Source organism: Kitasatospora sp. NPDC002965 (assembly GCF_040611255.1).
In the GTDB taxonomy this organism is placed as follows: domain Bacteria; phylum Actinomycetota; class Actinomycetes; order Streptomycetales; family Streptomycetaceae; genus Kitasatospora.
In genome coordinates, this window is record NZ_JBEXNT010000013.1 from 1 (window position 1) to 57671 (window position 57671).

At 73.6% G+C, this 57671-nt stretch carries 45 protein-coding genes, 2 tRNA genes and 1 pseudogene (1 of these 48 running past the window's edge); 10 read left to right on the forward strand and 38 right to left on the reverse strand.

Annotation, left to right across the window (positions count from 1 at the left end; translation table 11 throughout):
• The 6 genes and pseudogenes from ABZY91_RS08140 to ABZY91_RS08165 form a co-directional block, all read right to left on the reverse strand.
• A pseudogene (locus ABZY91_RS08140) lies at positions 1-1046 on the reverse strand (hypothetical protein); the annotation flags it as partial.
• 93 nt (positions 1047-1139) lie between these two features.
• Complete coding sequence (locus ABZY91_RS08145; RefSeq protein ID WP_329880013.1) at positions 1140-2141, reverse strand: SMI1/KNR4 family protein; 1002 nt, start codon at positions 2139-2141, stop codon at positions 1140-1142.
• Positions 2142-2275: 134 nt separating this feature from the next.
• Positions 2276-3388, reverse strand: coding sequence for a DegT/DnrJ/EryC1/StrS family aminotransferase (locus ABZY91_RS08150; protein ID WP_355400722.1), 1113 nt, complete (start codon positions 3386-3388; stop codon positions 2276-2278).
• 198 nt (positions 3389-3586) lie between these two features.
• Positions 3587-4717, reverse strand: coding sequence for a DegT/DnrJ/EryC1/StrS family aminotransferase (locus ABZY91_RS08155; RefSeq protein ID WP_355400724.1), 1131 nt, complete (start codon positions 4715-4717; stop codon positions 3587-3589).
• A gap of 134 nt (positions 4718-4851) precedes the next feature.
• Positions 4852-5832 carry an NAD-dependent epimerase/dehydratase family protein gene (locus ABZY91_RS08160; protein ID WP_329880016.1) on the reverse strand — a complete coding sequence of 327 codons (981 nt, stop codon included), beginning with the start codon at positions 5830-5832 and terminating at the stop codon, positions 4852-4854.
• Positions 5829-7025 (reverse strand): Gfo/Idh/MocA family oxidoreductase, encoded by a 1197-nt coding sequence (locus ABZY91_RS08165; protein ID WP_355400726.1) that lies wholly within the window; start codon positions 7023-7025, stop codon positions 5829-5831. Before ABZY91_RS08165 ends, ABZY91_RS08160 begins: the two co-directional genes overlap by 4 nt.
• A 394-nt stretch (positions 7026-7419) precedes the next feature.
• Here ABZY91_RS08165 and ABZY91_RS08170 point away from each other — a divergent pair, with 394 nt between their 5' ends.
• Both ABZY91_RS08170 and ABZY91_RS08175 read left to right on the forward strand, forming a co-directional pair.
• On the forward strand, positions 7420-7884 hold the full coding sequence (locus tag ABZY91_RS08170) for a YwqJ-related putative deaminase (RefSeq protein WP_355400728.1): 465 nt from the start codon (positions 7420-7422) through the stop codon (positions 7882-7884).
• A 68-nt stretch (positions 7885-7952) separates the two neighbouring features.
• Positions 7953-8498 carry an SUKH-3 domain-containing protein gene (locus ABZY91_RS08175; RefSeq protein WP_329947935.1) on the forward strand — a complete coding sequence of 182 codons (546 nt, stop codon included), beginning with the start codon at positions 7953-7955 and terminating at the stop codon, positions 8496-8498.
• A gap of 122 nt (positions 8499-8620) precedes the next feature.
• Here ABZY91_RS08175 and ABZY91_RS08180 read toward each other — a convergent pair whose 3' ends face one another.
• On the reverse strand, positions 8621-9883 hold the full coding sequence (locus ABZY91_RS08180) for a histidine kinase (RefSeq protein WP_355400730.1): 1263 nt from the start codon (positions 9881-9883) through the stop codon (positions 8621-8623).
• 341 nt (positions 9884-10224) lie between these two features.
• On the opposite strand from ABZY91_RS08180, the gene ppc reads away from it, so the two are divergent.
• Positions 10225-12960 (forward strand): phosphoenolpyruvate carboxylase, encoded by a 2736-nt coding sequence (gene ppc, locus ABZY91_RS08185; RefSeq protein WP_355400835.1) that lies wholly within the window; start codon positions 10225-10227, stop codon positions 12958-12960.
• A gap of 124 nt (positions 12961-13084) precedes the next feature.
• Here the strand turns inward: ppc and ABZY91_RS08190 are convergent, their stop codons facing one another.
• From ABZY91_RS08190 to ABZY91_RS08225, 8 genes are all read right to left on the reverse strand, one after another.
• A complete protein-coding gene (locus ABZY91_RS08190) occupies positions 13085-14044 on the reverse strand; it encodes a hypothetical protein (protein WP_355400732.1) in 960 nt (319 codons plus the stop codon).
• Complete coding sequence (locus ABZY91_RS08195; RefSeq protein WP_329879133.1) at positions 14034-14555, reverse strand: SigE family RNA polymerase sigma factor; 522 nt, start codon at positions 14553-14555, stop codon at positions 14034-14036. Before ABZY91_RS08195 ends, ABZY91_RS08190 begins: the two co-directional genes overlap by 11 nt.
• Positions 14556-14654: 99 nt before the next feature.
• Positions 14655-14927 (reverse strand): hypothetical protein, encoded by a 273-nt coding sequence (locus ABZY91_RS08200; protein WP_355400734.1) that lies wholly within the window; start codon positions 14925-14927, stop codon positions 14655-14657.
• Positions 14928-15309: 382 nt separating this feature from the next.
• Entirely contained in the window at positions 15310-15891 is a 582-nt protein-coding gene (gene pth / locus ABZY91_RS08205; protein WP_329947831.1) for an aminoacyl-tRNA hydrolase, read from the reverse strand.
• A 148-nt stretch (positions 15892-16039) separates the two neighbouring features.
• Positions 16040-16630 carry a 50S ribosomal protein L25/general stress protein Ctc gene (locus ABZY91_RS08210; RefSeq protein ID WP_355400736.1) on the reverse strand — a complete coding sequence of 197 codons (591 nt, stop codon included), beginning with the start codon at positions 16628-16630 and terminating at the stop codon, positions 16040-16042.
• A 307-nt stretch (positions 16631-16937) separates the two neighbouring features.
• The gene (locus tag ABZY91_RS08215) at positions 16938-17915 is read right to left on the reverse strand and encodes a ribose-phosphate diphosphokinase (RefSeq protein WP_329879137.1); all 978 of its coding nucleotides are present in this window, start codon (positions 17913-17915) and stop codon (positions 16938-16940) included.
• 205 nt (positions 17916-18120) lie between these two features.
• Entirely contained in the window at positions 18121-19599 is a 1479-nt protein-coding gene (gene glmU / locus ABZY91_RS08220) for a bifunctional UDP-N-acetylglucosamine diphosphorylase/glucosamine-1-phosphate N-acetyltransferase GlmU (RefSeq protein ID WP_355400738.1), read from the reverse strand.
• Positions 19600-19737: 138 nt separating this feature from the next.
• Positions 19738-19811, reverse strand: a tRNA-Gln gene (locus tag ABZY91_RS08225).
• Between the two features lie 307 nt (positions 19812-20118).
• Here ABZY91_RS08225 and ABZY91_RS08230 point away from each other — a divergent pair.
• Entirely contained in the window at positions 20119-21144 is a 1026-nt protein-coding gene (locus ABZY91_RS08230; RefSeq protein ID WP_355400740.1) for a fatty acid desaturase, read from the forward strand.
• Positions 21145-21317: 173 nt separating this feature from the next.
• Positions 21318-21920, forward strand: a complete 603-nt coding sequence (locus tag ABZY91_RS08235; RefSeq protein ID WP_327680125.1) for a TetR/AcrR family transcriptional regulator — start codon at positions 21318-21320, stop codon at positions 21918-21920.
• Between the two features lie 6 nt (positions 21921-21926).
• On the opposite strand, the gene ABZY91_RS08240 is transcribed toward ABZY91_RS08235, so the two are convergent.
• Complete coding sequence (locus tag ABZY91_RS08240) at positions 21927-22793, reverse strand: methyltransferase domain-containing protein (protein WP_355400743.1); 867 nt, start codon at positions 22791-22793, stop codon at positions 21927-21929.
• Positions 22794-22904: 111 nt separating this feature from the next.
• Here ABZY91_RS08240 and ABZY91_RS08245 point away from each other — a divergent pair, with 111 nt between their 5' ends.
• The gene (locus ABZY91_RS08245) at positions 22905-23399 is read left to right on the forward strand and encodes a MarR family transcriptional regulator (protein WP_329879141.1); all 495 of its coding nucleotides are present in this window, start codon (positions 22905-22907) and stop codon (positions 23397-23399) included.
• Positions 23400-23497: 98 nt separating this feature from the next.
• On the opposite strand, the gene ABZY91_RS08250 is transcribed toward ABZY91_RS08245, so the two are convergent.
• The 10 genes from ABZY91_RS08250 to ABZY91_RS08295 form a co-directional block, all read right to left on the reverse strand.
• Complete coding sequence (locus ABZY91_RS08250; protein ID WP_355400745.1) at positions 23498-25102, reverse strand: nucleoside-diphosphate sugar epimerase/dehydratase; 1605 nt, start codon at positions 25100-25102, stop codon at positions 23498-23500.
• A gap of 61 nt (positions 25103-25163) precedes the next feature.
• The gene (locus ABZY91_RS08255) at positions 25164-26234 is read right to left on the reverse strand and encodes a LuxR C-terminal-related transcriptional regulator (RefSeq protein ID WP_355400747.1); all 1071 of its coding nucleotides are present in this window, start codon (positions 26232-26234) and stop codon (positions 25164-25166) included.
• Between the two features lie 339 nt (positions 26235-26573).
• Positions 26574-27536: a UDP-glucose 4-epimerase GalE gene (gene galE, locus ABZY91_RS08260; RefSeq protein WP_355400749.1), complete on the reverse strand. Its 963-nt coding sequence runs from the start codon at positions 27534-27536 to the stop codon at positions 26574-26576.
• Positions 27537-27868: 332 nt separating this feature from the next.
• The gene (locus tag ABZY91_RS08265) at positions 27869-28537 is read right to left on the reverse strand and encodes a response regulator transcription factor (protein WP_329883360.1); all 669 of its coding nucleotides are present in this window, start codon (positions 28535-28537) and stop codon (positions 27869-27871) included.
• A 169-nt stretch (positions 28538-28706) separates the two neighbouring features.
• A tRNA-Thr gene (locus ABZY91_RS08270) sits at positions 28707-28779 on the reverse strand.
• 109 nt (positions 28780-28888) lie between these two features.
• A complete protein-coding gene (locus ABZY91_RS08275; RefSeq protein WP_355400751.1) occupies positions 28889-29299 on the reverse strand; it encodes a helix-turn-helix domain-containing protein in 411 nt (136 codons plus the stop codon).
• A gap of 227 nt (positions 29300-29526) precedes the next feature.
• Positions 29527-30867: an MFS transporter gene (locus ABZY91_RS08280; protein WP_355400752.1), complete on the reverse strand. Its 1341-nt coding sequence runs from the start codon at positions 30865-30867 to the stop codon at positions 29527-29529.
• 159 nt (positions 30868-31026) lie between these two features.
• A complete protein-coding gene (gene mycP / locus ABZY91_RS08285) occupies positions 31027-32373 on the reverse strand; it encodes a type VII secretion-associated serine protease mycosin (RefSeq protein ID WP_355400754.1) in 1347 nt (448 codons plus the stop codon).
• A gap of 68 nt (positions 32374-32441) precedes the next feature.
• Positions 32442-34103: a WXG100 family type VII secretion target gene (locus ABZY91_RS08290; RefSeq protein WP_355400756.1), complete on the reverse strand. Its 1662-nt coding sequence runs from the start codon at positions 34101-34103 to the stop codon at positions 32442-32444.
• Positions 34104-34146: 43 nt separating this feature from the next.
• Positions 34147-34698: a hypothetical protein gene (locus tag ABZY91_RS08295; protein WP_355400758.1), complete on the reverse strand. Its 552-nt coding sequence runs from the start codon at positions 34696-34698 to the stop codon at positions 34147-34149.
• 399 nt (positions 34699-35097) lie between these two features.
• On the opposite strand from ABZY91_RS08295, the gene ABZY91_RS08300 reads away from it, so the two are divergent.
• On the forward strand, positions 35098-37104 hold the full coding sequence (locus ABZY91_RS08300) for an FUSC family protein (protein WP_355400760.1): 2007 nt from the start codon (positions 35098-35100) through the stop codon (positions 37102-37104).
• Positions 37105-37279: 175 nt separating this feature from the next.
• Here ABZY91_RS08300 and ABZY91_RS08305 read toward each other — a convergent pair whose 3' ends face one another.
• The 7 genes from ABZY91_RS08305 to rsmI form a co-directional block, all read right to left on the reverse strand.
• Positions 37280-39094 (reverse strand): ABC-F family ATP-binding cassette domain-containing protein, encoded by a 1815-nt coding sequence (locus ABZY91_RS08305; protein WP_329883353.1) that lies wholly within the window; start codon positions 39092-39094, stop codon positions 37280-37282.
• A gap of 165 nt (positions 39095-39259) precedes the next feature.
• Complete coding sequence (locus ABZY91_RS08310) at positions 39260-40192, reverse strand: 4-(cytidine 5'-diphospho)-2-C-methyl-D-erythritol kinase (protein WP_355400761.1); 933 nt, start codon at positions 40190-40192, stop codon at positions 39260-39262.
• A 9-nt stretch (positions 40193-40201) separates the two neighbouring features.
• Positions 40202-41071, reverse strand: a complete 870-nt coding sequence (gene rsmA / locus ABZY91_RS08315) for a 16S rRNA (adenine(1518)-N(6)/adenine(1519)-N(6))-dimethyltransferase RsmA (RefSeq protein ID WP_329883351.1) — start codon at positions 41069-41071, stop codon at positions 40202-40204.
• Between the two features lie 278 nt (positions 41072-41349).
• On the reverse strand, positions 41350-42228 hold the full coding sequence (locus ABZY91_RS08320) for a TatD family hydrolase (protein WP_355400764.1): 879 nt from the start codon (positions 42226-42228) through the stop codon (positions 41350-41352).
• Between the two features lie 37 nt (positions 42229-42265).
• Positions 42266-43891: a methionine--tRNA ligase gene (gene metG, locus ABZY91_RS08325; RefSeq protein ID WP_329883349.1), complete on the reverse strand. Its 1626-nt coding sequence runs from the start codon at positions 43889-43891 to the stop codon at positions 42266-42268.
• Between the two features lie 188 nt (positions 43892-44079).
• The gene (locus tag ABZY91_RS08330) at positions 44080-44547 is read right to left on the reverse strand and encodes a hypothetical protein (protein ID WP_355400766.1); all 468 of its coding nucleotides are present in this window, start codon (positions 44545-44547) and stop codon (positions 44080-44082) included.
• A 362-nt stretch (positions 44548-44909) separates the two neighbouring features.
• A complete protein-coding gene (rsmI, locus tag ABZY91_RS08335) occupies positions 44910-45776 on the reverse strand; it encodes a 16S rRNA (cytidine(1402)-2'-O)-methyltransferase (RefSeq protein WP_329883347.1) in 867 nt (288 codons plus the stop codon).
• Positions 45777-45939: 163 nt separating this feature from the next.
• Between rsmI and ABZY91_RS08340 the strand changes: the two genes are divergently transcribed.
• Both ABZY91_RS08340 and ABZY91_RS08345 read left to right on the forward strand, forming a co-directional pair.
• The gene (locus ABZY91_RS08340) at positions 45940-47820 is read left to right on the forward strand and encodes a phospholipid carrier-dependent glycosyltransferase (RefSeq protein WP_355400767.1); all 1881 of its coding nucleotides are present in this window, start codon (positions 45940-45942) and stop codon (positions 47818-47820) included.
• A 179-nt stretch (positions 47821-47999) separates the two neighbouring features.
• The gene (locus tag ABZY91_RS08345) at positions 48000-49772 is read left to right on the forward strand and encodes a penicillin-binding transpeptidase domain-containing protein (RefSeq protein WP_355400768.1); all 1773 of its coding nucleotides are present in this window, start codon (positions 48000-48002) and stop codon (positions 49770-49772) included.
• A 94-nt stretch (positions 49773-49866) separates the two neighbouring features.
• On the opposite strand, the gene ABZY91_RS08350 is transcribed toward ABZY91_RS08345, so the two are convergent.
• The 5 genes from ABZY91_RS08350 to ABZY91_RS08370 all read right to left on the reverse strand — a co-directional run bounded on the left by ABZY91_RS08350 (position 49867) and on the right by ABZY91_RS08370 (position 56776).
• Entirely contained in the window at positions 49867-51276 is a 1410-nt protein-coding gene (locus ABZY91_RS08350; RefSeq protein WP_355400769.1) for a glycosyltransferase family 87 protein, read from the reverse strand.
• A gap of 124 nt (positions 51277-51400) precedes the next feature.
• On the reverse strand, positions 51401-52900 hold the full coding sequence (locus ABZY91_RS08355; protein WP_355400770.1) for an amino acid permease: 1500 nt from the start codon (positions 52898-52900) through the stop codon (positions 51401-51403).
• Between the two features lie 285 nt (positions 52901-53185).
• Complete coding sequence (locus tag ABZY91_RS08360; RefSeq protein WP_355400772.1) at positions 53186-54736, reverse strand: penicillin-binding transpeptidase domain-containing protein; 1551 nt, start codon at positions 54734-54736, stop codon at positions 53186-53188.
• Positions 54736-56064, reverse strand: a complete 1329-nt coding sequence (locus ABZY91_RS08365; protein WP_329952997.1) for an FtsW/RodA/SpoVE family cell cycle protein — start codon at positions 56062-56064, stop codon at positions 54736-54738. Before ABZY91_RS08365 ends, ABZY91_RS08360 begins: the two co-directional genes overlap by 1 nt.
• A gap of 199 nt (positions 56065-56263) precedes the next feature.
• Entirely contained in the window at positions 56264-56776 is a 513-nt protein-coding gene (locus ABZY91_RS08370) for a DUF1269 domain-containing protein (RefSeq protein ID WP_329883340.1), read from the reverse strand.
• A 288-nt stretch (positions 56777-57064) separates the two neighbouring features.
• On the opposite strand from ABZY91_RS08370, the gene ABZY91_RS08375 reads away from it, so the two are divergent.
• A protein-coding gene (locus ABZY91_RS08375; protein WP_329883339.1) for a VWA domain-containing protein crosses the window boundary here: on the forward strand, positions 57065-57671 show its beginning. 710 nt of this gene lie beyond the right edge of the window; 607 of the gene's 1317 nt are visible here — the first part of the coding sequence; its start codon is at positions 57065-57067; its stop codon lies beyond the right edge, outside the window.

Below are 57671 nucleotides of genomic sequence, written 5' to 3' on the forward strand. Positions count from 1 at the left end.
GGCACCGGGGCACCGGGGGCGCCCGGCGCGGGCGCGCCGGGCAGGCCGCCCGGACCCGGGAGACCTCCGGGCGGGGCGAGCACCGTCGGCGCCGGCTCCACGGCCGGACCGGACGGCGGCACCGCGGCACCGGGCCCGGGCGCACCCGGCAGACCGGCCAGACCGGGGAGGCCCCCGGGCGGGGCGAGCACCGTCGGCGCCGGCTCCACGGCCGGACCGGACGGCGGCACCACCACCTGCAGGCCGCCCTCGGGCAGCAGCACGGTGGCCGCCTCCGAACCGGCGCTGGGCGCGCCGGGCAGGCCCGCGCCGTTGGTGCGCAGCCCCTCGGGCAGCAGCACGGTGGCCGCCTCGGCCCCCGCGGCGGACACCGGCGCGTCGGCCGGGTCGTCGAACACGGGCGGCGGGGCGAGCATGGTCGGGGCGTCCCCGGCGGGCCGCTCGGAGACCGGCGGCGTGGTCAGGACGGCGGGCGCCGGCCCGTGCTCGGCGCCCACCGGAGCCGACGGCGCGGGCAGCACCGGCGGCGCGACCGGCACGACGGGCGCGGCGGGCGCGGCGGGCGCGACCGGCACGACGGGCGCGACGGGCGCGGCGGGCGGCACCTGCTCGGCGGGCGTACCCAGCCGCTCCGCCTCGGCGACGAGCGCCGCCGCACCGGCCTCCTGCAGCCACTGCGGCGGGCTGAGCAGGAAGGACGTCGCCTCGACCGGCCCCGGCGTCGGCCGGGCCGCCCCGGCCGGGTTGGCCGCGACCGGCCGGCCGTAGGCCTCCTCGTACTGCCGGACCACCTCGTTGACCGGCAGCGCGGGCCAGAGCGTGCTGGCGCCGGAGTCCCGGGCGATCACCAGCCGTGCCTCGCCCTCGGACCCGGTCGCACCGGCCCCGGACCGGCCCGCGGAGTCCGCGCCCCCGCCGGGCTGGACCGCCCAGCAGACGAAGCCCAGGTCGAACTCCCGGACCCGCACCTCGCGCTGCCGCTCCTGCGGCACCCCGCCGTTGATCCACTCCTCGGCGAGCTCCTGCGCCTGCGCGTACGTCACCACGCCCGGTTCACCCCTGTCCCCTTCGTCCCCGCTTGTTCCGCACCTTCGACCACCGGTACCGGGGCCGGCCCCGGCCGCGCCACCGCCGCCACGTCAGCCCACCGGGACGGCGCGCGCGAACCCGCCGTCCACCATGAGCTCGGCGACCGTCTCCAGCTCCGGCGGGCTCCCGGCCAGCCGGAGCAGGAAGGCGTCGAAGTCTTCGCCACAGGGCAGCAGCAGCCGGCCGGCCCGGTCCTCCGGCGACTCGGCGGCGCCGTTGTCGCGGGCGTCGTCGTAGAGGCAGAACCAGACCGAGCCGGTCCGCTCGCCGCGCACCTTGAGCGCCACGATGCCACCCTGCGCGTAGGCGATGCCCAGGTAGTCCTTGGTGAGGTGGTCGCGCAGGCACTTGTTGGCGTAGACGACGTCCTCGGTGCCGTACTCCTCGCTGAGCGTCAGGAACGGCTGGTCGAGCAGCAGCCCCAGCTCCGGGTCGAGCGCCACCCCGACCGGGGCGTGGCCGCCGCCGAGCTTGAGGAAGGTCCGGTAGGCGCCGGGCAGCCGGTAGCCGAGGCGCTCCTCGGCGCGCTGCACCAGGTCCTCGGTGACGCCGATCGGGTCGCCGCCGTCCTTGGCGAGCGAGAAGTGCACCGGCCGCTTCTCCTGGAGCGGCCGGGTGCCGCGCCGGAAGTGGTCGGCGGAGGAGGTGGCCAGGCCACCGTGGTGCCGCAGCAGGGCCTTGACCTCGACCGGGACCAGTTCCATCCGGCGCCAGCCGGGGGCCGCCCGGCCGACCGCGTGGTGCCAGGTCCAGCCGGGCGGAGTGGCGACGGCGGTCTCCAGGTCGGCCCAGAGCGGGTGGCCCTGGGTGAACAGCGCGGCGTTGGCCGACACGTAGTCGGTCAGCCTCAGCTCGTCGACGCCGAAGCCGACGGGCGGGTCGGCGACCTCGGCCGCCGCGGCGGCGTACGGGCCGAAGTCCGGGTAGCCGTACTCGTCCACCTGGACCCCGGCGGGGTGCCGCTCCGCGCGGACCGGATCCGGGAACTGCACCACCTGACCTGCGTACGCCGCGTTCGGTGCGGCGGCGACGCCGGGCCGACCTGTCGTCATCTGGGAGCCCCCACTGGCTGCTGCAAATTCTCGGTGCGCTTGTTGGACACCAGGGTAGGGGGTGCGCCCCGGCCGCGGTCCCCCGCCCGGGGAGACCGGGACGGGACCAGGACAGGACGGGGGCCGGACCGGGTTCAGGCCGCCAGTGCCTCGGCCAGCGCCTCCACCACGCGTTCCTGCTGCGCCTCGCCGATCTGCGGGTAGAGCGGCAGCGTCAGCAGTTCACGCGCGGCCCGCTCGGCGACCGGGAACGCCCCCTCGCCGTGGCCGAGGTGCCGGAACGCGGGCTGGAGGTGGACCGGGACGGGGTAGTGGACGCCGGCGCCGATGCCGGCCGCGTTCAGGGCGCCGAGCAGCGCGTCACGGTCCCGGCCGGCGCCGACCCGCACCGCGTACAGGTGCCAGACGTGCTCGTTGCCGGGGGCGGTACGCGGCGGGGTGATCCCGTCCAGGCCGGCCAGCAGCCGGTCGTACCGCTCGGCTGCGGCCCGGCGGGCCTCGTTCCAGGCGGGCAGCCGGCGCAGTTTGGCCCGGAGCACGACGGCCTGCAGCGCGTCCATCCGGGAGTTGAAGCCGAAGCGCTCGTGCACGTACTTGCGCGCGGAGCCGTGGTCGCCGATCAGCCGGACCGCGGCGGCCAGCCCGTCGTCATCGGTGACGACGCCGCCCGCGTCGCCGTACGCGCCCAGGTTCTTGCCGGGGTAGAAGCTGGTCGCGGAGATCCTGCCGTGGAACGCCCGGCCGTGCTGCCGGGCGCCCTGGGACTGCGCGGCGTCCTCCACGACCGGCCGGCCTCCGGCCAGGTCGAGCAGCGGCGCCATCGGGGCGAGCTGGCCGTTGAGGTGGACGGGCAGCAGCGCGACCGCGTCCGGCAGGACGTCGGCGACCCGCGCCGGGTCGATCAGCAGGTGGTCGGGGTCGGCGTCGACCAGGACCGGGCGCAGTCCGGCCCGCTGGACGGCCTCGGCGGTGGCCACGAACGTGTTGGCGGGCAGCACCACACCGCCGCCGGGCGGGAGGTCGAGGGCGCGCAGGGCCAGTTCGAGGGCGTCGGTGCCGTTGGCGGCGCCGACGCAGTGCCGGGTGCCGGAGAAGGCGGCGTACTCCTCCTCGAAGCCGGTCACCTCGGGGCCCTTGACGTAGCCGCCGCCGGCGAGCACCCGGTCGAAGCCGGCCCGGACCTCGGCTTCGACCTCGGCGTGCGCGGCCCTGAGGTCGACGAGCGGTACGGGCTGGTCGGTGGTCATCGTGGTCTCCCCTGGGCCGGTCGGACATGGGAACGGTCGGAACGCGGGAACGGGCCTGGACGGAACGGGCCTGGACACGGGAACGGGCCTGGCCGGAGCGGGCGGCGTCGGGAGGGCGCCGTCGGGCGGGCGCCGTGGAACCGGCCCGGTGGAACGGCGGGCGGGCGTCCGGGCCCACGAGCCGCTCGCCCGGCCCGCTCAGCCGAGCGCGGTCCGCAGGGCCCCGACCACCCGGTCCTGCTGCTCCTCGGTCAGCGCGTGGTAGAGCGGCAGGATCAGCGAGCGCCGGGTGAGCAGTTCGGTGGCGGGCAGCGGCACCCGGGCGGTGCCCTTGTACGGGGCCTCCAGGTGGGCCGCCATGATGCCGCGCCGGGCGGAGACGCCGGCCTCGGCGAGCCGGGCGAGCAGCTCGGCACGGCCGGGGGCGCCGTCCGGCGGCAGCACCCAGCAGGACTGGTAGTTGGTGGTGCCGTGCGGCGGGTCGTCGACCAGCCGGAGTCCGGTCCCGGCCAGCAGCTCCCGGTAGCGCCCGGCGAGTTCGCGCCGCCGCGCGACCATGGCCGGCAGCTTGCGCAGCTGCACCAGGCCGACGGCGGCCTGGATGTCGGTCATCCGGTAGTTGAAGCCGATCTCGTCGTAGGTCTCCAGCAGGTTCGCCCCGCCGGCCGCCGCGTGCCGGTCGGCGGCGGAGACGCTCATCCCGTGCTCGCGCAGCCGCCGCAGCCGGGCGGCCAGTTCGCCGTCCCGGCAGGTGACCATGCCGCCCTCGCCGGTGGTGAGCAGCTTGCGCGGGTGGAACGAGTACGCGGCGATCGCGGCCGTGCTGCCGACGGGCCGGTCCCGGTACACCGAGCCGGCCCCGCAGGCGGCGTCCTCGACCACGGTGATGCCGCGCGGTCCGGCGACGGCCCGGACGGCGTCCAGGTCGACCGGGACGCCGCCCTGGTCGACCACGACCACCGCCCTGGTCCGCGGGGTGAGCAACGGTTCGACGGTGGCGGCGGTGAGGTTGCCGGTGGCCGGGTCGACGTCGGCGAAGACCGGCACCGCACCGACGTAGGTGACGGCGTTGGCGGTGGCGACGAAGGAGAGCGACGGAACGACCACCTCGTCCCCCGGCCCGACGCCGGCGCCGATCAGCGCCAGGTGGAGGGCGGTGGTGCAGGACGAGACCGCGACGGCGTGCTCGACCCCGAGGTGCTCCGCGAAGGCCCGCTCGAACTCGGCGACCCGGGGGCCCTGGGCCACCCAGCCGGAGCGGACGGCCTCGGCGGCGGCCTCGGCCTCCTCCTCGCCGAGCCAGGGGATCATGACGGGGATGGTGGACACAGGTGTACTCCGAACTGCCGTGCGGTCACGGCGGGGAGGAGCCCGCAGGAGCGGTGGAGCGGCCCCGGCGGCGGGCCCCGGCGGGCGGCGGGCGGGCCGCGGCGAAGCGGCCCGGTGACGCGGCGGCCCGGTGGCTACTGCTCGCGCCACCAGGCGACCAGCCGGCGCAGGCCCTCGTCGAGGCCCAGCTCGGGCTTCCACCCGAGGTCGCGTTCGGCGGCGGCGATGTCCGCGAGCCGCCGGACCACGCCGCCGGCGGTGTCCCGCGCCGGGCCGTGCTCGACGCCCAGGTCGGTCCGGTCCATCGCGGCGAGCAACGCGTCGGCGAGGCCGCGCAGCGAGACCTCACCGGCGCTGGCGATGTTGTAGACCCGGTCGGTGACGGGCGCGGCGGCGGCCAGCAGGTTGGCCCGGGCGATGTCCTCGGTGTAGACGAAGTCCATGGTCTGCGCGCCGTCACCGAAGATCAGCGGCTGCTGTCCGGCGACGATCCGCTCCATCCAGCGGATGAACACCTCGGTGTACCGGCCGTGCACGTCCATCCGGGGGCCGTACACGTTGAAGTAGCGCAGCGCCACGTAGTCCAGGCCGTACATGGCGTGGAAGGAACGGAGCAGGCCCTCGTTGAAGACCTTGGCGGCCCCGTACAGCGTGTCGTTGTTGTAGGGGTGCTGGGTCTCGGGCGTCGGGAAGACGTCGGCGAGGCCGTAGACGGAGGCGGTGGAGGAGGCGACCACCTTGCCGACGCCCACCTCGGCGGCGGCCTCGACCACGTCGAAGGTGCCGTCCACCATGACCTCCAGGGCCAGCCTGGGTTCGGTGGCGCACTGGGTGATCCGGATCGCGGCCAGGTGGAAGAGCAGGTCGGTGCCGGGGCGGAGCAGCTCGCGCAGCAGGGCACGGTCGCGGATGTCGCCGTCCACCACCCGCAGCCGGCCGGGCGCTGCCGCCTCCCGGGCGTACGCGAGGTTGGCCTTCCGGCCGCGGACGAAGTTGTCGAGCACCACGACCTCGCGGGCACCCGCCTCGATCAGCTGGTCGACCACGGTGGAGCCGATGGTGCCGGCTCCGCCGGTGACCAGGCAGCGGGAGCCCTCGATCTCTACAGCGTTCACCGCGTGGCGGCCCTTTCCTGAGCTTCGGACAGTACGTCGTCATCGGGCAGTGCGCCGTCATAGGGCAGTGCGCCGTCGAGGCCGGCGCCCACCGGGACGGTGGCACCGCCGAGTTCGAGACTGAGCGAGGCCGCCTCCAGCAGTTGGAGCACCCGCAGGCCGGACCGGCCGTCGGTGAGCGGGTCCCGGCCCTCGGTGATGGCGGCGGCGAACTCGGCCATCACGTTGCGCAGCGCCTCCTGCTCGACCAGCGCGGGAGCGACCATCGAGCCGACCCGGTAGGAGATCTGCGTCTGGTGCCGGATCGCGTCGGTCAGCTCGTCGGGCGGGGTGAGGTCGACGCCGCGGTCGTGCACCGCGAGTCGGGCCTGCGGGTTGAGGTCGTCCCAGACCAGGGTGCGCCGCGACCCGCCGATCAGCGTGGTGCGGACCTTGGTCGGCGAGAGCCAGTTGACGTGGCAGTGGGCGAGCGCGCCGTTGCTCAGCCGGACACTCAGGTACGCGACGCAGGCCCGTCCGGCACCGATCGGGTCGGCGCCCTGGGCGGAGACGCCGACCGGTTCGACGCCCGGCGGCAGGACGAAGTCGAGGATGGACAGGTCGTGCGGGGCGAGGTCCCAGAGCACGTCGACGTCCGGCTGGACGAGCCCGAGGTTGATCCGTACCGAGTCGAAGAACTGGACGTCGCCGATCTCCCCGCCGTGCACGAGTTCGCGGATCCGGCGCACCACGGGGGTGTAGCAGAAGGTGTGGTCGCACATCAGCACCAGCCCGCGTTCCTCGGCGAGCGCCACCAGTTCGGCGGCCTCCGCGGCGGAGGTGGTGATGGGCTTCTCCACCAGGACGTGCTTGCCCGCCTCCAGCGCGGCCCGGACCAGCCGGTAGTGGGCGGCGGCCGGAGTGGCCACCGCCACCGCGGCGACCCGTTCGTCGGCCAGCACCTCCTCGAACGAGGCGGTGGACCGGACGGTGCTGTACTCGCCCAGCACCCGGCGGGACTTCGCCTCGTCCAGGTCGCAGAGCCAGTGCAGTCTCAGTGCCGGCGTCTGCTGTGCGTTGCGGACGAGGTTCGGTCCCCAGTAGCCGGCCCCGACCACCGCGATCCCGATCCGGTTCGCCGGCACGGTCTCCGGCGGCGCGCCCGGTGTGGGCACGTGTTCGCCGGGCGCCTCGCTGGCGGATTCCGTCGTCATCGCAGGACCCCCCCTTGCTCGGCGCCGCGACTCCCCCGCCCCGGCGCCCTCAACGATCATGGCAGGCAAAGGAGTTGCCAGTACCCCACGGGGTTCCCCACCGGCCGAACGACCCCTCGGCTCGCTGCTGGAACGCTACCGGCCGCCACCACCGCCCGGGGGTGGATTCGGGAAACCCGGGGACGAGTCGTGACGATGCCGTGCGGATCCGGCCAACGTCGCGTGTCCGTCCGCCCGGGCGCGGGGCCCTGCCGGAGGGTCGACGGGCCGGCCCGGCCCGGCGCCGCACCCCGGTTGTGCGGTTGTCAGTGCCATTTGACAGGCTTGCTCCGGGCCGGCCCCGCCAGCCCCACTGGTACCGACAGCACCGGGGAGCGAGAGGGAGGACGACGCCATGACCACCGGGGAACCGGCCGGCACGCCGCCGCTGCGCCATCACCGCGACAGCCTGCTGCCCGCCGTCGCCGCCGCCCTGTCGCTGAAGGGCGGCGAGGTGCACACCCTGGCGGGCGACAAGTCCGCCCGCCGGCCCGTGCTGCACCCGCTGGTCGGCGACTTCCTGGACGCGCTGCCGCCGGAGCACCGGGAGCGGTTCACCGGACGCTGCCCGGAGGCGGTCCTGCTGTCCCAGTACCTGGTGGCGGTGGACGGCAAGCGCTCCAAACGCGCCTCCCGGAAGCCGATGAGCCTGCCCGAGGCGCGCAAGGCGCTCAAGGGCGCGCGGCTGACGACCGTACGGATCCGGGAGGAGCACGACCCGGCGCACGGTACCCACGCCCCGCCGTGCCGCTCCTGCTCGCCGCTGCTGGAGCACTTCACCGTGCAGAGCGTCGCCGTCGGCCCGGCCGCCGGCCGCTGACCGGCCACCGCCCGGTCCCCGACCGCGCACCCGCACCGTCCCCCGTCCCCGACCCGCCGGAGCCCGTCCTGAATCCGCCCAGTCCGCCCCCGCCCCCGCCGTCCACCCTCACCGGACCGCCCCCGCGGACGCGTCCGCGCTTCCCCGCCGACGTCGCCGCCGAGCTCAAGACGGCCGGCTGGCACCCCGGCCGCTGGCAGATCCGGCAGGCCGAGGAGTGGGCCGACGCCCTGGTCGGGTACGGCAGCCCGGCCGGCGTCCAGCACTCGGTGTTCCCGGCAGCGGTGGAGGCCTGGGCCGAGTTCGGCGGCCTCGCCTTCGACCTGGCCGGCCCCGGACGGCAGCTGGCCCGGACCCCGTTCCTGGTCGACCCCCTGTGCGGGCTGCACCAGCCGCGCACCCTGGCCGACCTCGGCCGCGCCCTGGACACCCGGCTCGCCCCGCTCGGCGAGGAGGCGTACGGACAGGCGCTGCTGGCGGTCGACGAGGAGGGCCGGGTCTACAGCCTGGACCACACCGGCGAGTGGTTCCTCGGTCACGGCGTCGACCAGGCGATCACCGCGCTGGTACTCGGCACCGCCCCCGAGCGGCTGCGCGCGCCCGACGAGCCGTAGACCGGGGCCGGTCCCGGCCGCCTCCCCGGACTCGCCCCGGACCGCAACCCACCGTGCCCGGTACCCGACCGCACCGGCGCCCGGCCGGGACCGGCAGCGGGAGGGCGGACGGGCGTCGGGGCTCAGACCAGCCGGTCGGTCCGGACCGCCAGCCGCGACGGCAGCACCGCCTCCACCCGGAACCCGCCGTCCCGCTCCGGTCCCGACGAGAAGGTGCCGCCCAGCGCGATCACCCGCTCCCGCATCCCGACCAGCCCGTTGCCGCCGCTGGGCAGCGCGGCCGCGGCCCGCTCGCCCCCCGGACAGGCGTTCACCACGCTGACCCGCACCCCGTTCGGCGCGTACGCGAGCAGCACCGAGACCTGCGCCCCGCCGGCGTGCTTGTGCGCGTTGGTCAGCCCCTCCTGGACCACCCGGTACGCGGTCTGCTCGGCCTCGGCGGTGAACTCCTGCCGGCCGCCGCTGACCGTGAGGGTGACGGCCATCCCGGCCGCGCGCGACTGGTCGACCAGCCGGGGCAGCGCGGCCAGCGAGTCGGGCTCGATCGCCGCCTCGTCGGACATCCGCAGCACCCCGAGGATCTCGCGCAGCTCGTTGAGCGCCTGCCGGCCGACCTCGCCCATCAGCTTGGCGCTCTGCGCCGCCCGGTCCGGGTCCTTGGCCACGATCCGCTCCAGGGCCCCGGCGTGCACCACCATCAGCGACACGCGGTGCGCCACCACGTCGTGCATCTCGCGGGCGATCCGGGTCCGTTCCTCCAGCCGGGCCCGGCGGGCCCGCTCCCGGGCCTGTTCGGCCAGCAGGTCCAGCTCGGTCTCCAGGCCGTGCGCGCGGTCCTTGAGCGACTCGATCAGCCGCCGGCGCGCCCCGACGTAGAGGCCGGTCACCACCGGGGCCACGGTCAGGCCGACGGACACCAGCAGCGCCAGCACCAGCTGGCCCCAGAACGGCGGCTGCTCGACGTCGCCGGGGGTCAGCATCGACAGCAGGATCACCCCGGCGACCTCGGCGTAGGCGAGCGCGGAGAGCGCCACCACCCGCCGTCGGCGCGAGGGCCACTCCCACGTCTCGGCCAGCGTGTACAGCGCCACCATCAGCAGCACCATGCCGGGGATCCCGGGCATCACCATCAGGGCGACCAGCACCGGTACGGCCGGCCAGCGGCGGCGCAGCACCAGGGTGGCACCGGCCAGCGCGCCGAACAGCGCGACCCCGAACATCGTCGCGGTTCCCAGGTGGAACCGGGCGCCCAGGAAGGCGACCGAACTGGCCGCACACTCCAGCGCCGCGAGGGCGGCCAGCCCGGCGTCCAGGAGGGCGCTGCGCCGACGCCGCCACCACAAGAACGACCGGTCCCGCGCGCGCTCCCCAGGCGACTTGCTCATGGCTCACAGACTACGGCGCATCACCGCCCCTTCCCCACCCGGTTCCGCCCCGACACCTCGACCGCGCTCCAAGTGGTCCAGACCACATACGGGCCCGGGGCATCCGTGTCCGCCATCCGGCCACCTCGCGGACAGCGACCCTCCCGACACCTATGCTGGTCGCGTCGGACAGCGCGGTCCGCACGCGTCACACCCGCCACACGCGGGCGGACCTGTGACGATGAGCCGTTGCCGAACACCCCACCACCCCGAGGGAGCCAGCCGTGACCGCTCCGGTCCCCACCCCGGCGGACAGCCAAACCGCAGTCGGCGCAGCCGGCCCGGTCGCCGACAACTCAGCCCTGCGCGCGGACATCCGCCGTCTCGGCGACCTGCTCGGCGAGACTCTGGTCCGCCAGGAGGGCCCCCAGCTGCTGGGCCTGGTCGAACAGGTCCGTCTGCTGAGCCGCACCAACGGCGAGGCCACCGCCGAACTGCTCTCCGACATCGACCTGGAGACCGCCGCCAAGCTGGTGCGCGCCTTCTCCACCTACTTCCACCTCGCCAACGTCACCGAGCAGGTGCACCGCGGCCGCGAGCTGGCCACCCGGCGCGCCCGCGAGGGCTCGCTGCTGGAGCAGACCGCCGACCAGCTCGCCGAGGCGGACCCCAAGCACCTCCAGAACACCCTGGCCCACCTCGCGGTCCGCCCGGTCTTCACCGCGCACCCCACCGAGGCGGCCCGCCGCAGCGTCCTCAACAAGCTCCGCCGGATCGGCGAACTGCTCGACCGGATCCACCGCGAGGAGATCGCCGCCGGCCTCTCGCACGCCGACCCGGCGCGCACCTCCTCGGCCCGGCGCCAGGCCGACCGCCGCCTCGCCGAGGTCATCGACCTGCTCTGGCAGACCGACGAGCTGCGGATCGCCCGCCCCGAGCCCACCGACGAGGCCCGCAACGCCGTCTACTACCTGGACGAGCTGTACCGCGAAGCCGTCCCCGCGGTCCTGGAGGAGCTGCACGAGGAGCTGGCCCGGGTCGGCCTCGCCCTCCCCGACGGCGTCCGTCCGCTGACCTTCGGCAGCTGGATCGGCGGCGACCGCGACGGCAACCCCAACGTCACCCCGCAGGTCACCTGGGACGTCCTCAACCTCCAGCACGAGTACGGCATCAAGGACGCCCTCGCCGCCGTCGACGACCTGCGCAACTCGCTCTCCACCTCCGAGCGGCTGGCCGGCGCCTCGGTCGAGCTGCTCGCCTCGCTCAACGCCGATCTGCAGCTCCTCCCCGAGCTGAGCCCGCGCTACAAGCGGATGAACGCCGAGGAGCCGTACCGCCTCAAGGCCACCTGTGTCCGGCTCAAGCTGGAGAACACCCGCGAGCGGCTCGCCAACGGCACCCCGCACGTCAAGGGCCGCGACTACCTCGGCACCCGCGAGCTGATCGCCGACCTCCGGCTGATCCAGGACTCGCTGCGCGCCCACCGCGGCGAGCTGATCGCCGACGGCCGGCTCGCCCGCGCCATCCGCACCGTCGAGGCCTTCGGCCTCCAGCTCGCCACCATGGACGTCCGCGAGCACGCCGAGGCCCACCACCACGCGCTCGGCCAGCTCTTCGACCGGCTCGGCGAGGAGGCCTGGCGCTACGCCGACATGCCGCGGGAGTACCGCCAGCGGCTGCTCGCCAAGGAGCTGCGCTCGCGGCGCCCGCTCGCCCCGACGCCGGCCCCGCTGGACCCCGCCGGCGCCAAGACCCTGGGCGTCTTCACCACCATCCGCGAGGGCTTCGAGCGCTTCGGCGACGAGATCGTCGAGTCCTACATCATCTCGATGTGCCAGGGCGCCGACGACGTCTTCGCCGCCACCGTGCTGGCCCGCGAGGCCGGCCTGATCGACCTGCACGCCGGGATCGCCAAGATCGGCATCGTGCCGCTGCTGGAGACCACCGACGAGCTCCAGCAGGCCGACCGGATCCTCGACGAGATGCTCTCCGACCCCTCCTACCGGCTGCTCGTCTCGCTGCGAGGCGACGTCCAGGAGGTCATGCTCGGCTACTCCGACTCCTCCAAGTTCGGCGGCATCACCACCTCCCAGTGGGAGATCCACCGCGCCCAGCGCCGGCTGCGCGACGTCGCGCACCGGTACGGCATCCGGCTGCGGCTCTTCCACGGCCGCGGCGGCACCGTCGGCCGCGGCGGCGGCCCCTCGCACGAGGCGATCCTCGCGCAGCCCTGGGGCACCCTGGAGGGCGAGATCAAGGTCACCGAGCAGGGCGAGGTGATCTCCGACAAGTACCTGCTGCCCTCGCTGGCCCGCGAGAACCTCGAACTGACCATCTCCGCCACCCTGGCGGCCTCCGCGCTGCACACCGCCCCGCGCCAGGCCCCCGAGGAACTGGCCCGCTGGGACGCCGCCATGGACCGCGTCTCCGAGGCCGCGCACACCTCCTACCGGGCCCTGGTCGAGCAGGAGGACCTGCCGAAGTACTTCTTCGCCGCGACCCCGGTCGACCAGCTCGCCTCGCTGCACCTGGGCTCCCGTCCGTCCCGCCGCCCCGACTCGGGCGCCGGTCTGGACGGCCTGCGCGCCATCCCGTGGGTGTTCGGCTGGACCCAGTCCCGCCAGATCGTCCCCGGCTGGTACGGCGTCGGCGCCGGCCTCGCCGCCGCCCGCGAGGCCGGTCTCGGCGACGTGCTCGACGAGATGTACGGCCAGTGGCACTTCTTCCGCAACTTCCTGTCCAACGTCGCCATGACGCTGGCCAAGACCGACCTGCGGATCGCCCGCCACTACGTCGAGCAGCTGGTCCCGGCCGAACTGCACCACGTCTTCGACCAGATCGTGGCCGAGCACGACGTGACCCTGCGCGAGGTCCTCCGGCTCACCGGGGAGAGCGAGCTGCTGGAGCGCAACCCGGTGCTCAAGCAGACCTTCACCGTCCGCGACGCCTACCTGGACCCGATCTCCTACCTCCAGGTCGCGCTGCTGCGCCGCCAGCGCGAGGAAGCCTCCACCGGCCGCAAGGAGGACCCGCTGCGGGCCCGGGCCCTGCTGCTGACCGTCAACGGCATCGCCGCCGGTCTGCGCAACACCGGCTGACCCCGGCCGGAACACCCGGAACACCCGGAGGGCCCCGCGGCGCGTGCCGCGGGGCCCTCCGCCGTCCCCGGCCGGACGAGCGGCGCCCGGCCGGTCCGGCGACGTCCGGCCCGCCCGTTGCCGGTCAGTCCAGCGGCCGCACCTCGATCACCAGCGGCCCGTACCGGGCCAGGACGTCCGCCCGGGCGGTCGGGGCCTGCGCGGTGACGACGAGCACGCCGGTGCCGTCCTCCGAGACGTACACGTCGGAGATCGTCACGTTCCGCGCCGCCCAGTAGTCCCGGTCGTCCACCTCGATCCGCTGCGCCAGCGCGTGGAAGAACTTCCGCGATCCGGGCACGTCCACGAAGTTGATCCCCACCCCGAGGTGCGGAACGGTGTTCAGCACCACCTGGTCCAGCTCGCTCCCCGGGACCCGCATCACGTACACCTCGCCGGTCCCCAGGTCACTGCAGACGCCGAAGTAGTGCTCCGGGTAGCTCCCCGAGCCGATTCGCCTGATGTCGGCGGACACGTCGATCGGGTGGCGGTTGACCTGGCCCCCGCTCGTGCTCGACCCGGGCTTCGGCGACGCGGGCAGGGTCGGCCCCGCGGTGGTGGTCGGCGGGGTCGAGGGCGGCGTCGAGGGCGGGGTCGACGGGGCGTGCGCCTCCTCCCAGGTGGGCAGCCGCAGCGCGGCCGGGCCCCCCGCGCAGACCCCGAGCATCCCTCCCGTGTCGATGGAGCTCGACGTCGACGGCTGCGGGTGCAGGGTCTGCGACGACGTCCCTCCGGGGGTCGGCGGGGGCGGTCCCCAGCCGGTGGCCCCGGCCGCGGCCGGACCCGCCGGCCCGGCGGCCCCGGCCCCGCCGACCCCCACCTGCGTCAGCGCCCCGATGCCGACCGCCAGCACCGCCGCCCCCGCCGCCACCCGCAGCGCCAGCCCCTGCCGCGACCGGCGCCGGCCGGCGGCCCTCAGCTCCGCCAGCGGCGGGCTGCCGCCCGCCGACCGGGCCCGTGCCCCGAGCCGGACGACCAGCTCCTCCTCGAACCGGTCCGCAGCGCCGTCCGCGGCGCCCCGACCGTCCCTGTCCTCAGCCGTCATGGCCCACCATCTCCTTCGCCGGTGCCAGTTCCTGTCGAAGCGTCTTCATCGCGCGGGCCAGGTGGGTCCTGGCCGTCGTCAGTGAGCACCCGAGTTCCTCGGCCACCTGGGCCACCGACCGATCGGCGTAGTACCGCAGGACCACCGCCGTCCGCTGACGCGGCGACAGCGATCTCAGGGCCCGCTCCAGTTGCTCGTCCCGTGCGTCGACCGCGGCCACCGGGGTGTCCGGCAGTTGCGGCGTCAGCACCTCACGACGGGTCCGCCGCCAACGCGACACGTGCGTGCGGACCATCGCCTTGCGGACGTAGCCCTCGGTCGCGCCGGGGTCCCGGATCGCGCCGCGCCGGGCGTACACCCGGGCCAGGGCGTCGTGCAGGAGGTCCCGTGCGTCGTGGACGTCCCCCGTGATCAGGAACGCGCCACGCAGCAGCGCCTGGTACCGCGCCGCGACGAACTCGTCGAACGGGTCACCCGTGGTGCCGTCCGGCCGCATCGATTCGCGCTTCATGCCCACAGGACGCCCCGGCCGCCGGGAACGGATGACAGCCGCGGGAAAATGCCGGAGGGGCCGGCGTCCGCACCTCGGACCCGGCCCCTCCGCTCTCCGTCACTCCGTCAGATCGCCCGCGCGCCGGCGCTTGATCCACAGGGCCGCGCCGCCCGCGGCCACGACCAGGCCGCCGCCGACGGCCAGCAGGCCCGCGTCACCGCCGACCGAGCCGCCGAGCACCGGGCCGACGAACTGCGCCGAGACCGGCTCCGGGGACACCACACCCGGATCGGGATCCGCCACCGGATCGGCGTGCGCCACACCGCCGGAGAGCAGCACGCCGGCCGCGCCCAGGGCGCCGGCGGTGCCCAGCGCACCCGCCGTGCCCACCCGCCGTCCGAGCTTCCTCAGTCGAACCACCCGGATCCGCCGAAGGCGTCGGACCGGCCGCAAACTCCGCATCGAGAACTCCCCAGAACCCGTTCGCGTACTGGCCTGACGCTATCCGATCCGCACAGCCTTCTCACACGCATTCAGGTTTGGACGACCAAGCGTTGCACGACTGTTGTGCAGCCCCCCGCCGCCCGTTCGTACGCGGCCCGCGGCACGGCGCCGGGCCGCCCCGACGGTGCCGCACGGCAGGTCGGGCCCGCCCCGCCGCACGCCGACGGCCCCGGCGCGGACCCGGCCGGACGACGCCCGACCGGCCCCGACGAACCTGCCGGACCTGCCCCGACCGGCCCGGGCCGTGACACGACTCACACGGCGGCGGTCAGGAGTTGTACGTCGACTGGGCCCGCTCCAGACCCTCCGAGAGCAGCGCCTCCACCGCGTCCGCCGAGCGGTCCACGAACCACTCCAGCTCCTTGCGCTCGGTGGCGGAGAAGTCCTTCAGCACGAAGTCCGCGACCTCCATCCGGCCCGGCGGGCGACCGATCCCGCACCGCACCCGGTGGTACTCCGGACCCAGCGACTTGGTGATCGACTTCAGCCCGTTGTGGCCGTTGTCCCCGCCGCCCGACTTCAGCCGGAGCGCCGCGTAGTCGATGTCCAGCTCGTCGTGGACGGCCACCAGCGCCGAGGTCGGCGCCTTGTAGAAGTCCCGCAGCGCGGTGACCGGGCCGCCGGAGAGGTTCATGAACGACATCGGCTTGGCCAGCACCACCCGGCGCCCGCCCAGCCGCCCCTCGGCCACCTGGGCCCGGCTCTTGTGCGCCTTGAACCTGGCACCCATCCGCTGCGCCAGCAGGTCCACCACCATGAACCCGATGTTGTGCCGGTTCCTGGCGTACTGCTCCCCCGGGTTGCCCAGCCCCACCACCAGCCAGGGGCCCTCGTACACGTCCTCGCTCATCCCACCGCTCCTCGTGGTCACCTGCACCGCCATCATCCCGGACGCACCGCTGCCCCGGCCGCTCCCAGTACGGGGAGCGACCGGGGCAGCGGTCTCAAGCTGGTCGACAGGCCGGTCGAAGGGCCTGCCGGGAAGCCTGCCGAAAGGCTCAGGCCTCGGCGCCGGCCTCGGCCTCGGTGCCCTCGGCCTCGGCCGGGGCGGCCTGGGCGGCGATGACCTGCAGCACGACGGTGTCGCCGTCGACGGCCAGGGTCACGCCGGACGGCAGGGTGATGTCCTTGGCGTGGATGGAGGCGCCGGCCTCAAGGCCCTCGACCGAGACGGTGACGGCCTCGGGCAGGTGGGTGGCCTCGGCCTCGACCGGCAGGGCCTGCAGGACGTGCTCCAGCAGGTTGCCGCCCGGGGCCAGCTCGCCCTCGGCCTGGACCGGGATCTCGACGGTGACCTTCTCGCCGCGCTTGACCAGCAGCAGGTCGACGTGCTCGATGGTGCGCTTGATGGCCTCACGCTGGACGGCCTTCGGCAGGACGAACTCGTCCTTGCCCTCGATCGGCACGACCAGCAGGGCGTTCGGGGTCTTCAGGGCCATCATCAGGTCGTGGCCGGGCAGGTTCAGGTGAACCGGCGCGAGGCCGTGGCCGTAGACGACACCGGGGACGAAGCCGGCACGGCGGGCGCGACGGGCGGCACCCTTGCCGAACTCGGAACGGGTCTCAGCGGCGATGCGGATCTCGGACACGACTGCACTCCTCGTAAAAGCTGGCGCGGGGTGCAGGCAATGCGAAAAAACCGCCGGGACCACACCCTCGTAACATTCGGGGGTCACTCGGCGGCGCAACGACTTCTGCCGGTGCCCGGAAAATCCGGCGCCGGCAGCGCGTCGATCACGGAGCGGGCACCCGGCAAGCAGGCACACGGCATCCCTCGCCGAGCAGTTTCACGAGTCTAACCGGACCGGTGGCCTCTCGCGAAATCGGCGGCGGCCCCGGCTCCCGAGGGAACCGGGGCCGCCTGCACGGGGCTCGGTCGGTGCGCACCCGCGAAGGTCAGTGCACACCCTCGAAGAGGCTGGTGACCGAGCCCTCCTCGAACACCTCGCGGATGGCGGCCGCGATCGACGGGGCGATCGACAGCGTCGTGATCTTGTCGAGCTGGATCGAGGCCGGGGTCGGCAGCGTGTTGGTGAACACGAACTCGCTGACCCGCGAGTTCTTCAGCCGGTCGGCCGCCGGGCCGGAGAGCACACCGTGGGTGGCCGCCACCAGGACGTCCGCGGCGCCGTTCTCGAAGAGCGCGTCGGCCGCGGCGCAGATCGTGCCGGCGGTGTCGATCATGTCGTCGACGAGGACGCAGACCCGGTCCTGCACGTCGCCGACCACGTCGGCCGAGAGGATGGTGTTGGCCTGCGTGATGTCACGGCGCTTGTGGATGATCGCCAGCGGCGCGTCCAGACGGTCGCACCACTGGTCGGCGACCTTCACCCGGCCGGCGTCCGGCGAGACCACGGTGAGCTTCGCCCGGTCGACCCGGCCGCCCACGTAGTCCGCCAGCAGCGGCAGCGCGAACAGGTGGTCCACCGGGCCGTCGAAGAAGCCCTGGATCTGCGCGGTGTGCAGATCCACGGCCATCAGCCGGTCGGCGCCCGCCTGGCGCAGCAGGTCGGCCACCAGGCGGGCCGAGATGGGCTCGCGGCCCAGGTGCTTCTTGTCCTGGCGGGCGTACCCGTAGAACGGCAGGATCGCGGTGATGCTCCGGGCCGAGGCCCGCTTGAGAGCATCGATCATGATCAGCTGTTCCATGATCCACTGGTTGATGGGAGCCGTGTGGCTCTGCATCACGAAGCAGTCCGCGCCTCGCGCCGACTCCAGGAAACGGACGTAGATCTCACCGTTGGCGAAGTCCAGGGCCTTGGTCGGGACGAGTTCGGTCCCCAGCGATTCGGCCACCTCCCTCGCCAGCTCGGGGTGGGCACGGCCGGAGAAGAGCTTCAGCTTCTTCTCGCCCGACGTGGTGATCCCGCTCACTGCCACCGTCTCCTCGCGTTGCTGACGCTGAACCCGTCCGCACCGCACAGGCAGGCTCGCGCCTGCCTGCGGGAGGGAGTCGGGGAATTGTCGGTACGCCTGGACACGGGCGGTAGGCCCTGCGGCGCACGCATGACCCCAAGGTTACGCGCCCGCACAGAAACCGTCCGCCCCGGGACCATCTGCCGGACCGGCACCCGACCGGTCAGGCCTCCGGCGAGGCCTCCCGGCCGGCGGCCGTGGCAGCCGCCGCGGCCTGCGCCGATGTCGTTCCGGGGCGCTTGCGCTCGACCCAGCCGGGGATGTTCCGCTGCTGTGCCCGGCCCACGCCGAGCGCGCCCGCCGGAACGTCGTTGGTGATCACCGAACCGGCCGCGGTGTAGGCGCCGTCACCGACCGTCACGGGAGCGATGAACATGTTGTCGGAACCGGTACGGCAGTGCGCCCCGATGACGGTGCGGTGCTTGTTGACCCCGTCGTAGTTCACGGTGACCGAGGCCGCGCCGACGTTGGCGCCCTCGCCGATGGTGGCGTCGCCGATGTACGAGAGGTGCGGCACCTTGGCGCCCTCGCCCAGCTCGGAGTTCTTCACCTCGACGTAGGTGCCGACCTTCGCCTTCCGGGCCAGCTTCGCGCCCGGCCGCAGGTACGCGTACGGCCCGGCGACGGCGAGGTCGCCGACCTCGGCGCCGTCCGCCGTGGTGTTGGTCACACGCGCGCCGGCACCGATCCGGGTGTCCTTGATCGTCGAGTTGGGGCCCACCTCGCAGCCCTCGCCCAGGTGCGTGCCGCCCTGCAGCTGCGTGTTGGGCAGCACCACCGCGTCCGGCTCGTACGACACCTGGACGTCGAACCACGTGGTCGCCGGGTCCACCACGGTGACGCCGGCCCGCATCGCGCGGTCCAGCAGCCGGTCGTTGAGCAGCCGGCGGGCGTGGGCCAGCTGCACCCGGTCGTTGATGCCGAGGATGTCCCGGTAGTCGGCGGCGACGACCGCGCCCACCCGGTGGCCCGCCTTGCGCAGGATCTGCAGGGTGTCGGTGAGGTACTCCTCGCCCTGCGAGTTGTCGGTGGTCACCTCGGCGAGCGCCTGCACCAGCAGCCCGGCGTCGAAGGCGAAGACCCCCGAGTTGATCTCGTCGATCGCCCGCTGGGCGTCCGAGGCGTCCTTCTCCTCGACGATCGCCGCGACCGCGCCGTCCACACCGTCCACGCCGTCACGCAGGATCCGGCCGTAGCCGAAGGGGTCCGGCACCACGGCGGTCAGTACGGTGACTCCGTTGCCCTGCGCGTCGTGCGCGTCGGCCAGGGCGCGCAGCGTCTCCCCGGTCAGCAGCGGCGCGTCCCCGGTGGTGACGATCACCGTGCCGTCCAGCTCGATCCCGTCGGCGGCCAGCGCCTCCAGCGCCGTCCGCACGGCGTGCCCGGTGCCGTTCTGCTCCTCCTGCACGACGGCGCGGGCCTGCGGATGACGGGCCGCCAGGTGCTCGCGGACCTTCTCCCTGAGGTGGCCGATCACCACGACCAGCTGGCCCGGCGTCAGCTCCTCCGCGGCCGCCACCGCATGGCCGACCAGGGACCGTCCGCACACCTCGTGCAGCACCTTCGGCAGGCTGTTCGACTTCATCCTGGTTCCGCCACCGGCGGCAAGCACGACAACGGCGGCGGGCGAATTGGCACTCACGGGGGGAGGCTCCTCATTCGGTTCACAGAGAGGGCAGAGCAGCCCGGCCGGGACAACAGGCCGGTCGCCTTCGCACAGTCCGCCGGACAGCCCAGACAATACCGGCGGCCGGGTGACACGCGCAGTCGAGGCGCGGGGTGGCTCCGCCGCTAGGATTCGAACCCAGACAAAGGCCTCCAAAGGGCCCTGTGCTGCCATTACACCACGGCGGACAGTCGCTGAAACCCTACCCGAGTCGACCTCGTCCTGGGTATCCGCTGCACCAATCCTCCGACCCCGATCCGACGGCAGGGACGGGCGTCTCCCCGCACGGTGATGACCAGGCAGCCGCGGTGGGCGCCACCGGTGTTCCGCGGCCGGGCGGGTGGACACGGGCCGGATCGGGACGTCAGCCATCCAGTCGGGTGAATTCACCCATGCGCCGCCCGGCGGCGTATTCCCTTGTTGGCGGGGCACAACCTACGATTCCGTAGGTTACGCGAACGTAGCCTCCCGTCCTCTCCCCCGCAAGGGACACCCATGAGCATCCAGGCAGGCGAGGCGCGCGCCGACTCCACGCGCTCCACCGCCACCCCCCACTCCGACCCCCCGCACTCCGACCCCCCGGACGCCGACTCCCCGGACCCCGGCCCGCCGCAGCTCTCCGCCACCCGCGGCGGGGAACGGCAGGGGGCCGCCGAGCGGATCGCACTCGGCCTCTTCATCGCCGTCCCGTTCGCCGCCCTGGTCGCCGCCGTCCCGGTGGCCTGGGGATGGGGACTCGGCTGGACCGACCTCGCGATCGCCGCGGTGATGTACTTCCTCACCTGTCACGGCATCACCGTCGGCTACCACCGCTACTTCACCCACGGCGCCTTCAAGGCCAACCGGCCGCTGCGGATCGCCCTCGCGATCGCCGGCTCGCTGGCGATCGAGGGGCCGCTGGTGCGCTGGGTGGCCGACCACCGCAAGCACCACCGGTACAGCGACAAGGACGGCGACCCGCACTCGCCCTGGCGCTACGGCGAGTCCGTCCCGGCGCTGCTCAAGGGCCTCTGGTGGGCCCACATGGGCTGGCTCTTCGACGAGGAGCAGACCTCGCAGCTCAAGTACGCCCCCGACCTCATCCGCGACCCGGCCATAAGGCGGATCTCCCGGCTGTTCTGGCTCTGGACCGCCCTCTCGATGCTCATCCCGCCGCTGGTCGGCGGGCTGGTCACGCTCTCCTGGCAGGGCGCGCTCTCCGCCTTCTTCTGGGGGTCGCTGGTCCGGGTGGCACTGCTGCACCACGTCACCTGGTCGATCAACTCGATCTGCCACGCGGTCGGCCACCGGCCGTTCCGCTCCCGCGACCGCTCCGGCAACGTCTGGTGGCTGGCCGTGCTCTCCTGCGGCGAGTCCTGGCACAACCTGCACCACGCCGACCCGACCTCGGCCCGGCACGGTGTCCTTCGTGGACAGATCGACTCCTCGGCCCGGCTGATCCGCTGGTTCGAGCTGGCCGGCTGGGCCAGGGACGTCCGCTGGCCGGACGCACAGCGGATCGCCGCCCGCCGCGCCGCATGAGGGCCCGCCTGCAGCATGATGTAGGGGTGAACGGGAGCAGCGCAGACAGCACAGGCGGCCACCGGAGCACGCGGACGGACGCGGCGCCCGATCCGGCGCAGGCCCGTCCGCGTGCCGCCGCCGGGGCGGACGGTGCTGCGCCGGCACCGCGCCGCCGTGGCGGCCGGGTACGGATGACCGGCAAGCAGCGTCGGGAGCAGCTGCTGGAGGTCGGCCGCATCGTGTTCGCGGAGCGCGGCTACGACGGCACCTCGGTGGAGGAGATCGCCGAGCGGGCCGGGGTGTCCAAGCCCGTGGTGTACGAGCACTTCGGCGGCAAGGAGGGGCTGTACGCGGTGGTGGTCGACCGCGAGATGCAGCTGCTGCTGGACATGGTGACCGGGGCGCTGACCGGGGGGCACTCGCGGGAGCTGCTGGAACAGGCCGCGTTCGCGCTGATGGACTACATCGACACGTCCACGGACGGCTTCCGGATCCTGGTCCGGGACTCGCCGGTGGCCCAGTCGACGGGCACCTTCGCGTCGCTGATCAGCGACATCGCGACGCAGGTGGAGGACATCCTGGGGCTGGAGTTCAAGGCGCGGGGGTTCGACGCCCGGCTCGCCCCGATGTACTCGCAGATGCTGGTGGGCATGGTCGCGCTGACCGGCCAGTGGTGGCTGGAGGTGCGCAAGCCGGAGAAGGCCGAGGTGGCCGCCCACCTGGTGAACCTGGCCTGGCACGGCCTGGAGGGGATGGAGCGGCACCCCAAGCTGGTCGGCGACCGCAAGGCCTGAGCCCGCTCAGCCCCGCCGGACCGCGACGGCGAAGATCCGGCGGAACGGGAAGACCGTGCCGTGCGGCCCGGCCGGGTAGGCCTCCCGGAGCAGCGCGCCGTACTCGGCCAGGAAGGCCGAACGGTCGGCCGGGTCGCCGAGCCGGGTGAGCACGGGCCGCAGTGCGGTGCCCTTGACCCACTCCAGCACCGGGTCGTCGCCGGTGAGCAGGGTGCTGTAGGTGGTCTCCCAGACGTCGGCGGTGCAGCCGGCCTCGGCGAGCGTCCGGAGGTACTCGTCCGGTCGGTGGACGCCGGCCCGGACGGCGTCCCCGCCCACGGACTCGCGCCAGCGCGGGCTGCGGCGGAGCTCGGCGAGCAGCACGTGGCTGGGCGACCCGAAGTTGCCGGGCACCTGGAAGGCGATCACCCCGCCGGGCCTGAGCGCCGCGGCCCAGCACCGCAGCAGGTCGAGGTGCCCGCCGGCCGCTCCCCGCTCGCCGTCCCCCGCCGGGGAGTCCCCGGGCCCGGACCGGCCGCCCGGCCCGAAGCCGATCCACTGCAGGGCCGCGTTCGAGACGATCAGGTCGGGGGCCGCCGCCGCGGGGTCGTAGCCGGCCGCGTCGGCGAGCAGGTAGTCGGCGGTGGGCTCCCCGCCCCCGGCGCGGGCGGCGGCGAGCATCTCGGCGGAGTTGTCGACCCCGGTGATCCGCGCCCCGGGCCAGCGTTCGCGCAGGACGGCGGTGGAGTTGCCCGGGCCGCAGCCGATGTCGAGGACGGTGGCGGCGGGTTCGTTCGGCACGGAGGGGACGCGGGCGAGCAGGTCGCGCAGCGGGCGGGTCCGTTCGTCGGCGAAGCGCAGGTACTGGTCCGGGTCCCAGACGGGTGCGGACATGGCCCACCTCCCAAGTCTCTCGACATCAAGATATCCAGTCGAAGCGTCCGCCCTGGAATTCTCGATGTCAAGAGACTTCACATCGACACAACCCCCGATACACTGATCGCCATGGAGGACGAGGTCGATCGGCTGGTCGCAGCATGGCGCCGAGAGCGCCCCGACCTCGACGTGGAACCACTTGAGGTGCTCAGCCGGGTCAGCCGGCTCGCGCGGCACCTCGACCGCGCCCGTCGGGCGGCCTTCGCCGAGCACGGGCTGGAGCCCTGGGAGTTCGACGTCCTGACCGCGCTGCGGCGGGCCGGCTCGCCGTACCAGCTCTCCCCCGGCCAGCTCCTCACCCAGACCCTGGTCACCTCCGGCACCATGACCAACCGGATCGACCGCCTCACCGGCAAGGGCCTGGTCAAGCGACTGCCCGACCCGGACGACCGGCGCGGCGTCCTGGTCCGCCTCACCGACGACGGACGCGACCGCGCCGACCAGGCACTCGCCGGACTGCTCGCGCACGAGCGCGAGCTGCTCGCCCAGTTGACCGGCACTCAGCGGGGCGAACTCGCCGGACTGCTCCGGCAGCTGGTCGCCCCCTTCGACAACATCCCCTGACCCGGATCTCCCGACCCGAACCGTCCGGCCCCGAACCGTCCGACCCGGGCCTCCCACCCGGTGGAGGAAACCTCGGAGGTCCGCGGGGACGGGCCCGCTCAGAAGCCGTCCGGGTAGGGCGCGCTGAGCGCCGGCACCGGGGCGGGCACGGGATCCGGGGTCCGGTAACCCGGCAGCAGCTCGGCCAGCCGGCGGCGCACCTCGTCGTCGCTGTTCACCGCCGCCGCCTCGTACAGCCCCGTCAGGCCGCCCGCCAGATCCTCCGGCCCGGAGCCGGACTCGGCCAGGGTCGCGTAGATCCGGGCGTGCGCGGTCGGCTGCCGTTCCTCGCCCTCGGAGAACAGCGCCTCGTTGAGCTTCTCCCCCGCCCGCAGTCCGGTGTAGCGGATCTCGACCTCGTCCCGGGCCAGCTGCACCTGCTCGGCGAAGTTGTGCACCAGGTCGACGATCCGCACGGGCTCGCCCATGTCCAGCACGAACACCTCGCCGCCGCGCGCCATCCGGCCCGACTCCAGCACCAGGCCGACGGCCTCCTCGATGGTCATGAAGAACCGCGTCACGTCGGGGTGGGTGACCGTCACCGGGCCGCCGCTGCGCAGCTGCTCGGCCAGCACCGAGAGCAGCGAGCCGCGCGAACCGAGCACGTTGCCGAACCGGACGGCGGAGAACACGCCCGTGCCGAGGTTGCGCGCGTCCCGGGCGTTCGCCTGGACGATCAGTTCGGCCAGCCGCTTGCTGGCGCCGAGCACCGACGTCGGGTCGGCCGCCTTGTCGGTGGAGATCAGCACGAACCGCTCCACCCCGGTGGCCAGCGCCGCCTCCACCAGGTGGTCGGTGCCGAGCACGTTGGACTTCACCGCCTCGCTGGGATGCCGTTCCAGCAGCGGCAGGTGCTTGTGCGCGGCCGCGTGGAACACCACCTCGGGCTCCAGGTCACGGAAGATCTGCTGGATCCGCGGCCGGTCCCGGATGTCGGCGATCACCAGCGACTCGTCGGTGAGCAGTGCCTCGCCCCAGATGTCCAGCTGGAGCCGGTGCAGGTTGGACTCGTCGTGGTCCAGCATGTACAGCGCGCTCGGGTTGAACGCTTGGACCTGGCGGCAGAGTTCACTGCCGATCGAGCCGCCGGCGCCGGTCACCAGCACCCGCCGGCCCTCGATCACGTCACGGACGTCGGCCGAGACCACGTGCACCTCGTGCCGGCCGATCAGCCGGTTGACGTCCAGGCTGCGCATGTCGGAGCCGACCACCTCCCGGCGGAGCGCCGCCAGGAAGGACGGCAGGTAGCGGACGGCGGCACCGGCGGCCGCGGCGGCGGTCGCCAGGGCGCGGACGCGCTGCGGGGCGAGGCCGGGGATGGCCAGGGCGACGACCTGGGCCCGGTACTCGACGGCGAGCCCGGTCAGCTCCGCGAGGGTGCCGAGGACGGGGGCGGAGTCCACCGACCGACCGGCCTTGGCCGGGTCGTCGTCGAGCAGGCCGATCGGCACGAGACCGAACTCGGGTGCGCGGCCCAGGTCGCGGACCAGCGCGGTGCCCGCCGCACCGGCGCCCACCACCAGGGTCCGCAACCCCGTCGGCGGCGCGGCCGGGGCGCGCGAAGCCGGCAGTGGGGCGCCCGGGAGCCCGTCCTGGGCGCTATCGCCCTGGTTCGCGCCCTCCCCGGCCGTGTGCGGGCGTGCGGAAGTGCTGTGCGGCGACATGTGTCCTCCGGAGTTCCCTGACCTGACGGACCTGAGCCGGTACGGCGGTGAGACGGGCGGATCAGCCGGCGCCGGGAGCTGTGGTCGTGGCGACGGACGACGGGGCCGCAGGAGCGGCGGGCTCGGACGGACTGACACCCGCACGGCGGGCCACCGCGACAGCGGCCAGGGTGGAGTGCACCCCGAGCTTGCCGAGGACGTTCTGCATGTGCGTACGCACGGTGTGCGGGGACAGGTAGAGCCGCTCGGCGACGGCCTGCCGGCCGAGGCCGGCGACCATGCAGCGCAGGATCTGCTTCTCCCGAGGGGTGAGCGTGTCGACCAGCCGCTCGCTCTCGGTGCGGTCCCGGCGGGCGGTGGTGAGCTCCCGGATGACGCCGGTGAGCAGGGCGGGCGGCACGTGCGTCTCGTCCCGCAGCACGCCCCGCATCACCGTCAGCAGCCTGGCCAGCGAACTCTCCTTCGCCACCCAGCCGGTGGCGCCGGCGTGCAGGGCGCGGGCGGCGCGGTGCGGGTCGTCGGCGGTGGCCAGGACGATCGCCCGCAGCGCGGGATGGTGGCGGCGGATCCGGGCCAGCAGGGTGATGCCGTCGGGCACCTGGGCGGTCGACGCCGGGGCGGCGGGGGAACCCGGAACGGCCGGGGTCCCCGGCCCCGATTCCGCCGGGTACGGGCCGGCCGGGTGAGCGGCCGGGCGGAGCGCCGACGGCTGGCGGACGGCGTGCGCCCCGGGGGGCGCGCCGCCGGCACCGGGCGATCCGGCGCTGCCGAGCGGTCCGGCGAGGCCGGACGATCCTGCGGTCGCGGTGCCCGGCCCCCCGGGGACCGCGGCCGGACGGCGGGGCGAAGGCAAGGCGACGGGTCGGCGGCGAAGGACCTCCGGCGGCGGATCGACACCCGGCTGGCGGGCCCTGCGCGCGGCGGCCCCCGCCTCGGCGACCCCCAGGTCCGCGTCGACCAGGACCACGTCGAAGGCGCGGCCCTCGGTGGCGGCACGCTCCAGCGCCCGCTCCGCGGCAGCCGCGCTGCCTGCCGCGCCGACCTCGACATCGGGCTCCGCGGCGAGCGCCGCGGCCAGTGCCTCGGCGAAGATCCGGTGGTCGTCGACCACCAGGACGCGGATCCGTCCCATCGTCACTTCCCCCCTGCTCAGCTCCGGCCCGTGTCCGGGGCGGCGCCCCGGTCCTGCCTCCGCCGCCCGGGCGTTCCTGCGCCGCCCGCCTCCCGGATACCCGGAAGAGCCGAGGTGCCGGCCCCCACCGGTACCGGAATCAGCGTACGGGGTGGCCGCCGACTCGGTGGGGGTTTGGTGAAGTTTCGTCAGGAGGTGAGAAATTGACGCGACTTGGTGCTTCTCGGGCCGCCGGGAACGCCGGAGCGCCGCCCCCGTCCGTACGGGGGCGGCGCTCCGTTCGCGGCGTGTCCGACCCGGGCGCCGGGGCGGGCTGCCGGGGCCACCGGCCCGCAGGGGCTACAGGCCGTTCTTCTCCAGGGTGAACTTCCAGGCGTCGGCGACGATGTCGTCCAGGTTCGGGCGGCGCGGGGTCCAGCCCAGCTCGCGGTGGGCACGCTCGGCGGAGGCCACCAGGACGGCCGGGTCGCCCGCGCGGCGGCCGGAGACCCGCACCGGGATCTCGCGGCCGGTCACGCGCTTGACCGACTCGATCACCTCGCGGACCGAGAAGCCGCTGCCGTTGCCGAGGTTGCAGATCAGGTGCTCGCCCGGCTTGGCCGCGTCCAGGGCGAGCAGGTGGGCGTCGGCGAGGTCGGCGACGTGGATGTAGTCGCGGATGCAGGTGCCGTCCGGGGTCGGGTAGTCGTCGCCGTACACCGCGATGTGCTCGCGCTGCCCGAGCGCCGCCTGGAACACCAGCGGGATCAGGTGCGACTCCGGGTCGTGCCGCTCGCCGTAGGCGCCGTACGCGCCGGCCACGTTGAAGTACCGCAGCGAGACGGCGGCCAGACCGTGGGCGACGGCCTCGCCGGTGATCAGGTGGTCGACGGCCAGCTTCGTGGCACCGTAGGTGTTGGTCGGCGCGGTGCGGGCGGTCTCGGCGATCGGCACGGACTCCGGCTCGCCGTAGGTCGCGGCGGTGGAGGAGAACACCAGCCTGCGCACACCGGCCGCGCGCATGGCGCTGATCAGCTCCAGCGAGCCGGCCACGTTGTTGCGCCAGTACTTCTCCGGGTCCGTGACGGACTCACCGACCTGCGAGGAGGCGGCGAAGTGCAGCACACCGTCGAAGGAACCGTCCAGGACCTTCCCGGCCTCCTGGATCCGGCCCTCGACGAACTCCGCACCGGACGGCACGCCCGCACGGAAGCCCGTGGAGAGATCGTCCAGGACGGTCACCTGGTGACCCGCCTCCAGCAGGTGGGCGGCCACCACACTGCCGACATAGCCGGCGCCACCCGTGACCAGGTACTTACTCATGCTCGACCTCCAGCGGACGATGGTTTCCGCCGTCGGCGGGCCATCGGAGACGTACGTACGACTGCGGCCCATTCTCCCTGGCCCCCAGGGTGCTCCGGACCATCGGGACGGCCACCCTATGCCAGGTTTGACCCGGTTCCGGATGCCCGTACGAGCCCCGTACGCCCGCACGACACTTCGGGCTTCGCACCCGCAGCCGGGCCGCGCGTTCCCGAACGGCGGAGCACCCCGGCCCGGGGCCCGCAGCGGAGGGCGGAGCCGGGCCCGCGCCGGGCGCCCGGAGACGGGACCCGGGCCGTGGAACCGGGGCGGATTCGGCGCCGCGCCACGCTTTAGGGCCGGGCCATCCGGTCCAGCAGCCCGGTGCGCGCCGCGACCGCCGCCGCCTCCAGGCGGGTCCGGGCACCGAGCTTCATCAGCACCCGCTGGACGTGCGTCCGCGCCGTGCTCGCGGCGATCCGCATCCCCGCCGCGATCGCCGCGGTGTCCTCGCCGTCCGCGATCCGCGCCAGCACCTGGACCTCACGCCGGGTCAGCAGCCGCAGCAGCCGGACCGCCTCGTCGTCCGGCTCCGCCGCCGGCCTGAGCAACTGGTCGAAGGCGCCCCGGAGCACCTCCACGGTGACCGCCGCCTCGCCCGCCCGGGCCCGGGCGATGGCCCGCTCGACCACCTCGATCCGCTCGTCGCTCGGCACGTAGCCGGCCGCACCAGCGGCGAACGCCCCTGCCACTCCCCGCAGTTCACCAACCGGGCCGAGGACGATGACGGCCACCTCGGGCCGCTCCCGGCGGATCCGGCGCAGCCCCTCGAAGGCCCCCGGATCGGCCGGCGCGGACACGCCCAGCAGGCACACCTCCGGCCTCCGGCCCGCCACCAGGTCGGCCGCCGACCCCGCCGGCGAGCCGACCGCGAGCACCCGGTGACCACGTAACTGGAGCGCGGTGGCCAGCGCCTCCGCCAGTAGCCGGTGGTCGTCGACCACCACGAGTCGAACACCCATGAGGCCCTCCAGGTCGGCGTCCGGCCCGCACCCCCGCCCGCTCGGGACAGGTGGCCGATGACGCACCATCACAGCGCATTCCGTACCCGACTTGCTAGGCCGTCTCACCGCCACCGCGAGGGCGGACACACGAAAAAGACCCCCGCCTGATGGCGGAGGTCCTTTGCCGAGCCCCCATGCGGAATCGAACCGCAGACCTTCTCCTTACCATGGAGACGCTCTACCGACTGAGCTATAGGGGCTTGTTCACCTCGTCCGGGCCGGCCTGACCACTGCCCGCTCGAACAAGGAAGACACTACACGGCCCGGCGCCGGAAAGGGAAATCGACCCGGGCCGGGATCCGGCCGCGTTCAGCCCTCCCCGTTCGCCCGGTCGAGCCCCTCCCGGACGGCCAGCATCGCCGGGGCGTGCTCCTCGGTCCAGCGACCGAGCGGCGCGACCAGATCGGCCAGCTGCAGGCCGAGCGGCAGCAGCTCGTAGACCACCCGCGGCGGCGTCTCCGGGTACACCGTGCGCCGGACCAGCCCGTGCCGCTCCAGCGTGCGCAACGACTGGGTGAGCATCTTGCGACTGATCCCGTCGACGGCTCGCCGCACCTCGGAGAACCGCTGCCCGCCCAGCTCGCCGAGGCTCATCACGATCAGCAGGGCCCACTTGTCCGCCAGGACGGCGAAGACGACCCGGCTGGGACAGAGCCGGGCGAAGACATCGAGCCCCTGCGCCTGCCCGACCACCGCCGGACGGCGCTCCTGTGTCGTCATGCCGCCAGCGTAGCGATCCGGGCCCCCGGTCCCCCTCGGTCACCAGAGGGGACGCGGTCCCCCGCCCGGACGCTCCGCCTTCCCTTCCTACCCCGGCGGCACGGGCTCGCCGCCACCGACCTCACCAACTCGACCTCATCAACTCGGCCTCCGGGAGCGGCGACCGGAGCACGGCCCCGGCCACCGCGCCTGCGCCGGCCCCCGGCCGACCCCCGCCACCGCGCGCGCTACGCCGCCGGGTCCGCCTCCGCCCCCAGGCGGCCGGTCACCCGGCGACGCCCGCCGTGCGCCCCGGCCACCGCCAGGTCCGTCCCGCTCGTCTCCGGCAGCAGCCGCAGGCAGAGCAGTGCCACCACCCCCCACACCGCCAGGTACCAGCCGACCGGCTCCGCCGTCCCGTACGCCTCCGTCAGCCTGGTCGCGATCAACGGGGTGGTCGCCCCGCCCACCACCCCGCCCAGGTTGTAGGTGAGCGCCGCCCCCGTGTACCGCACCCGGGTCGGGAACAGCTCCGGCAGGAACGCCGCCAGCGGACCCAGCAGGCACCCCAGCACCACCATCGCGCCCGCCAGCGCCAGGAACATCAGCGGCCGGCGCACCGTCTCCAGCAGCGGGAACAGCACCAGACCCCACGCCACCGCCAGCACCGTCGCCAGCTGCAGCGTCCGCCGCCGCCCCCACACGTCACTGCGCCGCGCGCTCAGCCACACCGTCACGCCCTTCCCCGCCGCGCCCGCCAGCAGCATCGACAGCACCAGCGTGCTCGGCACCCCGAGTCCCGTCGTGGCGTAGGCCAGCGCGTACGTGGTGGTCAGGTAGAACAGCGCGTACCCCACGGTGATCGCGCCGCAGCCGAGCAGCACCGTCCGCCAGTGCCCGCGCAGCACCTCCATCACCGGCGCCCGCTCCGCCCCCGTCCGCACCTCCCCCTTGAACAGCGGCGTCTCCTCCAGCCGCAGCCGCACGAAGAGCCCCACCGCCACCAGCGCCAACGACGCCAGGAACGGCACCCGCCAACCCCAGGACCGGAACGCAGCCTCGTCCAGGCCCAGTTGGAGCGCCAGGAACACCCCGTTGGCCAGCACGAAGCCACTCGTCGGCCCCAACTGCAGATACGCCCCGTACCGCCCGCGCTGCCCGGCCGGCGCGTTCTCCGCCACCAGCAGCGCCGCACCGCCCCACTCGCCGCCCAGACCCACCCCCTGGCACACCCGCAGCACCACCAGCGCCACCGGCGCCCACCACCCCCACACCGCGAACCCCGGCAGCAGTCCCACCGCGGCCGTCGACAGCCCCATCAGCAGCAACGACGCCACCAGCGTCGTCTTCCGCCCCAGCCGGTCCCCGAAGTGCCCGAACGCCACCGCCCCCAGCGGCCGGGCCAGGAACGCCACCGCGTACACCGAGAACGCCGCCAACAGCGCCCCCACCGTGCCCAGTTCGGGGAAGAACACCCCGCCGAAGACGAGCGCGGCCGCCGTCCCGTAGATAAAGAAGTCGTAGAACTCGATCGCCGTACCGATCAGCGCCGCAGCCGCAGCCCGCCGCATCTGTCCCTTCGCACCCATACCACCACCCTGGCGACCTCCCGACGCCCCGGACCAGCCTCCACCCGAGTGACACCGGCGCCCTCGCCCCCACCACGCGCCGCCCCGCACGCCGGTCCGAACTCCCGCCCGGAGAAGGCCGTGTGCCGCGCAAGGCGCGTGGGCACACCTGCCGTCGGGCTACCGCACGTACGGGTTGTCACTCGGCGGCAGAGGCGCCACCCCGGGCCGCGCCGACCGCCGCCGCACCACGACGAACGCCACCCCGCCGGCCACCAGCACCAACCCGCCGACCACCGCCGCAACCACCGGCACCACACCACCCGAGCCGGCCGCTTCGTCGGCCGCCTTACCCTCCCCCGGAACACCCGAGGAACCCGACGGGCTCACCGGAACCGCCGGAACCGCCGAGGACGGAGCGGGTGAGGACGGAGCGGGTGAGGATTCACCGACCGGCTGCTCCGGAATCGGATACACATCCGCCGGCCCCGGATCCCCGGGCTCGGTCAGGGCAACTCGCGGGCGCACAATGCCGTATCCCACGATGTCATTCCGATCGGACCCGTCCGTCGGCTTCCCGGCGGTGTTGATGAGTACCCGCACAACTTGATTGGCACTCCATTCAGGGTGAACCGCCCACAGCAGAGCAGCCGAGCCTGCAACGATCGCGGTCGAGTTCGAAGTTCCGTGCCCCTTACAGTAACCCGAAGGACCGGTGCAAGCGTTGAAGATCTCAGCACCCGGCGCAGCGAGGTCAACCTGCGGCCCCTGCTCCGACTCTGCCGTAACCGTCCCAGAACGGTCGACCGCCCCGACGCCGATGACACCAGGAATCGCTGCGGGGTACTTCACTGGATTTCCGGCCTGAGCCGAATTTCCAACGCCTGCCACCACTAGGGAACCCTTGGCGTTCGCGTGCGCGACGGCCGCCTTCAGATCATCGAGATCCTGCACCGACGTTCCCGAGGCAGAACCCGCTTGGGAGACGCTAATGATCTTCGCTCCGTGATCGGCCGCGTAAATAATTCCCTGGTTAATCTGCTTCAGAAATTCGGATGTACTGACACCCGCGGAATTGTCATTATTCCTGATCTTGATCGGTAAGACTTTGGCCCCCGGCGCCAGGCCATAGGCGCCGTTCCCACCCAGTCCCTTCCCGGATCCAACCACCAGGGCTGCCATCTCCGTTCCGTGGCTCTCCGTGTAGGTTCCCGCCCCTCCCGGGATGCCGCTGAAGTCCCGTCCCGGAAGAAGCTGCCCCACCAGATCCGGATGGTCCGACTTGAACCCGCTGTCGATCACCGCCACCGTGACACCTTGCCCCTTACTGATCTTCCAGATCTCCGAGGCCTTCATGGCATCCAAATGCCACTGCTGCTCGCGAATCGAGTCCGCTGCGGCGGCAGGCCCTACCGCAGGACCGACGACAGTCCCCGCCGCCAACACCGACGCAGCGAACTTCCGTCCACACACCCGCACGCTCGTCCGCCGCATCACAGCTCCCTCGTCGGTCTCGCCGTCAGGCAAGGACCACACCCCGGACAGGTCCGCCCGGTCACCGGGGTGAGCCCAACGGCCGCGCGATCGTTCCCGCTCTACTCGATCACGCCCGGATTACTCCTCGGAGTACCGCTGGTCCAGGTCTCCTCGTCCTCGTGCAGGTAGTCGGCCCGCTTGCGGCGATCGCGCCCGCTCCGCTCCGCCGTACCGCCCATCATGCCCGGCCCCATCATGCCGCTCTGGACCTGACGCGCCCCGCCTTCGACGACAGCCCCGGCGCCCGAACCCCGGTTCCGTAGGCCGCTCCCGCCCGGCGTGAACTCCCCGCCGGCCACCGGGCCGCTCTGCCCACCGACGACACCGCCACCGGTAGACCCGGAGCCGCGACCACGCGAGCCACCTCCCACCACACTGCCGCCGCCATAGCCGCCCGTCCCCGGCTGGATGCCACCGCCCACCCCGCCGATGCCGCCCTGGCCACCGACCGTGCCCGCCCGGCCCTGAGCCTCGCGCGCCCCGAAGACCGGGCCGGAACCACTCGGTCCCGAACCACCGTTTCCCGCAGGAAGGTTGCCGCCTCCGAAGGTGCCGGTCCGGTTCGGCGGGACAGATCCGCCACCACCCTTGACGGGAGCGACAGCGCCACCGAACGGACCGACCCCTCCGAACGGGACAGGCGCACCACCGGGGTGGGGGGCGGGACCGTTGCCGGAAGTGGCCGGATACCCGGGGCCTCCTCCCGCACCGTGAGGTGGCACGGGACCGCCGCCGCCAGGACCCGACGGGCCTGCCGAGCCGGGCGGCGTCGACCCGGGCGGAAGGCCGTCGAGACCGGTACCGGGCCGGTCAGTGGGGTACCACGGCGACGGAAACGCCCCCGACGTGCTCGGGTCTCGCGGCAGCAGCACCGATCCACCGGGAGACGAACTCGGTGCGGCAGAGACCAGTGGGCCAGTTCCCTGCGAAGCCGACGCAGACGGATGACCGGCCACGGAACGGCCACCACCACCGTAGCCGGCACCTGCCGGACTGTAGCTGCCCCCGCTATAGCCTCCAGCACTTCGCGAACTACGCGTGGAGCTGCCGGAGCCCGCAGAACCACCACCCCCGACCGACACATTCTCGCTATCACCGACGCCACCGTTGTCCGCCTGCGCCCCCGGCAGCTCAGGCAGCTTGAGGCCGTTCAGTTTGGTGGTCGCGGCCTCGTACGCCTGCCCCAACTTCTCCATCTGGTGAATGGCTTCCTGGTGCGCGGCCTCGACGCGCTTGTGAGCCGCCGCGGCCTCCGCGTAGGAGACCCAGGTCGGGTCCTCCTTCTTCATGATCGCGTCGGTCATCACGGACGGGTTGCCGATCCCGGCCACACTCACCGTCGAGGGCTTCAGGCAGGGCTGCTTGGAGTGGCGGTCCACCGTGTCGATGTCGGTCTTCGGCGGTTCCGGCACGCCGGTCTTCGCGGTGCTCAGCGCCTCGCCGGCCTGGACCATCGCGTCGCCGGCACCCTTCGAGTACTCGCTGATCATCGCCGCCGACCTGTTCAGGTCCGTGGCCCAGGTCTTGAAGCTCTCGGCGGCCGGGCCTTCCCACTGGATCTGGCCGAGGTGGGCGGCCAGCGCCCGACTGAGGTCGTCCAGGACCCGGCTGGCCGCCTTGAGCTGGTTACCCCGGCTGGTCACCTTCGTCGGATCGCTGTTGATGACCATCGACTTGAGCCTGGCGTGCTCGATTCCCTCGAAGTTCGTCCCGCCTGCCATCAGTTGCTCCCCGTGTCACTGGAACTCTTCCCCCGGAGCGGCGTCATGAGAAAGACCCGCCACCGCCCTGCTTCGGCGCCGGTCCGTGCGGTCCGGCCGCCGGAATGTAGGTGTCGGCGTTCTTCGCGACCGCCTTGACCGCCGCCGTCTGGTGTTCCTCGTTGCTCCCGTACGTGCCCGCCGTCTGGGCGACCGCCGCGCTCATCCTGCCGATCTGGTCGGCGAAGGCCTTCGAGAGCTGGGCGATCGCCGCGTGCGTCTTGTCGTACGCGGCCATCAGGTCCTTGGACTCACTGAAGCCGGTGCCGAGGTTCCCCTCCGCCAGTTTCTGTTCCTTGACCTTGTGCTGGGCGGCCTCCGACCCCTCCAGGGAGGCCAGCAACGCGTCGACCTTCTTCTTGAAGTTGATCAGCGTGTCGAGTTCGACCTTGACGTCCTTGGATCCGAACGCCGCCACCAGCGCTGTGGCGCTGACGTCGACCTGGACCTGACCGGCCGTCCTGCCGATCCAACTGTTGTCGAGCGACCACGGCTTCACTTCGCCGTTGGGGCCGTCCGCCCAGCCCGCGCCGCCCGGTCCAGCCTCGCCTGGCACAGCAGTCCACCTCTCCCCCGTTCGCGGGGCGCCCCCGGCGCCATGCGGCGACGCACCGTCAACTACACGGCCGTGCAAGCGGAACGGGCCGGACGACCGGCATCGTCCCGCCCGGGCGCACCCGTCCGCCCGTAGGCCGGGTGCCGCCCCGGCCATGGTAGCCACCGCCCCGTCGGACGGGCAGGGACCATGGCCCGCCTGTATGCGATCGGTACGAACGTGACACACGGCGAGGGGCCCCGCGCCCCGGGGCCGGCCCGCCCGTGGCCCCGACCGTGGCCCCCGCCCGCGGCCCCCGACAGCCGGGGACACCCGGCGGGCGCACCCGGAGGCCGCCCCGCCCCGACGGTTAGACTGATCGGGTCCGGTTCCGCCGGATACGACCTCATCTGCCGCGCAATGTCGCACAGCAGCGATCCGGGCCGCCCCGCTCTCCACCCGGGGCAGGCCCCGCAGCAGATCGGACGCAGCCTCGTGACCGCCGCCCCGCCCGCCGACGCCCCCTGGTGGGCCCGCGCCGCCCGGCCGGCGCGGCCTCCGCTGCCGCTCGCGCTGATGGTGCGCGCCGCGTTCGGCATGGCGGTGCCGCTGGCGGTCGGCCTGCTCACGCACCGGGTGGACCTCGGTGTGTTCGCCGGGCTGGGTGCGATGCACGCCACCATGAACGACCGGATCGAGCCGGTCCGGCTGCGCGCCCCGCGGATCGGCGGAGCCGTCCTCGCGTCGGCACTCGGCATGCTGATCGGCACCGCGCTGCAGCACCTCCAGCCGGCTGCGCTCACGCTGGGCGCCGTGTTGACCGTCACGGCCTTCGTCTCGGGGGCGCTGAGCGCGACCGGCCCACGGGGTTCGGCGGCCGGCATGCTGCTGCTGGTGTCTGCGGCATTGGGCAGTGGCATGCCGCTGCCTCACCCCTGGTGGGCGGCGGCGCCGATGATGCTGGCCGGTGCGGCGTTCGTGGTCCTGCTGGGCCTGCCGTCGCGCAGTTACCGGCGGCCCGCGGCGGATCCCCGCAACCGCGCGCTGGCGGCCGCGTACGACGCGCTGGGCCGGGTGCTGGCCGATCTCGGTACGCCGCAGGGCGCGGCCTCCCGCCAGGTGCTGACGGCCCGTCTGAACCAGGTGCAGGACCTGCTGCCCCCGCCCCGCCCCCGTCTGCCCGATTCGCCGCGCACGGTCCGGCTCCGCCGGATGTACGAGGCGGCGCTGGCGGCGACCGAGGCGGCGGCCGGTCTGCTGTGGGCGTGGCGGCCGGTCCCGGCCGAGGTGGCGGAGGTGCCTGCCCGGCTGGCGCGGGCCGTGGAGCGCGGCGGCGGCGAGGTGCCGGTGCCGGACTGGCTGCCGGACACGCCGTCGCGGCGGGCGTTGGACGTGGCTCTGCGGGCGGCCTCGGAGACGGTCGCGGGCCGCGAGGCGGCGCCGGGCACCGCGCCCGCCCCGCCGCCGGATCCGTGGCGGCTGCGGGTGCGGCTGCTGTCGGCCGCCTCGGTCCGGTACGGGCTGCGGGTGGCGCTCTGCATCGCGGTCGGCTCGGCCGTCACGGCGTCGCTGCCGCTCAGCAAGAGCTACTGGGTGCCGATGACGATCGCCTTCGTGCTGAAGCCGGACCTCGGGTCGGTGTTCCTGCGTGCGGTGAGCCGCTCGGTCGGAACGGTCCTCGGGGTGGCGGTGACGGCGGGTCTGCTCTCGCTGACCACCGACGCCTGGGCGCTGACCGGGATCGCCGCGCTCTGTGTGGCCCTGCTGCCGTACGCGACGGCGGCGCACTACGGGCTCAACACCGTGGTGATGACGCCGATGGCGTTGGTCCTGTTGCAGCTGGGCGGGCAGAGCGGGGCGGCCGAGTTCTGGCCCCGGCTGCTGGACACCGTGCTGGCCAGCGCGATCGTGCTGCTGTTCGGCTACCTGCTCTGGCCGGAGCGTGCGCGTCACCGGATCGAGCCGCGCCTGGTGACGGCGGCTGCGGCGCTGGAGTCCTACCTGGCCTCCGTGGCGCAGCCGGACGGTCCCCAGCCGCTCGCCGAGGTGTGGTTGCGCCGGACCGCCTACCGGGCGCTGGCCGACGCCCGGTCGGAGGTGGAGCGGGGGCTCTCCGAGCCTCCGCCGACCGGGCGGCTGGCCGCGCAGTGGCTGCCGGCGACGGCCGCGCTGGAGCGGCTGAGCGGCGCGGTGGCGGCGTTCGCGGCGCAGCGCCGGTACGGCGGCCGGGTGCCGGATCCGGTCGAGGTGGCGCGGGTCCGGCGGGCGCTGGACGATCTGACGGCGGCGGCCCGCGCGCATCGTCCGCCCACGCGCGCGGCGGTGCGGCCGACCCGGCCGCACGACCCGGCGCGCAGCGCGCTGGGCCGTGCGGCGGACGAGCTGGACACGCTTCTCGGCAGTGGTCGGCCCGACGGTGGTCGGTAGGCACCCGCAGGCCGACCGCAGAGGGCCGGCGGACGCCACGGCACCCGCAGGGCGCCGGGGGGCCGCCCTCGCCGGACGTGGACCGACCCGGAGCCGACCCAGTACCGGTCCAGATCCGGCCCAGAGCCGACCTAGTACCGACCCAGATCCGGCCCAGAGCCGACCCGGTACCGGCCTAGACCTGCTCGGCCAGCTCCAGCCAGCTCAGCTCCAGCTCCTCCTTCTCCTCCCGCACCGCCCGCAGCTGGGTGTCCAGCTCGGCGACCTTGGAGAAGTCCGCGGCGTGCTCCGCGAGCTGGGAGTGCAGCTTGGACTCCTTCTGGTCCAGCTTGGCGATCTGCCGCTCCAGCTTCTGCATCTCCTTCTTCGCCGCCCGGGCGTCGCCGGACGACAGCCCGGTGGCGTCGGTGGCGGAGCCGGAGGCCGCAGCGGGGACGGCCGGGGCCGAGGCGGCGGCCATCCGGGCCCTCCGCTCCAGGTACTCGTCGACGCCGTTCGGCAGCATCCGCATCCGCTGGTCGCCGAGCAGCGCGTGCGTGACGTCCGTGGTCCGCTCGATGAAGAAGCGGTCGTGGCTGATGACGACCATGGAGCCGGGCCAGCCGTCGAGGAGGTCCTCCAGCTGGTTGAGCGTCTCGATGTCGAGGTCGTTGGTGGGCTCGTCCAGGAAGAGCACGTTGGGCTCGTCCATCAGCAGCCGGAGCAGCTGGAGCCGGCGCCGCTCGCCGCCCGACAGGTCGCCGACCGGCGTCCACTGCTTGTCCTTGCCGAAGCCGAACTGCTCGCAGAGCTGGCCGGCGCTCATCTCCCGGCCCTTGCCGAGGTCGACCCGCGAGCGGACCTGCTCGACGGCCTGGAGGACCCGGATGTCCGGGTCGAGCTCGACGACCTCCTGGGAGAGGTAGGCCAGTCGGACCGTCTTGCCGACCTTGATCACGCCGGACGCGGGCTGGACGTCGCCCTCCGAGGCGTACGCGTCGCGCATCGCGCGCAGCAGCGAGGTCTTGCCTGCGCCGTTGACGCCGAGCAGGCCGATCCGGTCGCCGGGGCCGAGCTGCCAGGTCAGGTTCTCCAGGAGCAGCTTGGGCCCGGCCTTGACGGTCACGCCCTCCAGCTCGAAGACGGTACGGCCGAGGCGGGCGTTGGCGAACTTCATCAGCTCGCTCTTGTCCCGCGGGTCGGGGACGTCGGCGATCAGGGCGTTGGCGGCCTCGATCCGGTAGCGCGGCTTGGAGGTGCGGGCGGGGGCGCCGCGGCGCAGCCAGGCGAGCTCCTTGCGGGCCAGGTTCTGGCGCTTCTGCTCCTCGACGGCCTCGATCCGGGACCGCTCGGCGCGCGCGAAGACGTAGTCGGAGTACCCGCCCTCGTACTCGTGGACGGCGCCGTTCTGGACGTCCCACATGCGGGTGCAGACCTGGTCGAGGAACCAGCGGTCGTGGGTGACGCAGACGAGTCCGGAGCGGCGCGCCTGGAGGTGCTTGGCGAGCCAGGCGATGCCCTCGACGTCGAGGTGGTTGGTGGGCTCGTCGAGGACGATCAGGTCGGGCGAGCCGAGCAGCAGCTTGGCGAGCGCGATCCGGCGGCGCTCGCCGCCGGAGAGCGGGCCGATGACGGTGTCCAGGCCGTTGGGGAAGCCGGGCAGGTCGAGTCCGCCGAAGAGTCCCTCGATGATGTCGCGGATGCGCGCGTCGCCGAGCCACTCGTGGTCGGCGCGGCCGGCGATGACCTCGTGCCGGATGGTGGCCTCGGGGTCGAGCGAGTCGTGCTGGGTGAGGACGGCGAGCTGGAGGCCGCCGGAGTGGGTGATCCGTCCGCCGTCCGGTTCCTCCAGCTTGGCGAGCATCCGGATCAGGGTGGTCTTGCCGTCCCCGTTGCGTCCGACGACGCCGATCCGGTCGCCCTCGCTGACGCCGAGGCTGACCCCGTCCAGAAGGGCCCGGGTGCCGTAGACCTTCGTGACGGACTCGATGGTGGCGAGGTTGACGGCCACGTGTGCTGCGCTCCAGGGTTCGAGGAATCGGGGCTCGGGCGGAGCCCCGATCCTCCCCAGCCTAGTGGGCCGCCTCGGCCGACCCGGCCGCCGAGCGGTTCGCCGGGGCGGGGCCCGCCCCGCTCGGAGCCGTCCGCGCCCCGCGGGACGGAGCCCCCGGCCGCCTCACCCGGCGAGGACCGCCGCCCCGGGCACCGGCCCGTGGGTGGCGTGCGCGGCCCGGCAGCTGCCGGAGGCGCGCAGCGCGGTGGCGACGGCCTCGGCCGCGTCGGCGTCCTTGGCCAGGAAGGCGCAGGTCGGTCCGGAACCGGAGACCAGGGCCCCGAGCGCGCCCGCCTCGGTGCCGGCCCGCAGGGTGTCGGCCAGGGCCGGCCGCAGGGAGAGCGCGGCGGGCTGGAGGTCGTTGGCGAGCGCCCCGGCGAGGGCGACGGCGTCACCGCCGGCGAGGGCGGCGAGCAGGGCCGGGTCGGCGTCGGGGGTGGGTACCTCGGTGGCGGCGGAGCCGGTGCCGGCCTCCTCGCGGAGGCGGTCGCACTCGCGGAAGACGGCGGGGGTGGAGAGGCCGCCGTCGGCGACCGCGAAGACCCAGTGGAAGGTCCCGGTGACGGGCAGCGCTTCGAGGAGCTCGCCGCGGCCGCGGCCCAGCGCGACGCCGCCGGCCAGGGCGAACGGCACGTCCGAGCCGAGCTCCGCCGCCAGGTCGAGCAGCACCTCCGCAGGCGTGTCCAGGCCCCACAGGGCGTCGCAGGCGACCAGCGCCGCCGCACCGTCGGCGCTGCCGCCGGCCATGCCGCCGGCCACCGGGATGGCCTTGGCGATGTGCAGGTGGACGTCGGGCTCGGCGAGGCCGTGGTGGGCGGCGAGCAGCCGGGCGGCGCGGGCGGCGAGGTTGTTCCCGTCCAGCGGGACGGCGTCGGCGTCCGGACCGGTGCAGCCGAGCGTGACGCCCTGCCCGGGCTCGCCCGGGGTCGCCGTCACCTCGTCGCCGAGGGCGACTGCGAAGAAGACGTTGGCCAGGTCGTGGAAGCCGTCGGCGCGCAGTCCGCCGACTCCCAGCTGGACGTTGACCTTGGCGGGGACTCGTACCGTGACGCTCACTGAGGGCCCTTACTCCGGTTTGTGTTCGGCGATCGCGGCGAACTGCTCCACCGTCAGCATCTCGCCGCGCAGCTTGTGGTCGATCCCGGCGCCGGCGAGTGCCTGCTCGGCGGCGGCGGGGGAGCCGGCCCAGCCGGCGAGTGCGGCGCGCAGGGTCTTGCGGCGCTGGGCGAACGCGGCGTCGACGACCGCGAACACCTCGTCCCGGGTGGCGGTGGTGACGGGGGGCTCGTGGCGGATCAGCGAGACGAGCCCGGAGTCGACGTTGGGCGCGGGCCAGAACACGTTCCGCCCGATGGCCCCGGACCGCTTCACGTCGGCGTACCAGTTGGCCTTGACGGACGGCACGCCGTACACCTTGTTGCCCGGCTTGGCGGCGAGCCGGTCGGCGACCTCGCTCTGCACCATCACCAGCGTCCGTTCGATGCTGGGGAAGGTGGCGAGCATGTGCAGCAGCACCGGCACGGCCACGTTGTACGGGAGGTTGGCGACCAGCGCGGTCGGCGCGGGGCCGGGCAGCTCGGTGACCACCATGGCGTCGCTGAGGACCAGGTCGAAGGCGTCGGCCTTGCCGGGCATCCGGGCGGCGACGGTGTCCGGCAGGTGCCGGGCGAGCACCGGGTCGATCTCGACCGCGGTGACGTGCCGGGCGGCCTCCAGCAGGGCCAGGGTCAGCGACCCGAGCCCGGGCCCGACCTCGACCACCGCGTCCTCGGCGGTCACCCCCGCGGCCCGGACGATCCGCCGCACGGTGTTGCCGTCGATGACGAAGTTCTGCCCGCGCTGCTTGGTCGGCTTGACGCCGAACGCTTCCGCCAGGGCCCGGATGTCCGCGGCGCCGAGCAGATGGCTGTCAGGGGTGGGGTCGGTGGTGCTCACGCGCCAAGGATACGGGCGCGGAGGGTGCTCAGAGTTCGACGACCGCCGCGAGGCCGATCTCCACGGGGTACGGCACCGGGGTCCGCAGCACGCCCTCGTGCTGCGCGACGGGCAGGTGGACGCCCCCTTCCCCGTCCCGGTGGAACTCGTGGACGCTCGGCAGGTTGTCGACGCCGAGGCTCCCTCACTGCACTCATGCTGGTCGGCCCGGGAGTGCCCCGGGACTGCCCAGGGAGTGCCGAACCGTTCCTCCGGAACCCGATGTTCGTTCGATCGGATCAGTACCCGAACGCCCGGGCCGTGTTCGCCGCGAGGGCCGTGGACAGCTCGTCCTCGTGCAGCCCCAGGGTGTCCGCCATCGACCGCACCGTGACCGGGATCAGGTACGGGGCGTTGGGGCGGCCGCGGTAGGGGTGCGGGGTGAGGAAGGGCGCGTCCGTCTCGACCAGGATCCGGTCGAGCGGGGTGGCGGCCAGCGCGTCGCGCAGCGGCTGGTTGGCCTTGAAGGTGACCGGTCCGGCGAACGACAGGTACCAGCCGTGCTCGGCGCAGACCTTGGCCATCCCGGCGTCGCCGGAGTAGCAGTGGAAGACGGTCCGCTCGGGGGCGCCCTCCGCCAGCAGGACGGCGATGACGTCCTCGTGCGCGTCCCGGTCGTGGATCACCAGGGCCTTGCCGTGGCGCTTGGCCATCTCGATGTGGCGGCGGAACGACTCCTTCTGGATCTCCACGCCCTCCGGCCCGGTACGGAAGTAGTCGAGGCCGGTCTCGCCGACCGCGACGACCTGCGGCAGCGCGGCGAGCGCGTCGATCTCGGCCAGCGCCTCGTCCAGGGCGGCGGCCCCTCCCGGGGCCCGCCGCTGACCGGACCAGCCGTCCGGGTCGCCGAGGAAGATCCGCGGCGCCTCGTTGGGGTGCAGCGCGACGGCCGCGTGCACCTGCTCGTACTGGGCCGCCAGCTCGGCGGCCCAGCGCGAGCCGGGCACGTCGCACCCGACCTGGACGACGGTGGTCACCCCGACCGAGGCGGCGCGCGCCAGGCCCTCGGCGGGGGTGCCCGACTGCATGTCCAGGTGGGTGTGCGAGTCGGCCACCGCCACCGCCAGCGGGGCCGGCAGCGGAGGCGGGGTCGACCGGTCGTCGTCCTTCTTCGGCATCAGTCGTCGTCCTTCTTCTCTGCCGCGAGGGCAGGCCTCAGGAGGCCGGCTTCTCTTCGAGCCGCGGGAACAGGATGTCGCCCTTGGTGACGGTCGAGCCGACGGGCAGCAGGCCCCATCGGGCGGCACCGACGACGTCCTGCTCCGCGAGCGCGCCCAGGCCCTCGGCCGCGCCCAGCGAGAGCCAGAGCTTCTCGGCGGTGGCCGGCATCACCGGGTTGAGCAGCACGGCGGTGGCGCGCAGGGACTCGGCGGCGGTGTAGAGGATGGTGGCCAGGCGGGCCCGGCCCTCGGCCGACTCGTCCTTGGCGACCTTCCAGGGCGCCTGCTCGGTGAGGTAGCCGTTGACCTGCTTGACGAACTCGAAGATCGCCGCGAGCCCGCCGGCGAAGTCCAGCTCCTCGCCGATCTTCCGGTCGGCGGTCCGCACCGCCGCCGCGAGGCCGTCCGCGACGGCCTGCTCGGCGTCGCCGTGGGCGGTCGCGGCCGGGAGCGCGCCGTCGTAGTACTTGCCGACCATCGCCGCCACCCGGGAGGCGAGGTTGCCGAAGTCGTTGGCCAGCTCGGAGGTGTACCGGGCGGCGAAGTCCTCCCAGGAGAACGAACCGTCGGTGCCGAACGGGATCGCCCGCAGGAAGTAGTAGCGGTACGCGTCGACGCCGAAGTGCGAGGTCAGGTCGGTCGGGGAGATGCCGGTCAGGTTGGACTTGGACATCTTCTCGCCGCCGACCATCAGCCAGCCGTTGGCGACGACCCGCTTGGGCAGCGGCAGCCCGGCGGCCATCAGCATCGCGGGCCAGATCACCGCGTGGAAGCGGAGGATGTCCTTGCCGACGAGGTGCACGGAGGCGGGCCACAGCTCGGCGAACCGCTCCGGGTCGGCGCCGTAGCCGGCCGCGGTGATGTAGTTCTGCAGCGCGTCGACCCACACGTAGAGGACGTGCTTCTCGTCCCAGGGCAGCGGGACGCCCCAGTTGAAGGTGGAGCGGGAGATGGAGAGGTCCTGCAGGCCCTGCTCGACGAAGCGCAGCACCTCGTTGCGGGCCGTCTCGGGGGCGATGAAGCCGGGGTTCTCCGCGTAGAACTCCAGCAGCTTCGGGCCGTACGCGGAGAGGCGGAAGAAGTAGTTCTCCTCCTCCAGCCACTCGACCGGCTTCTTGTGGATCGGGCAGAGCTTCTCGTCCTCGGTCGCACCGTCGAGCAGCTCGGCGGGGAGCTTGTACTCCTCGCAGCCGACGCAGTACGGGCCGGAGTAGCCGCCCTTGTAGATCTCGCCCTTGTCGTACAGGTCCTGGACGAACTCCTGCACCCGGGCGGTGTGCCGCTCCTGGGTGGTGCGGATGAAGTCGTCGTTGGCGATCTCCAGGTGCTGCCAGAGCGGCTTCCACGCCTCCTCGACCAGCTTGTCGCACCACTCCTGCGGGGTGACGCCGTTGGCCTCGGCGGTGCGCAGGATCTTCTGACCGTGCTCGTCGGTGCCGGTCAGGTACCACACCTTCTCGCCCCGCTGGCGGTGCCAGCGGGTGAGGACGTCGCCCGCCACGGTGGTGTACGCGTGGCCGAGATGGGGGCGATCGTTCACGTAGTAGATCGGGGTGGTGACGTAGTACGCGGAGGTGGTGCCCCCGGTGCTGCTGGTGCTGTGGTCTGCAGTGGCCGCCATGGTCGGAAAGCTTAGTCGGGTGCGCGGACCGCCCTCGACCGGTCGCTCGGCGAGGGGCCTCGCCGCAGCCTCGGGCAGGACCCGTCCGAGGGGCCGGACCGCCCGCGCGACCGCCCGGCCCTCCGGCCGTCCAACCCGAGAACCCTTCGGTCCCTTCGCTCCCCGCGGCCTCGCAGCCTCGCGGCCGATCAGCCCCGCAGCCGCGCCCAGAACCGCGACCAGGCTCCTCCCGCCGCGCCGGCACCCTCCGCCGCCCCGCGCGTCCGGACCGGCCGGGCGACGACCGGCCCGGCGGGCTCGGCGTGGTCGGGGTAGCCGGGGGCGTGCTGGCCGGTCCGCTCGGCGACGGCCACCCGGCCCTCGCGCATGATCCGCACGGTGTGGCCGCCACAGCCCGGGCAGGTCGGCTTGAGCAGCGGCGACGGCACCCGGACACCGTTGGCGTGGTACTCGAACACGACGTGCCCGTCACGGGCCACGTGGTGCTCGATGTCGTACGCCTGCTCCCACCCGTACCCGCAGCTCAGGCACGCGAAGGAGTAGGCCTCCCGGACGGTCTCGACGGGAGTGTGCGGCCGGCCGGTCGGGCCGGGGCTGCTCGGGCCGGGGTCGCTCAGGGCGTTGCCGCCGCGGGGGCTACCGATCGTCTCGCTCATAGCCGTCTCCCAGCGCCCGCCGGACGCTCGCCCGGCTGGGTCTTTCCATCCCAGGAAATGCCCGGAACCTCCCCGCCGATGCCCGTCTTGTGAAGACTTGGAGGCGGGTTGGGAATCCCTATACGAAAGGGTGGTTCCTGCCCGAAAACCTCGACCGAAACTTCAGCTGGGTGGGCGTTTACCGGGGCCTTCTCTCCAAGGTACGCGCCGGTCCGTCCACCGGCACCCCCGCGCCGGACGGCCGGGGTGGCCGGGTGGCCTGGGTCCGGCCCGCCAGGGCGCACCGCCCCGGCCCCGGCCAGGACCCCGGCTCGAACCCCGGCTCGAACCCCCGAACCAAGCCCCCGGTTCAGGCGCCCGGTTCAGGCCCCGGCCGCCGCCGCGTTCTTCGCCGCCACCACGGCGTCGAACACGTCCCGCTTGGGCAGCGCCAGCTCGGCCGCGACCGCCGCGATCGCCTCCTTGCGCCGCTCGCCGGCCTCCTCCCGGACGGCCACCAGCCGGGCCAGCTCGGCCGGGGTCAGCTCCTGCGGCGCGGCCGGCGGGGCGCCGGCCACCACCACGGTGATCTCCCCCCGCACGCCCTCGGCCGCCCAGGCCGCCAGCTCGCCGATCGGCCCGCGCTTGACCTCCTCGTAGGTCTTGGTCAGCTCGCGGCAGACGGCCGCGGGCCGGTCGGCCCCGAACGCCTCGGCCATCGCGGCCAGCGCCTCGGCGATCCGGTGCGGGGCCTCGAAGAAGACCATCGTGCGCGGCTCGGCGGCGACGGTGGCGAGCTGCCGGGCCCGGTCCCCGGTCTTGCGGGGCAGGAAGCCCTCGAAGGTGAAGCGGTCCACCGGCAGGCCGGACAGCGCCAGCGCGGTGAGCACGGCGGACGGCCCGGGCACGGCGGTGACCTTGATGTCGGCGGTGACCGCGGCGGCGACCAGCCGGTAGCCGGGGTCGGACACCGACGGCATCCCGGCGTCGGTGACCAGCAGCACGCGGGCGCCGCCGAGCAGCGCCTCGACCAGTTCGGGGGTGCGGCCGACCTCGTTGCCCTCGAAGTAGGAGACGACCCGCCCGGCCGTGGTCACCCCGAGCGCCTGGGTGAGCCGGCGCAACCGCCGGGTGTCCTCGGCGGCGATCACGTCCGCGGTGGCCAGCTCGGTGAGCAGCCGGGGAGGGGCGTCAGAGACGTCGCCGATGGGGGTGCCTGCGAGAACGAGTACTCCTGTCACGGACCCCATCCTTCCAGCAACCGGCGCCCGGGCGCTTTTGGTGACGATTCGGGCAGCTTCGGAGGGAGCCGTCCCACGCTCACGACACACCCCTACCATGTGGCTGGTGAATGGCGACACGGCGGCCCAGACGCCTACTGGTACAGACCACACCCCGCGAGGTGACGTCGGCGTGCCGGTCCTGACGGACCAGCCGTCGTCCGCCCTGCCGGGTCCGCGCGAGGCCGCCCCGGGGGACGACCCCGGCCCCGGCCCCGTCTCCGACCGTGTTCGGGGCCACGCCGAGGGCCCCGAGCCGTCGGCCGGCACCGGCACGAGCACCGTCGGCGACACCGCCGGCGACACCGGAGCCGACGGCGCCCGGGAACCGCGCCCGGCCTGGCTCCGCGGTCTCGCCCGGTTCGGCTACACCCCGGCGCTCAAGGCCTCGCAGGCCGAGCGCCTGGCGCCGCCGATGCCGGACGGCCGGGGCGTGACGCCGAAGCGGGTCCCCCCTTCGCCGCTCCTGCTCCGCCTGGGCATATCCCTGCCGGCGCCGCTCTGGTCCTGGCTCTGTCGCTGGGCGGGCTGGCTCGGCCCGCTCGCGGTGGCCCTGTTCGCCGGACTGCTCCGGTTCACCGGCCTCGGGCAGCCGAACGCGATCATCTTCGACGAGACGTACTACGCCAAGGACGCCTACGCGCTCTGGCACGGCGGCTACGAGATCAGCTGGCCGGAGGGCGCCAACGACAAGATCATGGCGGGCGCCGGGGTCCCGTACCAGTCGAACCCCTCGTACGTGGTGCATCCGCCGGTCGGCAAGTGGATCATCGGGGCCGGCGAGCAGCTGTTCGGGATGAACCCCTTCGGCTGGCGGTTCGCGGTGGCCCTGCTCGGCACCCTCTCGGTGCTGATGGTGGCCCGGATCGCCCGCCGGCTCTTCCGCTCCACCCTGCTGGGCTGCGTGGCCGGGCTGCTGCTCGCGGTGGACGGCCTGCACTTCGTGCTCAGCCGGTCCGCCCTGCTGGACCTGGTGGTGATGTTCTGGATCCTCGCCGCCTTCGGCTGCCTGCTGCTGGACCGCGACCGCACCAGGGCCCGGATCGCCGCCCGGATCGGCGACGGCCCGGACACGGGGCTCGCCCACCGGATCAACCTGGGCTGGCGCCCGTACCGGATCGCGGCCGGCGTCTGCGTGGGCCTGACCTGCGCGACCAAGTGGAGCGGCCTGTACGTGGCGGCGGCCTTCGGCCTGCTGACGGTGCTGTGGGACGTGGGCTCGCGCCGGCTGGCCGGCGCGAGCCGCCCGTACCTGTGGACGCTGGTGCGCGACGCGGTGCCCGCCTTCGTCTCGATCGTGGGCACCTCGGTGGTCGTCTACATCACCTCCTGGTGGGGCTGGTTCGCCAGCAGCACCGTCCCCAACCAGGGCGGCTACGGGCGGGACTGGGCGGTCGGCCGGTCCACCGACTTCCCCTGGATCCCGGAGGGCCTGCGCGCGCTCTGGCACTACCACTCGACGGTCTACGACTTCCACACCCACCTGAGCGACCCGCACACCTACCAGTCGAACCCGTGGAGCTGGCTGGTGGTGGGCCGGCCGGTCTCGTTCTTCTACGAGTCGCCGAAGCAGGGCCAGGCCGGGTGCACGGTCAGCGAGTGCGCCCGCGAGGTGCTGGGCATCGGCACCCCGCTGCTCTGGTGGACCGGCGCCGTCGCCCTGGTCTACTGCCTCTGGCGCTGGGCGGTCCGCCGCGACTGGCGGGCCGGCGCCGTGCTCTGCGGCCTGGCGGCCGGCTACCTCCCCTGGTTCGTCTACCAGCAGCGGACCATCTTCCTGTTCTACGCGGTCTGCTTCGTGCCGTTCCTGGTGCTCGCGGTGACCATGCTGATCGGTGCGATGATCGGGCCCGCGGGAGCCTCCCGGGACCGCCGGATCATCGGCTCGGCCGGTGCCGGTCTGCTCGTCCTGCTGATCATGTGGAACTTTCTCTTCTTCTACCCCCTGTATACGGGCGAGACGATTCCGATGGACGACTGGCGACAGCGGATGTGGTTCAACAGCTGGATCTGACGGACCCCGGGCGCGGGGCGGGGAGGGTACCGGAGCGGTGTGCGACACGTACCAGATCCGTCACAAGACCCGGGCGTTTCGTCGGCGCACGGAGTTCGGCTGCCTAGGCTGGGCACCGAACGCGCATCCGGCCACCTCCGGCTGCGGCCCGATCGCCCGACCCTTGGGGGAGCAGCACCATGCGCAGTGGCGCGAAGACCGGCATCATCACCGGCGTGGCCGTCGCCATGCTGGCGGCGGGCGGCTACGGGGCGTACAGCCTCGTCGGCGGCTCGGGCGACTCGGACGAGGCACCCGCCAAGAAGCCGCGCACGGTGGTCGCCGAGCCCCCGAGCGCCGAGCAGGCGGCGGCCGGCGCCAAGGACTTCCTGGCGGCCTGGGCGGCGGGCGACCTCGCCAAGGCGGCCTCGCTGACCGACGACCCGGCGACCGCGACCACGGCGCTGACCGCCTTCCGGGACCAGGTGAAGCCGAGCGGGCTGACCCTCGCGCCGGCCGGCCCGGCCACCCCGGCGGCCTTCGCCTCGGCGACCGGCACCCCCTCTCCGGCGAAGCCGTCGGCCCCCGCCGCCTCCGGCACGGCCGCGCCGACCGCCGCCGCCACCGACACGCCGTCGGCGGCGGCGACGCCCGGGCCGACCGGCGTGCTGATGGGCTTCAAGGCCCGCGCCGAGTTCGAGGGCACCAACCGGGTCTGGGACTACAACGGCTTCCTCAACGTCGTGAAGATGAGCGACGACACCCCGGCCGTGCACTGGGCGCCGACGGTCCTGCACCCGCACCTGGCCCCCGGCGAGGTGATCGCCACCCAGCCGGTCCTCGCCCCGCCCGGCAACGTCGTGGACCGCAACAACAAGGCGCTGAACAGCCCCTCGATCACCGCGTCGCTGGTCACCGAGGCGCAGACGAAGGTCCAGAAGCTCCTCGCGGAGCAGAACAAGGACCAGAGCGACGCGGGCAGCGGCGTGGTGATCACCAACCCCGCCGACCCGAACAGCGCCGTGGACCGGCTGTTCACCATCGTCGAGCCCAAGCCCGCCAAGCCGTTCAAGCTGACCGTCGACGCCACCCTGCAGGCGGCGGCCGAGAAGGCGATGACCGACCTCGGGGGCAAGAAGGGCTCGATCATCGCCATCGAGCCGAGCACCGGCCAGATCCTGGCCTTCGCCAACGCGCCCGTGACCGGTCAGAACCGGGCCTTCCAGGGTCAGCTCGCCCCGGGTTCCACGATGAAGATCGTCACCTCGGCCGCGCTGCTGGAGGCCGGGGTCAACCCGGACACCGTGGTGGCCTGCCCGGCGAAGAGCAGCAACCCGCAGGCGATCCCGAACTCGTTCAAGGAGGTGTACCCGAACAACACCCTCCAGCAGGACTTCATGATCTCCTGCAACACCGCCTTCATCGACCAGGGCCTGGCCAGCCTCAAGCCGGGTGCGCTGACCACCACCGCCAAGGACGTCTTCGGCCTCGGCCTGAACTGGCAGACCGGCCTGCGCAGCAGTGACGCCCAGGTGCCGGACGCCGGCACCAACAAGGACGAGCAGGCCATGCAGTCGATCGGCCAGGGCAAGGTCCAGATGAACCCGCTGGCCATCGCCTCGGTGGCCGCCACCGTGCAGAGCGGCACGTTCAAGCAGCCGATCCTGGTCGCCGAGCTGCCGCAGCAGAAGGCCGCCCGCGACCTCTCCCCCGACGCCGCCGCGAAGCTGAAGGCCATGATGGCGGCCACCGCCAAGGACGGCACCGCCAAGGACGTGATGGCCGGGATCTCGGACAACGCCGGTGCCAAGACCGGCTCCGCCGAGGCGACCGGCATCACCACCACCAACAGCTGGTTCACCGCCTTCCGGGGCAACATCGCCGTCGCCGCCGAGGTCGAGGGCGGCGGTCACGGTGTGGACGCGGCCGGACCGGCCGTCGCCTCCGTCATCAAGGCGGCCGGCAACCGCTGAGCCGCGCACCGCAGCCGCTCCGCACCCGCCCTCCCCGGACCCGCCCGTCCCGCCCGCGCCCCGGAGGCCCGACCGGCCCCGGGGCTCCGGCGTCTCAGCGCCCCGGGAGAGCGGGTTCCGGCCGGGCCAGCAGGCAGCCGACCGGGCGGGGTGGCCGGGCGGTCCACCGCCGGGCCGCCAGCCGGGGCCAGATCATGAGCACCACCGGCAGCGCCAGGTACCCGAACCGTCCGGCCGGGGCCAGCATGAACGCGATCGCCAGCCCGGCGGCCAGCAGGTCGGCGGCGGCGATCGCGGAGACCGGCGGGCGGGCCAGCAGCCAGATCGCCACACCGAGCCCGCCCACCGTCAGCAGGACCAGCGAGGCGGTGTGCCCGGTCGGCCCGAACCCGGCCAGCACCTTGCCGGGCAGCGGGCTGCCCGCCGGTGTCTGGATCGCGGTCAGCCCGAGCGGGAACCGCACCACCTGCTCGCGCAGCGCGTCCGCCCGGACCAGCGCGATCGGGGCCATGACGACCAGGCCGGCGCCGAGGGCGGTGAGCCCGGCCTTGCCGGCCGGCCGCCGCCCGTAGAGCCGCCAGAGCAGCAGGACGGCCACCGGCAGCGCCGGCCAGACGGTCCACTTGAGGGTGCCGGCGAGCGCCAGCACCAGTCCGGCGGGGACGGTGCGGTCACGCTCGGCCAGGGCCATGGCCAGGCAACAGAGCCCGATCAACGGCAGGTCCACGCCGCCGCCGACCAGCGCGAGGGCGATCAGCGGCGAGGCGGTGAGCACGGTCAGCGGCAGCAGCGGCGCACGGTCCCGGGACGGCCGCAGCAGCCGCCAGCCCGCCACCAGGCAGGCCACGAAGGCCAGCGCGAACCAGATCCGGGCGTCCCCGGCCAGCCGCGCCACCGCGTTGCCGTCGCCGAGCAGCGCGCGCGGCACCCCGAACACCGCCATCCCCGGCAGGTACGGGTTGTAGTCGGTGACCGTCACCGGGTCCGACAGGTACGGGCTGCCGGTGGTGAACAGCAGGTGCGCCGAGCGTTCGACCACCATCACCTCGGACTGGTGGCGGCCCTGGAGGGCGAGCACGGCCAGCGGCACCAGGACGGCGCCGAGCAGGGCGACCGCGGCTGCGCTCCGGGCGGCGACGCGGCGCGGGAGGGCCAGGCAGAACAGCCCGGCGAGGAGGTAGGAGGGGGCGGCGACGGCGCCCCAGAGCCTCTGGTTGGGCAGGTCGGAGACGACCGGGAAGGCGGCGGCCCAGCCGGCCGCGACCAGACAGCCGAGCAGTTGGACGCCCCGGTGCCCGGCGAGCCGGGCCGGATTCAGCCGATCGAGCGGGACCGGCGGACCGCCCTCGCCGCGCTGGTGGGGGAACGGACGATGGGGCGGACGGCCCCGCAGCCGGGCGGGTCTGGCCGGGGGGACGTCGGGGCCGGGCGGGTCCGGGGTCCCGCCCCGACCGGTGAAGCGGCCGCGCGGGCGGGAGTAGCCGGGCGTGCGGGTGCTCACCATGGTGGAAGGTTAGGGCCGGGGGCTGCGCCCTGTCGCCATGTCTGCGCCGCGAGTATCCCCAGGTACGAACGGGGCCGTCCGGGGGACGGAACCCCCGGACGGCCCGGTTCTCTGCTCAAGGGACTCAGCCGGCGTTCGTGTCGGTCGGCTGCCCCGGGCCGGCCGGCCGCCCGGCCCGCTCCAGCTTGGAGTGCTTGATGCTGTAGCCGAAGTACACGACGACCGCGACGACCAAGGCGATCGCACCGGCCCGGAAGGTGTCGGCGTGCAGGCCGGTGATCAGGTAGACGCAGAAGCCGATGCTGATCAGCGGGACGACCGGGTAGCCGGGCACCCGGAAACCGCGCGGCAGGTCGGGCTGGGTGCGGCGCAGGATGATCACGCCGATCGAGACCACCGAGAAGGCGATCAGGGTGCCGAGGCTGGTGATGTCGGCCAGGACGTTGAGCGGGATGAAGGCGGCCAGCGCACCGACGCCGATACCGACCACGATGGTGTTCCAGACCGGGGTGCCGGTCCGCGGCGAGAGCCGGGCGAAGCGCCCGGGGAGCATCCCGTCGCGGCCCATCGAGTACAGGATGCGGGTCTGGCCGTAGATCACCACGAGGGTGATCGAGAAGATCGAGATGATCGCGCCGAACGCGAAGACCATCGCGGGCCAGCTCTGGCCGGTGATGTCCTGGAGGATCTGGGCGAGGCCGGCCTCCTGGCCGTCGAACTTCTCCCAGGGCTGGGCGCCGATGCCGGCGACGGCCACCAGGATGTACAGGACGGTGACCACGACCAGCGAGATGATGATCGCCATCGGCAGGGTGCGGCGCGGGTTCTTGACCTCCTCACCGGCGGTGGACACGGCGTCCAGCCCGATGAAGGAGAAGAAGATGCTGGAGGCCGCGACCTGCACGCCGCCGATGCCCAGCGGCATGAACGGGGTCAGGTTGCCGGAGTGGAAGCCGGTCAGCGCGACGCCGATGAAGAGCAGCAGGATGAGGATCTTGATGCCCACCATGGCCGCGTTGACCTTCACCGACTCGCTGACGCCGCGGATCAGCAGGAAGCACACCATGGCGACCAGCAGCAGCGCGGGCAGGTTGAACCAGTGCCCGTCCCCGGGCGCGCCGGAGAGCGCCTCCGGGATCTGGAACCCGAAGGCCAGGTCGAAGAACTTGTTCAGGTACTCGGCCCAGCTGACCGCGATCGCGGAGGCCGAGACCCCGTACTCCATCAGCAGGCAGATGCCGACGCCGAACGCGACGCCCTCGCCGAGGGTGGCGTAGGCGTACGAGTAGGAGGACCCGGAGACCGGGATGGCGGAGGCCATCTCGGCGTAGCAGAGCGCGGTGAGGCCGGCGGTGACGGCGGCGATCACGAAGGAGAGGATCACGGCCGGGCCGGCCGAGGGCACCGCCGTGCTGAGCACGAAGAAGATGCCGGTGCCGATGGTGGCGCCGATGCCGATGGCGGACAGCTGCCAGAGCCCGATCGAGCGTCGCAGGTGGATGCCGGAGCGTCCGCCCTCCTCGGGCGCACCGGCGGGCGGGCCGTCGCGGCCTTCGCTCTCGGCGATCAGGGTGGAGACGGGCTTGCGCCTCATGAGGCGCGCGCCGAGGGTGTTGCTGGCCAAAACGAGGGTCCTTCTAGGCGAGGGAGGGTGTCCCAGGGAGGGTGTCCTAGCGGCCGGTCACTCGACGCGCCATGGGGTGCCATCGGGGACCAACCGAACAAAGATGGGACAGGACCGCGCGAAAGCACCAGTGTCGCAAACGAACAGTCCCGCGGCGCGCATTGTACGAACCGTCGTATCCGCATACACAAACCGGACACTTCGCAAACGGCGGATCTGCCATCGAGCAGATAAAGCAGCAGGTCAACCCGGTGGACGCGGGGCCGACACGGGGAGGTGAGGGCCTCATCCGGCGAGCACCGCCTGCATCACCGCGCGGGCGACCGGCGCCGCGAGCCCGCCACCCGTGACGTCCGTGGCGTCACTGTCCGCGATCACCACGGCGACCGCCACCGGCGGTACCCCGCCGGAACCGGCCGGCTTGGCCCAGGAGACGAACCAGGCGTACGGCGTCCCGCTGTTGTCCGGCCCGTGCTGGGCGGTGCCGGTCTTGCCGCCGACCACCGCGCCGTCGATCCGGGCGTTCCGTCCGGTGCCGTTCTCCACCACGTCCGTCATCAGCCGCTGCACCTGCCCGGCCGTTCCCGGGCTCATCGCCTGCCGGTACACGGACGGCTTCATCAGCTGGACGGCGGTGCCGTCGCTCCTCGTCAGCCTGTCGACGAGCTGGGGAGTCATCACGGTGCCGTTGTTGGCCACCCCCGCGGCGACCATCGCCATCACCAGCGGGGTGGCGGCGGTGTCGAACTGGCCGATCGAGGAGAGCGCCAGCTGCGACGCGTTCATCCGGGTGTCGAAGTTCGAGCGGGCCGCCCGCACCGGGGTGTCCAGCCCGGCGTCGTTGAAGCCGAAGGCCTCCGCCATCGCCGTCATCCGCTCCAGGCCGACCTGCACACCGAGGTGGCCCAGCACGCTGTTGCAGCTGCGGACCATCGCCGCGTCCAGCGACTGCCCGGGCTCGTCGCAGGCCCGGGTGTCGTTGACCAGCGGCGTGGTGGTGCCCGGCATGACGTACGGGAAGGGCGCGTCGGTGGGCGCGTCGATGTCGGTGACCACGCCGCTCTCCAGCGCCGCGGCCGCGGTCACCACCTTGAACGTCGAGCCGGGCGGGTAGGTCTGCCGCAGCGCCCGGTTGAGCATCGGCTGGTCGGCGTCGGCCTGCAGCCGGTTCCAGGCCTCCTGGTCGTCGGCCGAGGTGCCCGCGAAGCTCCCCGGGTCGTACGACGGCGTGGAGGCCAGCGCCAGGATCCGCCCGGTGGCGGGCTCGATCGCGGCGACCGCTCCCTTCTGCCGGCCCAGCCCCCGCATCGCGGCCTGCTGGGCGGCCCGGTCGACGGTGGTGTGGACGTCCCCGCCCGGGTTCTGCCGGCGCGCCACCGCGTCCCAGACCGCCCAGCTCGCCAGCCGGAGGTCGGTGCCGGAGAGCAGCTCGTCCTCGGTGCCCTCCAGCTGGGTGTTGCCGTAGGTCTGCGAGGAGTAGCCGGTGACCGCCGCGTACAGCGGACCGTCGGTGTAGGTGCGCTTGTAGTCGTAGCGCCCGCCGGTGGGCTCGGAACCGGTGACGGTGTCGGCGCCGACGCGGATGTCGCCGCGCGGCTGGGAGTAGCGCTCGATGGTGAGCCGCTGGTTGGCGCTGTTGTGGTTCAGTTCCCCGGCCCGGAACACCTGCACCCTGGTGGCCTGGGCGCAGAGCACCACGATCAGCAGCAGGCAGAACGTGCCGGCCCGGCGGCCGGTGACGGAGATCCCCGGCAGGCCCTGCGGCCCGGCCCCCGGCCGGCCTCCCCCCGGCCGGTCGCCGGCGGGCCCCCCGCCGCCGGCGCGGTCGCGCGCCATCAGGCCTCCCCGGGGGCGGGCCGCCGGGCGATGTCGCTCATCCGCACCAGCAGCGCGACGATGATCCAGTTGGTGACGACCGAGGAGCCGCCCTGGGCGACGAACGGCAGGGTCATCCCGGTCAGCGGGATCAGGTCGAGCACCCCGCCCGCCACCACGAACACCTGGAGGCCGACGATCGCCGCCAGCCCGATCGCCAGCAGCCGCCCGAACGGGTCCCGCAGCGCGATCCCGGTCCGGAACCCGCGCGAGACCAGCAGCGCGTAGAGCAGGAAGAGCGCGACCAGCCCGGTCAGCCCGAGTTCCTCGCCGATGGTCGCGAGGATGAAGTCGGACTTGGCGGCGAAGCCGATCAGCGCCGAGTGGCCGTTGCCCAGCCCGGCACCGAGCTCCCCGCCCCAGGCGAAGGCGAACAGCGACTGGGCGATCTGGTTGGCCCCCCGCCCGGCGGCGATCGATCCGAGCGGGTCCAGCCAGTCGTTGACCCGGCTGTGCACGTGGGGCGAGAGCAGGCCCACCCCGACCGCGGCGATCCCCGCCAGGAAGAGCCCGATGGCGATCCAGCCGGTCCGCGCGGTCGCCACGTACAGCATCACCACGAACAGGCCGAAGAAGAGCAGCGAGGTGCCGAGGTCGGTCTCCAGCACCAGCACGCCGACGAACGCCGCCCAGATCACCAGGACCGGCGCGAGCACCCGTCCGCGCGGTAACTGGAACCGCCAGACCCGCCGCCCGGTGAGCGCCAGCGCGTCCCGGTGCACCGCCAGGTAGGCGGCGAAGAAGACCGCCAGCAGGATCTTCGCGAACTCGCCCGGCTGGAAGGAGAGCGGCCCCAGGGTGATCCAGATCCGCGAGCCGTACACCGGGGGGAAGAAGATCGGCAGCACCAGCAGGACGAGCGCCGCCAGCGCCCCGATGTACGCGTAGCGCTGAAGCCGCTTGTGGTCCCGCAGCAGGAACAGCACCAGGATGAACAGGCCCACGCCGAGCGTGGACCAGAGCAGCTGGGTGGGCGCCGCGTCACCCGGGGTGGAGCGGTCCAGCCGGTAGATGACGACCAGTCCGATGCCGTTCAGCAGCACCCCGATCGGCAGCGGGAGCGGATCCGCGTACGGCGCCTTCCAGCGGACCGCGGCGTGCGCCAGCAGGGCGAGCACGCCGAGCGCGGCCCCGTACTCGCCCGCGTCGGCGGGCACCGTGCCGTCGATGTTGAGGCCGACTTCGGCGTACCCGAGGACGGCGGTCAGCACCGCGGCCAGGACCAGCGCGAGTTCGGTGTTGCGCCGGGTCCGCACCGTCCGGCGCGGCCGGCGGGCGGTTGTCGTCACGGCGGAGGGTGTCGCCACGGACCGTCCTGGGTGTCGATCTGCGGGAGTTCCTGCTGCGGGTCGGCCCGGCGCGGGACGCCCGGGTCCCGGGCTCCGGACCGCCGGGAGGTGACGATCGGGGCGGACGGGCGGCGGGCCCGTCCGCCCCGACGTGAGCGGCTGGTCAGGTGGGGGCCGGCCGGCCCCGTGCGCCGAGGGCTCAGGCGGGAGCCGGTGCGGCGTTCGCCCGGGCGGCCTCGACGGTCGCCTTCAGCTCGGCCTCGGCGGCCGACGAGAGCGAGGTCTGGATGATCTTCCCGCCGTACTGGGCCAGCTCGGGCACGACCTTGTCCGCGGTCGCCTTGCGGACCAGCAGGAACACCGCGGCGGTGCCCGGCTGGAGGTGCTCGCCGACCTGGCGCATGAAGTCGTCGTCCACCCCGATGTCGGTGGAGGCCCCGACCGCGGCACCGGCCGCGCCGCCGACGGCCGCGCCGAGGAACGGCATGAAGAACAGCAGACCGATCACCCCGCCCCAGAGCGCGCCCGACGCGGCGCCCGCCCCGGTGGTGCTCACCTGCTGGTGCAGCTTGATCCTGCCGTCCTCGCGGCGCTCGACGACGACCGCGTCCTCCAGCTCGATCAGCTTCTGCGTCTGCAGCCCGACCGCCGCGTTGCGCACCGCCTTGGCGGTGGCCAGATCCGGATAGGCGATCGCGAAGAGGTTGCTCACGTGCGGGTCCTTCCCTCAGTCGGACGTTCCGGCCGGGCCCGGGCGCCGGTGCGGCGGCCCCCGCGGCCCGCTCGTCACCCTAACGAGCGCTATCCATATTTATCGGTTCATCCGTCCGGTGTGTCCCGGATTGCCCGCCAGGCCCGCCCGGTATCCGTGCGACCGGCGCACGGCCGGGCGCCCCCGCCCCGATCCCCCACCGGCGCCCACGAGTTCGCGCCGGTGTCCGGCGGTTCGCGCACCGGACCGTGTTGGCCACGGGGAACTGATGATCCCTAGGATCGACGGGTGACTACCGGACGACGACCGAAGGCCAGGCTCGGCAGCCTGCTGGCCGCCCTGGCGATAACGGGCGGGGCGCTGCTCAGCGGCCTGCCCGCCCATGCCGACGAACCATCAGCCGGCTCCGCCGGCAAGGAAGCACCCCGGGTCGACCTCGTCCTGGATGTCAGCGGCTCCATGCGGGAAGCCGACATCCAGGGCAAGAGCCGCATCGCGGTGGCCCAGCAGTCGCTGAACGAGGTGATCGACGCCCTGCCCGCCGAAACCGACTTCGGCATCCGCACCCTCGGCGCCAACTACCCCGGCAACGACAAGGCGCAGGGCTGCCTGGACACCAAGCAGCTCTTCCCCGTCGGCAAGACCAACAAGACCGAGGCCAAGACGGCCGTCGCCACCCTGCGGCCCACCGGCTGGACCCCGATCGGCCTGGCCCTGCGCGGCGCGGCCGAGGACCTCGGCAAGGGCGAGACCACCCGCCGGGTGGTGCTGATCACCGACGGCGAGGACTCCTGCGCCCCGCCCGACCCGTGCGACGTCGCCCGCGAACTCGCCGCCCAGGGCATCCACCTGGTGATCGACACGCTCGGCCTGGCCCACGACGACAAGACCCGTC

Coding starts and splice junctions, on each gene's coding strand:
- ABZY91_RS08145 (WP_329880013.1), bottom strand. CDS start 2,141: ATGACGACAGGTCGGCCCGGCGTCGCCGCCGCACCGAACGCGGCGTAC.
- ABZY91_RS08150 (WP_355400722.1), bottom strand. CDS start 3,388: ATGACCACCGACCAGCCCGTACCGCTCGTCGACCTCAGGGCCGCGCAC.
- ABZY91_RS08165 (WP_355400726.1), bottom strand. CDS start 7,025: ATGACGACGGAATCCGCCAGCGAGGCGCCCGGCGAACACGTGCCCACA.
- ABZY91_RS08170 (WP_355400728.1), top strand. CDS start 7,420: ATGACCACCGGGGAACCGGCCGGCACGCCGCCGCTGCGCCATCACCGC.
- ABZY91_RS08180 (WP_355400730.1), bottom strand. CDS start 9,883: ATGAGCAAGTCGCCTGGGGAGCGCGCGCGGGACCGGTCGTTCTTGTGG.
- ABZY91_RS08190 (WP_355400732.1), bottom strand. CDS start 14,044: ATGACGGCTGAGGACAGGGACGGTCGGGGCGCCGCGGACGGCGCTGCG.
- ABZY91_RS08195 (WP_329879133.1), bottom strand. CDS start 14,555: ATGAAGCGCGAATCGATGCGGCCGGACGGCACCACGGGTGACCCGTTC.
- pth (WP_329947831.1), bottom strand. CDS start 15,891: ATGAGCGAGGACGTGTACGAGGGCCCCTGGCTGGTGGTGGGGCTGGGC.
- ABZY91_RS08230 (WP_355400740.1), top strand. CDS start 20,119: ATGAGCATCCAGGCAGGCGAGGCGCGCGCCGACTCCACGCGCTCCACC.
- ABZY91_RS08235 (WP_327680125.1), top strand. CDS start 21,318: ATGACCGGCAAGCAGCGTCGGGAGCAGCTGCTGGAGGTCGGCCGCATC.
- ABZY91_RS08240 (WP_355400743.1), bottom strand. CDS start 22,793: ATGTCCGCACCCGTCTGGGACCCGGACCAGTACCTGCGCTTCGCCGAC.
- ABZY91_RS08245 (WP_329879141.1), top strand. CDS start 22,905: ATGGAGGACGAGGTCGATCGGCTGGTCGCAGCATGGCGCCGAGAGCGC.
- ABZY91_RS08250 (WP_355400745.1), bottom strand. CDS start 25,102: ATGTCGCCGCACAGCACTTCCGCACGCCCGCACACGGCCGGGGAGGGC.
- ABZY91_RS08255 (WP_355400747.1), bottom strand. CDS start 26,234: ATGGGACGGATCCGCGTCCTGGTGGTCGACGACCACCGGATCTTCGCC.
- galE (WP_355400749.1), bottom strand. CDS start 27,536: ATGAGTAAGTACCTGGTCACGGGTGGCGCCGGCTATGTCGGCAGTGTG.
- ABZY91_RS08265 (WP_329883360.1), bottom strand. CDS start 28,537: ATGGGTGTTCGACTCGTGGTGGTCGACGACCACCGGCTACTGGCGGAG.
- ABZY91_RS08275 (WP_355400751.1), bottom strand. CDS start 29,299: ATGACGACACAGGAGCGCCGTCCGGCGGTGGTCGGGCAGGCGCAGGGG.
- ABZY91_RS08280 (WP_355400752.1), bottom strand. CDS start 30,867: ATGGGTGCGAAGGGACAGATGCGGCGGGCTGCGGCTGCGGCGCTGATC.
- ABZY91_RS08290 (WP_355400756.1), bottom strand. CDS start 34,103: ATGGCAGGCGGGACGAACTTCGAGGGAATCGAGCACGCCAGGCTCAAG.
- ABZY91_RS08300 (WP_355400760.1), top strand. CDS start 35,098: ATGTCGCACAGCAGCGATCCGGGCCGCCCCGCTCTCCACCCGGGGCAG.
- ABZY91_RS08320 (WP_355400764.1), bottom strand. CDS start 42,228: ATGCCGAAGAAGGACGACGACCGGTCGACCCCGCCTCCGCTGCCGGCC.
- metG (WP_329883349.1), bottom strand. CDS start 43,891: ATGGCGGCCACTGCAGACCACAGCACCAGCAGCACCGGGGGCACCACC.
- ABZY91_RS08330 (WP_355400766.1), bottom strand. CDS start 44,547: ATGAGCGAGACGATCGGTAGCCCCCGCGGCGGCAACGCCCTGAGCGAC.
- rsmI (WP_329883347.1), bottom strand. CDS start 45,776: ATGGGGTCCGTGACAGGAGTACTCGTTCTCGCAGGCACCCCCATCGGC.
- ABZY91_RS08345 (WP_355400768.1), top strand. CDS start 48,000: ATGCGCAGTGGCGCGAAGACCGGCATCATCACCGGCGTGGCCGTCGCC.
- ABZY91_RS08350 (WP_355400769.1), bottom strand. CDS start 51,276: ATGGTGAGCACCCGCACGCCCGGCTACTCCCGCCCGCGCGGCCGCTTC.
- ABZY91_RS08360 (WP_355400772.1), bottom strand. CDS start 54,736: ATGGCGCGCGACCGCGCCGGCGGCGGGGGGCCCGCCGGCGACCGGCCG.